The organism is Mesorhizobium sp. B3-1-6, assembly GCF_006439555.1.
Classification (GTDB): domain Bacteria; phylum Pseudomonadota; class Alphaproteobacteria; order Rhizobiales; family Rhizobiaceae; genus Mesorhizobium.
The window spans coordinates 1-56628 of the sequence record NZ_VFTM01000039.1 but is presented as its reverse complement, the minus strand read 5'-3'; the positions used below and the strand labels follow the sequence as shown (position 1 = coordinate 56628).

Annotated in this window: 51 protein-coding genes and 1 tRNA gene (1 of these 52 only partly in view); 29 read left to right on the top strand and 23 right to left on the bottom strand. The window is 64.3% G+C overall.

The window, feature by feature from the left end; all coding sequences use genetic code 11:
• Together FJ414_RS27245 and FJ414_RS27240 are read left to right on the top strand one after the other, a co-directional pair.
• Positions 1–140 carry the final stretch of a GNAT family N-acetyltransferase gene (locus tag FJ414_RS27245; RefSeq protein ID WP_027166574.1) on the top strand. It extends 160 nt beyond the left edge of the window, so 140 of the gene's 300 nt are visible here — the last part of the coding sequence; its start codon lies beyond the left edge, outside the window; it ends in the stop codon at positions 138–140.
• Positions 141–397: 257 nt separating this feature from the next.
• Entirely contained in the window at positions 398–1456 is a 1059-nt protein-coding gene (locus FJ414_RS27240; RefSeq protein ID WP_140647460.1) for a dipeptidase, read from the top strand.
• Positions 1457–1591: 135 nt separating this feature from the next.
• On the opposite strand, the gene FJ414_RS27235 is transcribed toward FJ414_RS27240, so the two are convergent.
• The 4 genes from FJ414_RS27235 to FJ414_RS27220 are packed head-to-tail and all read right to left on the bottom strand — an operon-like array spanning position 1592 to position 6303.
• On the bottom strand, positions 1592–1843 hold the full coding sequence (locus FJ414_RS27235; RefSeq protein ID WP_140647459.1) for a hypothetical protein: 252 nt from the start codon (positions 1841–1843) through the stop codon (positions 1592–1594).
• Positions 1844–1845: 2 nt separating this feature from the next.
• Positions 1846–3120 carry an aminomethyltransferase family protein gene (locus FJ414_RS27230; protein ID WP_140647458.1) on the bottom strand — a complete coding sequence of 425 codons (1275 nt, stop codon included), beginning with the start codon at positions 3118–3120 and terminating at the stop codon, positions 1846–1848.
• Between the two features lie 2 nt (positions 3121–3122).
• Positions 3123–4697 (bottom strand): NAD(P)/FAD-dependent oxidoreductase, encoded by a 1575-nt coding sequence (locus FJ414_RS27225; RefSeq protein ID WP_140647457.1) that lies wholly within the window; start codon positions 4695–4697, stop codon positions 3123–3125.
• Positions 4684–6303 carry an NAD(P)/FAD-dependent oxidoreductase gene (locus FJ414_RS27220; RefSeq protein ID WP_140647456.1) on the bottom strand — a complete coding sequence of 540 codons (1620 nt, stop codon included), beginning with the start codon at positions 6301–6303 and terminating at the stop codon, positions 4684–4686. Before FJ414_RS27220 ends, FJ414_RS27225 begins: the two co-directional genes overlap by 14 nt.
• 255 nt (positions 6304–6558) lie before the next feature.
• On the opposite strand from FJ414_RS27220, the gene FJ414_RS27210 reads away from it, so the two are divergent.
• From FJ414_RS27210 to FJ414_RS27190, 5 genes are all read left to right on the top strand, one after another.
• Positions 6559–7353, top strand: coding sequence for a class I SAM-dependent methyltransferase (locus FJ414_RS27210; RefSeq protein WP_140647454.1), 795 nt, complete (start codon positions 6559–6561; stop codon positions 7351–7353).
• Between the two features lie 6 nt (positions 7354–7359).
• Complete coding sequence (gene betI, locus FJ414_RS27205) at positions 7360–8046, top strand: transcriptional regulator BetI (RefSeq protein ID WP_140647453.1); 687 nt, start codon at positions 7360–7362, stop codon at positions 8044–8046.
• 48 nt (positions 8047–8094) lie between these two features.
• Entirely contained in the window at positions 8095–9177 is a 1083-nt protein-coding gene (locus FJ414_RS27200) for an ABC transporter substrate-binding protein (RefSeq protein WP_140647452.1), read from the top strand.
• 115 nt (positions 9178–9292) lie between these two features.
• Positions 9293–10369, top strand: coding sequence for an extracellular solute-binding protein (locus FJ414_RS27195; RefSeq protein WP_140647451.1), 1077 nt, complete (start codon positions 9293–9295; stop codon positions 10367–10369).
• On the top strand, positions 10366–11664 hold the full coding sequence (locus FJ414_RS27190; RefSeq protein ID WP_140647450.1) for a flavin monoamine oxidase family protein: 1299 nt from the start codon (positions 10366–10368) through the stop codon (positions 11662–11664). The genes FJ414_RS27195 and FJ414_RS27190 overlap by 4 nt, the downstream gene beginning before the upstream one ends.
• On the opposite strand, the gene FJ414_RS27185 is transcribed toward FJ414_RS27190, so the two are convergent.
• From FJ414_RS27185 to FJ414_RS27175, 3 genes are read right to left on the bottom strand one after another with little or no spacing between them, the layout of a single operon-like run.
• Entirely contained in the window at positions 11628–12701 is a 1074-nt protein-coding gene (locus FJ414_RS27185) for an ABC transporter ATP-binding protein (protein ID WP_140647470.1), read from the bottom strand. The two genes, FJ414_RS27190 and FJ414_RS27185, sit on opposite strands and share 37 nt — an antisense overlap.
• Before the next feature lie 37 nt (positions 12702–12738).
• Positions 12739–13560 carry an ABC transporter permease gene (locus FJ414_RS27180; RefSeq protein WP_140647449.1) on the bottom strand — a complete coding sequence of 274 codons (822 nt, stop codon included), beginning with the start codon at positions 13558–13560 and terminating at the stop codon, positions 12739–12741.
• Positions 13557–14474, bottom strand: a complete 918-nt coding sequence (locus FJ414_RS27175; protein ID WP_140647448.1) for an ABC transporter permease — start codon at positions 14472–14474, stop codon at positions 13557–13559. The genes FJ414_RS27180 and FJ414_RS27175 overlap by 4 nt, the downstream gene beginning before the upstream one ends.
• Positions 14475–14766: 292 nt before the next feature.
• Here FJ414_RS27175 and FJ414_RS27170 point away from each other — a divergent pair, with 292 nt between their 5' ends.
• Positions 14767–16185, top strand: coding sequence for an aminotransferase (locus tag FJ414_RS27170; protein WP_140647447.1), 1419 nt, complete (start codon positions 14767–14769; stop codon positions 16183–16185).
• A gap of 42 nt (positions 16186–16227) precedes the next feature.
• On the opposite strand, the gene FJ414_RS27165 is transcribed toward FJ414_RS27170, so the two are convergent.
• Positions 16228–17430 (bottom strand): aromatic ring-hydroxylating dioxygenase subunit alpha, encoded by a 1203-nt coding sequence (locus tag FJ414_RS27165; protein WP_140647446.1) that lies wholly within the window; start codon positions 17428–17430, stop codon positions 16228–16230.
• A complete protein-coding gene (locus tag FJ414_RS27160; RefSeq protein WP_140647445.1) occupies positions 17411–17842 on the bottom strand; it encodes a hypothetical protein in 432 nt (143 codons plus the stop codon). Before FJ414_RS27160 ends, FJ414_RS27165 begins: the two co-directional genes overlap by 20 nt.
• 66 nt (positions 17843–17908) lie before the next feature.
• Here FJ414_RS27160 and FJ414_RS27155 point away from each other — a divergent pair, with 66 nt between their 5' ends.
• Complete coding sequence (locus FJ414_RS27155) at positions 17909–18319, top strand: hypothetical protein (protein WP_140647444.1); 411 nt, start codon at positions 17909–17911, stop codon at positions 18317–18319.
• A 174-nt stretch (positions 18320–18493) separates the two neighbouring features.
• On the opposite strand, the gene FJ414_RS27150 is transcribed toward FJ414_RS27155, so the two are convergent.
• Complete coding sequence (locus FJ414_RS27150; RefSeq protein ID WP_246672514.1) at positions 18494–20602, bottom strand: ATP-binding protein; 2109 nt, start codon at positions 20600–20602, stop codon at positions 18494–18496.
• A gap of 136 nt (positions 20603–20738) precedes the next feature.
• Complete coding sequence (locus FJ414_RS27145; RefSeq protein ID WP_226892102.1) at positions 20739–21467, bottom strand: response regulator transcription factor; 729 nt, start codon at positions 21465–21467, stop codon at positions 20739–20741.
• Between the two features lie 93 nt (positions 21468–21560).
• Here FJ414_RS27145 and FJ414_RS27140 point away from each other — a divergent pair, with 93 nt between their 5' ends.
• Positions 21561–22262 (top strand): response regulator transcription factor, encoded by a 702-nt coding sequence (locus FJ414_RS27140; RefSeq protein ID WP_140647443.1) that lies wholly within the window; start codon positions 21561–21563, stop codon positions 22260–22262.
• Positions 22263–22333: 71 nt separating this feature from the next.
• Here the strand turns inward: FJ414_RS27140 and FJ414_RS27135 are convergent, their stop codons facing one another.
• Entirely contained in the window at positions 22334–22498 is a 165-nt protein-coding gene (locus FJ414_RS27135; RefSeq protein ID WP_140647442.1) for a hypothetical protein, read from the bottom strand.
• Between the two features lie 630 nt (positions 22499–23128).
• On the opposite strand from FJ414_RS27135, the gene FJ414_RS27125 reads away from it, so the two are divergent.
• The gene (locus FJ414_RS27125) at positions 23129–23584 is read left to right on the top strand and encodes a L,D-transpeptidase (RefSeq protein WP_140647441.1); all 456 of its coding nucleotides are present in this window, start codon (positions 23129–23131) and stop codon (positions 23582–23584) included.
• A 125-nt stretch (positions 23585–23709) separates the two neighbouring features.
• On the opposite strand, the gene FJ414_RS27120 is transcribed toward FJ414_RS27125, so the two are convergent.
• Both FJ414_RS27120 and FJ414_RS27115 read right to left on the bottom strand, forming a co-directional pair.
• Complete coding sequence (locus FJ414_RS27120; RefSeq protein ID WP_140647440.1) at positions 23710–26793, bottom strand: efflux RND transporter permease subunit; 3084 nt, start codon at positions 26791–26793, stop codon at positions 23710–23712.
• Positions 26790–28112, bottom strand: a complete 1323-nt coding sequence (locus tag FJ414_RS27115; RefSeq protein ID WP_246672513.1) for an efflux RND transporter periplasmic adaptor subunit — start codon at positions 28110–28112, stop codon at positions 26790–26792. Before FJ414_RS27115 ends, FJ414_RS27120 begins: the two co-directional genes overlap by 4 nt.
• Before the next feature lie 146 nt (positions 28113–28258).
• On the opposite strand from FJ414_RS27115, the gene FJ414_RS27110 reads away from it, so the two are divergent.
• The 3 genes from FJ414_RS27110 (at position 28259) to FJ414_RS27100 (ending at position 31646) form a co-directional block, all read left to right on the top strand.
• Complete coding sequence (locus FJ414_RS27110) at positions 28259–28792, top strand: TetR family transcriptional regulator (RefSeq protein ID WP_140647439.1); 534 nt, start codon at positions 28259–28261, stop codon at positions 28790–28792.
• A gap of 130 nt (positions 28793–28922) precedes the next feature.
• The gene (locus FJ414_RS27105) at positions 28923–30533 is read left to right on the top strand and encodes an inorganic phosphate transporter (RefSeq protein ID WP_140647438.1); all 1611 of its coding nucleotides are present in this window, start codon (positions 28923–28925) and stop codon (positions 30531–30533) included.
• An 84-nt stretch (positions 30534–30617) separates the two neighbouring features.
• Positions 30618–31646, top strand: coding sequence for a CorA family divalent cation transporter (locus tag FJ414_RS27100; RefSeq protein WP_140647437.1), 1029 nt, complete (start codon positions 30618–30620; stop codon positions 31644–31646).
• A 159-nt stretch (positions 31647–31805) separates the two neighbouring features.
• On the opposite strand, the gene FJ414_RS27095 is transcribed toward FJ414_RS27100, so the two are convergent.
• Together FJ414_RS27095 and FJ414_RS27090 are read right to left on the bottom strand one after the other, a co-directional pair.
• Complete coding sequence (locus FJ414_RS27095) at positions 31806–32966, bottom strand: patatin-like phospholipase family protein (protein ID WP_140647436.1); 1161 nt, start codon at positions 32964–32966, stop codon at positions 31806–31808.
• Positions 32959–33756, bottom strand: coding sequence for an acetoacetate decarboxylase (locus tag FJ414_RS27090; protein WP_140647435.1), 798 nt, complete (start codon positions 33754–33756; stop codon positions 32959–32961). Before FJ414_RS27090 ends, FJ414_RS27095 begins: the two co-directional genes overlap by 8 nt.
• A 248-nt stretch (positions 33757–34004) precedes the next feature.
• Between FJ414_RS27090 and FJ414_RS27085 the strand changes: the two genes are divergently transcribed.
• The 7 genes from FJ414_RS27085 to FJ414_RS27055 all read left to right on the top strand — a co-directional run bounded on the left by FJ414_RS27085 (position 34005) and on the right by FJ414_RS27055 (position 40324).
• The gene (locus FJ414_RS27085) at positions 34005–34793 is read left to right on the top strand and encodes a 3-hydroxybutyrate dehydrogenase (protein WP_140647434.1); all 789 of its coding nucleotides are present in this window, start codon (positions 34005–34007) and stop codon (positions 34791–34793) included.
• A 281-nt stretch (positions 34794–35074) separates the two neighbouring features.
• Positions 35075–35893 carry a sulfurtransferase/chromate resistance protein gene (locus FJ414_RS27080; RefSeq protein ID WP_140647433.1) on the top strand — a complete coding sequence of 273 codons (819 nt, stop codon included), beginning with the start codon at positions 35075–35077 and terminating at the stop codon, positions 35891–35893.
• Positions 35890–37278: a chromate transporter gene (gene chrA / locus FJ414_RS27075; RefSeq protein WP_140647432.1), complete on the top strand. Its 1389-nt coding sequence runs from the start codon at positions 35890–35892 to the stop codon at positions 37276–37278. The genes FJ414_RS27080 and chrA overlap by 4 nt, the downstream gene beginning before the upstream one ends.
• A gap of 248 nt (positions 37279–37526) precedes the next feature.
• On the top strand, positions 37527–37736 hold the full coding sequence (locus tag FJ414_RS27070) for a hypothetical protein (protein WP_140647431.1): 210 nt from the start codon (positions 37527–37529) through the stop codon (positions 37734–37736).
• Between the two features lie 46 nt (positions 37737–37782).
• The gene (locus tag FJ414_RS27065; RefSeq protein WP_246672512.1) at positions 37783–38322 is read left to right on the top strand and encodes a sigma-70 family RNA polymerase sigma factor; all 540 of its coding nucleotides are present in this window, start codon (positions 37783–37785) and stop codon (positions 38320–38322) included.
• A complete protein-coding gene (locus tag FJ414_RS27060) occupies positions 38309–39238 on the top strand; it encodes an anti-sigma factor (protein ID WP_140647430.1) in 930 nt (309 codons plus the stop codon). Before FJ414_RS27065 ends, FJ414_RS27060 begins: the two co-directional genes overlap by 14 nt.
• Positions 39239–39433: 195 nt before the next feature.
• Positions 39434–40324, top strand: a complete 891-nt coding sequence (locus tag FJ414_RS27055) for an adenylate/guanylate cyclase domain-containing protein (protein WP_181181729.1) — start codon at positions 39434–39436, stop codon at positions 40322–40324.
• A 148-nt stretch (positions 40325–40472) separates the two neighbouring features.
• Here the strand turns inward: FJ414_RS27055 and FJ414_RS27050 are convergent, their stop codons facing one another.
• Together FJ414_RS27050 and FJ414_RS27045 are read right to left on the bottom strand one after the other, a co-directional pair.
• Positions 40473–41573: an ROK family transcriptional regulator gene (locus tag FJ414_RS27050; protein ID WP_246672511.1), complete on the bottom strand. Its 1101-nt coding sequence runs from the start codon at positions 41571–41573 to the stop codon at positions 40473–40475.
• 47 nt (positions 41574–41620) lie between these two features.
• Positions 41621–42271: an SGNH/GDSL hydrolase family protein gene (locus FJ414_RS27045; protein ID WP_140647428.1), complete on the bottom strand. Its 651-nt coding sequence runs from the start codon at positions 42269–42271 to the stop codon at positions 41621–41623.
• 392 nt (positions 42272–42663) lie between these two features.
• Between FJ414_RS27045 and FJ414_RS27040 the strand changes: the two genes are divergently transcribed.
• The 6 genes from FJ414_RS27040 to FJ414_RS27015 all read left to right on the top strand — a co-directional run bounded on the left by FJ414_RS27040 (position 42664) and on the right by FJ414_RS27015 (position 49697).
• Positions 42664–43737 (top strand): ABC transporter substrate-binding protein, encoded by a 1074-nt coding sequence (locus tag FJ414_RS27040; RefSeq protein ID WP_181181728.1) that lies wholly within the window; start codon positions 42664–42666, stop codon positions 43735–43737.
• 79 nt (positions 43738–43816) lie between these two features.
• Entirely contained in the window at positions 43817–45346 is a 1530-nt protein-coding gene (locus FJ414_RS27035) for a sugar ABC transporter ATP-binding protein (protein ID WP_140647427.1), read from the top strand.
• Complete coding sequence (locus tag FJ414_RS27030; protein ID WP_140647426.1) at positions 45343–46305, top strand: ABC transporter permease; 963 nt, start codon at positions 45343–45345, stop codon at positions 46303–46305. The genes FJ414_RS27035 and FJ414_RS27030 overlap by 4 nt, the downstream gene beginning before the upstream one ends.
• A gap of 24 nt (positions 46306–46329) precedes the next feature.
• On the top strand, positions 46330–47259 hold the full coding sequence (locus FJ414_RS27025; RefSeq protein WP_181181730.1) for an ABC transporter permease: 930 nt from the start codon (positions 46330–46332) through the stop codon (positions 47257–47259).
• A gap of 54 nt (positions 47260–47313) precedes the next feature.
• Complete coding sequence (locus FJ414_RS27020; protein WP_140647424.1) at positions 47314–47994, top strand: SGNH/GDSL hydrolase family protein; 681 nt, start codon at positions 47314–47316, stop codon at positions 47992–47994.
• Between the two features lie 296 nt (positions 47995–48290).
• Positions 48291–49697, top strand: coding sequence for an NAD(P)-dependent oxidoreductase (locus tag FJ414_RS27015; protein ID WP_140647423.1), 1407 nt, complete (start codon positions 48291–48293; stop codon positions 49695–49697).
• A 43-nt stretch (positions 49698–49740) separates the two neighbouring features.
• On the opposite strand, the gene FJ414_RS27010 is transcribed toward FJ414_RS27015, so the two are convergent.
• A tRNA-Arg gene (locus FJ414_RS27010) sits at positions 49741–49817 on the bottom strand.
• Between the two features lie 134 nt (positions 49818–49951).
• On the bottom strand, positions 49952–51115 hold the full coding sequence (locus FJ414_RS27005; protein WP_140647422.1) for a M20 aminoacylase family protein: 1164 nt from the start codon (positions 51113–51115) through the stop codon (positions 49952–49954).
• 221 nt (positions 51116–51336) lie between these two features.
• Between FJ414_RS27005 and FJ414_RS27000 the strand changes: the two genes are divergently transcribed.
• A complete protein-coding gene (locus FJ414_RS27000; protein WP_140647421.1) occupies positions 51337–52503 on the top strand; it encodes a D-alanyl-D-alanine carboxypeptidase family protein in 1167 nt (388 codons plus the stop codon).
• Positions 52504–52511: 8 nt separating this feature from the next.
• Positions 52512–53669: a GTP-binding protein gene (locus tag FJ414_RS26995; protein WP_181181727.1), complete on the top strand. Its 1158-nt coding sequence runs from the start codon at positions 52512–52514 to the stop codon at positions 53667–53669.
• 17 nt (positions 53670–53686) lie between these two features.
• Here FJ414_RS26995 and FJ414_RS26990 read toward each other — a convergent pair whose 3' ends face one another.
• The 3 genes from FJ414_RS26990 to FJ414_RS26980 form a co-directional block, all read right to left on the bottom strand.
• Positions 53687–53938, bottom strand: a complete 252-nt coding sequence (locus tag FJ414_RS26990; RefSeq protein WP_140647419.1) for a sulfurtransferase TusA family protein — start codon at positions 53936–53938, stop codon at positions 53687–53689.
• 50 nt (positions 53939–53988) lie between these two features.
• Positions 53989–55284: a murein L,D-transpeptidase family protein gene (locus FJ414_RS26985; RefSeq protein ID WP_140647418.1), complete on the bottom strand. Its 1296-nt coding sequence runs from the start codon at positions 55282–55284 to the stop codon at positions 53989–53991.
• A 224-nt stretch (positions 55285–55508) separates the two neighbouring features.
• Complete coding sequence (locus tag FJ414_RS26980) at positions 55509–56459, bottom strand: acetyl-CoA carboxylase carboxyltransferase subunit alpha (RefSeq protein WP_140647417.1); 951 nt, start codon at positions 56457–56459, stop codon at positions 55509–55511.
• Positions 56460–56628 lie beyond the last annotated feature (169 nt).

Here is a 56628-nt window from a genome sequence, read left to right as displayed (position 1 = left end):
GCCAGGGCGCCGGACTTCGGCTCGTCACCCGCGCGGTCGAGGACGCACGCGCGGCCGGCAAGAAGATCATCCCGCTCTGCCCCTTCGCCAACGCCCAGTTCCGCCGCCATCCGGAATGGGCGGATGTGCTGAAGCAATGAGCTTTCCCTTCTGGGAGAAGGTGGATCGGCGCGCAGCGCCGAGACGAATGAGGGATGCTCCAGCGGGGTGAGACGTCGGCATTCCCTGGAACCCCCCCTTCATCCGTCGCCTTCGGCGACCTTCTCCCATAGGGGGCCCACAAGGGGAGAAGGAGAAGCCCTTGGCATTTGCACGGCCCGATCATCTTGCCTAAGTTGACGGTTCGCCCGGACGAAACCTGTCGTCCCGCCTGTCCCCGATTTGAATGGCTTCCCTGATGACCGATACCGACCTGATCCCCGTTTTCGACGGACATAACGACACGCTGCTTCGGCTCTACCAGTCGAAGGAAGCCGACGTCGAAAAGCTGTTCATCGAGGGGACGCCGGGCGGCCATATCGACCTGCCGCGCGCCAGGAAGGGCGGCTTTGCCGGCGGCATGTTCGCCATCTTTCCGCCGCCGGTCGAGAAGTCGAAGCGCAGCGCCGTGCCGCCGGCGCCGAGCGACAATGAACCGCTGCCGCCGGAGCTGCCGCAGGCCGAGGCGATCACCTCGACTATCGGCATGGCCTCGATCCTGTTTCGGCTGGAGCGTGCCGGCGCGTTGACCGTCTGCCGCAGCGCCGGCAATGTGCGTGACGCGATGGCGAAGGGCTCGATCGCGGCGGTGTTCCACATCGAAGGCGTCGAGGCGATCGATCCCGGGCTTGCCATGCTCGACGTGCTTCACGCCGCAGGCCTGCGCTCGCTGGGCATCGTCTGGAGCCGCCCCAACGCCTTCGGCAATGGCGTGCCGTTCCGCTTTCCGTCGTCGCCCGACACCGGACCTGGCCTCACCGACGCCGGCAAGGCGCTGGTCAAGGCCTGCAATCAGCTCAGGATCATGATCGACCTCTCGCATCTCAACGAGAAGGGTTTTCGCGATGTCGCGGCGCTGAGCGACGCGCCGCTGGTCGCGACCCATTCCAACGTGCATGCGATCTGCGGTCATTCGCGCAACCTGACCGACTGGCAGCTTGGCGCGATCCGCGAATCGGGCGGCATGGTGGGCCTCAACTTCGCCACCGGCTTCCTGCGCGAGGACGGCCGCATGAACGCCGACACCAGTATTGATGTCATGGTGCGCCACATCGAGTCGCTTTTACAGGCGCTGGGCGAGGACGGCGTCGGCCTGGGCTCGGATTTCGACGGCGCCATGATCCCAGCCCCCATCGGCGACGTCGCCGGCCTGCCGAAGCTCATCGACGCGCTTGCCGCGCGCGGTTTCGGGCGCGCGCTGATCGAGAAGATCGCCTACCGCAACTGGTTGAGCGTGTTGGAAAGGACGATCGGATAGGCCACCCCGTATGAAGGCACAATCCGGGACGCTGGGGATTGGAGCCAGAACGCTCCCCACTTCGTCATTCCAGGGTCTGCGCCGCGTCGCTTCGCTCCTTGCTCCGCCCTAGAACGACGAGGTGGAGGGGGCTGCCTAAGCACCCATGCGCTTCAGCCAGTCCTTGCCGACCCCGCGGTCGCGGATGATCGGCAAGGGATTTTCCGCGTCGAGCCGGGCGCAGATGCGGTAGACCTCCAGCGTCTCGGCGTTCATCTCGCCGCGCTTGAAGAAGAACATGGCCGCCGCGTAGCGGGTGCGGCCGGACCACATCTCGCCGAGCGGCGTGTTGACCAGCTGCCATTGCTCGGTGGCCTCCGCTTCCAGGTCCTCCGCTTCGCTTGCCATGGTCAAAAGTCCGCGGGCGGGTTGGCTGTGCGGCGGTCGAGCTTGATGAAGGGCCGCTGCACCACCTTCGCCTTCTTCATCAGCTTCTGGTACTGCAGCTCGCGCATGGCGTAAATCTCGACCCAGAGGTCGTCGACGATGGTATCGCCATAAGGCCGCCGCAGCGAGGCAAGCGCGATGTTGCGCTTGGCCATGGGCGACCACATCGCCGCGCTGACCAATCCGACCTCCTGGCCTTTCTTGTAGTAGACGATGGCATGCTCGGCCGGAATGTTGCCTTCGATCTCCAGCCCGACCAGCACGTGGCGAAGTCTCTTCTTGGCGCGGGCTTCGAGGATGGCGCGGCGACCGTTGAAGTGGCCCTTGTCCGGATCGATCATGAAGCCGAGGCCGATCTCGTCCGGCATGCGCAGGCGGTCCGTGCGGATGGCATGCTCGGCAGCTGTGAAGTCGCTGTTGGCGACGATCAGCCCGGCTTCGAGGCGAGCGCGGTTCAGCGCGGTATAGCCGATGGCGCGGATGCCGCGCAGTTCGCCCGCCGCCATCAGCCGGTCCCACAGGCTCAGCGCCTTGTCCGCCGGCACGAACAATTCATAGCCGAGATCGCCGGTGAAGCCGGTGCGCGAGATGGTGACTTTGCCAGTTCCTTGGGGAGCGCCATCATGCGCGAATTCGGCGAGGTCGAAGACCTTCAGCCGCTCGACCCCGGCAAAGCCCGCGTCGCGCAGGACGGCGAAGGCGGTCGGGCCCTGCAGCGCCAAGCCGGCAACCGCCTCGGTCTCTTCCTCGACACTGACCTCGTAGCCGATCGCGCTGTCCAGCAGCCAGGGCAAGTGCCGCTCCTGCGAGCACAGCCGGAAGCGTGTCGGCGAGAGCCGGAACAAGGTGCCGTCGTCGAGCACGAAACCGCCGTCGTCGCACCAGGCGGTGTAGTGGACGCGGCCCGGTTTCAGTTTGGTCACGTCGCGCAAGGTGACGCGGTCGAGATAGGCTTCGGCGTCCGGACCTTCGATCCGGTATTTCGTCATCGGCGAGATGTCGAAGAGCGCCGCCTGGCTGCGGATGGCGAAATATTCGAGCTCCTCATCCCACAGCGAATGCGGGGCGCGGTAGCCGGCCCAGCTGTACCAATCCTGCTTCAGCCCCAGCGCGTCGATGCGTGGCTGGAACGGCGTGCCGAGCCGCAGCGTGCGGAAATGGGATTGCGCGGCTGCACGGGCTTCGAGGGCGGGATCAATCACCGTCTCGACGGGCTTCTTCCTGGTTGCTTGCGCCATGCTCATGCCCTCATCGCGATGATGCGGCGCGCGGCGTTGAGGCCTGGCGCACCGGAGATGCCGCCGCCCGGATGCGAACCGGCGCCGGCAAGGAACAGCCCTTCGAGCGGCGTGTCGTAGCCCGACCAGCCGGAGACGGGCCGCGACATCAGCATCTGGTCGGCTTGCAACTCGCCATGGTGCCAGTGGCCGCCCGGCATGCGGTAGCGCGCCTCGATGTCGGCGGGGGTCAGCAACTCGGCATGGCGCACCGTCGCGCCGATGCCGGGCGCATAGGTTTCGAGCTGCGCCATGATCGCCTTGAGGAATTGCGGCTTGCCGGCGGTCCAGCCCTCTTTCAGCGCGTAGGGCGCGTATTGCACCACCGCCGAGAGCACGCAGGCGCCGGACGGCGCGAGCGATGGATCGGCTAAGCTGGGCAGCGTGATCTCCATCACCGGCTCGGGCGAGAATTCGCCATATTTCGACGGGTTGAAGGCGCGCTCGACATGGTCGGGCGAAGGCGCGATGACGAGGCGGCCCTTGTGGCCGGCGATGTCGACGCCAGTGAATTGCGGCGGCCGGTCGAGCGCCAGATGCAGCTTGGCGGCGTCGCCCTTCATGCGGATGTTCTTCACCTTGCGCACGAAGCCGGTGTCGACCTCGCGAGGGCCGACGAGATCGAGGATCGTCGTTGCGGGATTGATGGCGGAAACGACGGTCTTGGCGCGCAAGGTTTCGCCGCTCTGCGTGACGACACCGACGGCGCGGCCCTTCTCGACGATGACCTTGGCGACCGGCGAAGCCGGGCGGATCGTAACGCCAGCCTTTTCCGCCGCCGCGCGGATGGCGGCGACGATGGCGCCCATGCCGCCTTTCGGCTGCATCTGCGCCCCGGCAAGGCCGCCGATCTCGCCGGCCAGCCGGTAGTAGAGGCCAAGCAGTGAGGTCGGCGAGCGCGGGCCGAGATGCGAGCCGAGCGTCGCGTCGAAGGCGAGCAGGCCCTTCAGCCGATCGTCCGACAGCTGTTCGTCGAGCAGGTCGTAGACGTTCATCAAAAGCACGCGCAGGAAGTCGCGCATGTCTTCCTTGCCGAGCCGCTTCAGCGCCAACGCGGTCTGGCCGAGCCCGGTCATTTCCGCCAGCGACAGGCCGGCAAGCTCCGGCGGCCGGCGCGACAGGAACGGCTTCAGCACGCCGGCGTAGCGCAGCAATTGCGCGCGCAGGTCTTTCCAGGCGGACTGCTCCGAAGGGCTGGCGCCGGTCAGCACCTCGCCATAGGCGCCATGCAGCACCAGCGGACCGTCTCTCGACAGCGCCACCGATGGCACGAAATCGCCGCGCTCGACTTTCAGCCCGTGCCGCTCCAGATCCAGCGTCTTCACCACATCGGGATGCAGGCGATTGAGCAGATGGGCGACGGCGGAAACGCGGAAGCCCGGCGCGAATTCCTCGGTGCGCGCGGCGCCGCCGACATCGTTGCCGGCTTCGAGGACCAGCACCTTGCGTCCCGACTTCGCCAGCGTGGCGGCGGCGACAAGGCCGTTATGGCCGCCGCCGATGACGATGGCGTCCCAGTTCAAATCAGATGACGTCATGGGCCGGGCTCATATGCAGGGTTGGCTTGGCGAGATCGCGCAGGATCTCGGCGGCGGCGTTGCGTCCGGGCGCTCCCATGACGCCGCCGCCGGGATGAGTGGAGGAGCCGCACATATAGAGCCCGCCGACCGGCGAGCGGTATTGCGCGTAGCCCGGCACCGGGCGATTGAACAGCAACTGGTCGAAGGTGAGTTCGCCCTGAAAAATGTTGCCTTCGGTGAGGCCGACCTCGGCCTCGATCTCGCGCGGCGTGCGCACTTCCATGTGGACGATGCGGTCGCGGAAGCCGGGCGAATATTCGGCGATCTGCGCAATCACGCTCTCGGCGAAACCGTCGCGGTCGGCGTCCGTCCAGTCGCGGCCGTCTATCTTGGGTGGCGCGTATTGCACGAAGCAACTCATGAAGTGCTTGCCGGGCGGCGCCATGGTCGGGTCGAGCGTGGTTGGGATCATCATGTCGAGGAAGGGATCGGCCGACCAGCGCCCGGCCTTCCAGTCGTCGTAGGCGCGTTCCATGCGCTCGATGGAATCGGTGAAATGCATGTCGGCGCGGTAGACCGGCGAGTCCTTCGGCAGAGCCGGGAATTCGGGCAGCGAATCCAGCGCGATGTTGACCTTGCCGGAGGAGCCGCGGATCTTGAAGTTGCGGACACGGCGAAGGAAGACGTCCGGCAGTTCCTTCTCCTCGACCAGCTTCAGGAAGGTGCGCTTGACGTCGGCATTGGAGATGACGAGCTTACCAAAAATCTCCTCGCCGCCGGCGAGCACGATGCCCTTGGCCTTGCCGTTTCTGATCAGCACGTGGTCGACCTCGGCGCCGGTGCGGATGGTGCCGCCGCTGGCCTTGAAGGAGGCGGCCAGCGCCTTGGTGACGGCGCCCATGCCGCCGCGCGCATAGCCCCAGGCGCCGACCGAGCCGTCGACCTCGCCCATATAGTGGTGGAGCAGAACATAGGCGGTGCCGGGCGACATGGGCCCGAGCGCCGTGCCGATGATGCCGGAAAGCGCGAAGTTCCCCTTGATGACGTCGGTCTCGAAATACTCGTCGAGGAAGTCCGAGATCGACATGGTCCAGAAGCGCAGGGTCAGCGCCATTTCCTCGGCCGAAAGCCCGGCGAATTTTTTCCCCAGATAGAGCAGCTCGCCGAGATCGCGCGGCCTGAAGCTGGTCGGGTCGGGCGCGGTGCGCATCAAGAGCGGCTGGATGAAGCGGCACTGCCTTGTGACGTCGCGCGAATAGCGGTCATAGGCCTCGGCATCGCGCTTCGAGAAACGGGCGAACTCGCGGCGATGCGCGTCGTGGTCGCGGTAATTGGCGAGATAGTCGCCGTCGCGTGTGAACACCGCGCCGCCTTCATAGGAGATTACCTGCAGGCCGAAGCGCGGCAACTCGAGATCGCGCATGATCTCGGGCCTGAATAGCGAGCAGACATAGGAGCAGTTCGAATAGAGGAAGCCCGGCGTCAGCTCGCGGCTGGTGGCCGCGCCCCCGACCCAGTCGTTCTTCTCGACCACCAGCACATCCAGGCCGGCGCGCTGCAAATAGCAGGCATTGACCAGCCCGTTGTGGCCGCCGCCGATGACGATCGCGTCCCATGCCTTCATGCGCGCCGAGCCTCCATCCGGTTTCCCTATCTTCTTGTTTTTGCGCAATTCCGGACGGAAAACCGCTTCACACTTTTCCTGGAATTGCTCGGTGCGTTTTGTTCCCCGATTGCCCGAATTTGGCACGGATCACAGTTTTTTGTCTAGCCATATTGAATGAATGTTCAACAAATGGTGTTGCGTTTTCCCGTTGATGCGCTAGGCTTTCCCTGCGTTCTGGACTGATCCACATCGGCATTTTGGGTTGAAGATCCAATGATCGAAACGGCTGACGCCGAGCCGGAATATGACGACACCGCCATTCGCTTCCTCGAGGCGCTATGGGGCGAGGGCTACCTGTCGCCCGGCGGTCCGGAAGAGGTCGACCGCGTGGTCGAAGGCTTGTCGCTCCAGGGCAAGACGATCCTCGATGTCGGTTGCGGCGCCGGCGGCATCACGCTGCATCTGGTAGCGCGGCACGGCGCGGCTCGGGCCACCGGCTTCGACGTCGAAAAGCCGGTGATCGAGACGGCAAGGCGAGGGGCGGCCCGGCAAGGTCTCGAAGACCGTGTCGGCTTCGTGCAAGCGCCGCCGGGGCCGCTGCCTTTCGCGGACGCTTCCTTCGACGTCGTCTTCTCCAAGGACGCGCTGCTGCATGTGCCGGACAAGGACGCGCTGTTCGCCGAAATTTTTCGCGTGCTGAAGCCCGGCGGGGTGTTTGCGGCGTCGAACTGGATGATCGGGCATGACGGCGAGCCGTCGCCTCAGATGAAGGCTTATGTCGCGGCCGAGGGGCTCTCCTTCGCCATGGCCTCGCCGGCACGCTATGCCGAAGCGATGCGGCGCGCCGGCTTTACCGACATCGCCGTCCGCGACCGCAATCCATGGTACCGCGAGGTCGCGCGGGAGGAACTGGCGGGCCTCAAGGGACCGCTCTACGCGCAGGCCGCCGCGGTGGTTGGCGCGGCCTATGTCGACAAGAACATCAAGACCTGGGAGGCGATGCAGAAGGTGCTTGACAGTGGCGAGCACCGCCCCACTCATCTGCGCGGTTGGAAGCCGGTCGGATAGCCGGCAATGCTGGAGACCGTCACACCCATGAAGACTGCAGAGGCGAGCGACGCTCTCCCCGAAACGACGCGCAAGGGCGATGCCGAAAAGCGCGGCCGCAAGGCCTCGAAAGAGGTCAGGCAGCTGCAGCTGATCGAGGCGACGATCGATTCGCTGGCCAAGCGCGGCTATGCCGAAACGACGATGGCCGACGTTGCCGACGGCGCGGGCCTGTCGCGCGGCATCGTCAACTTCCATTTCGAGAGCAAGGAAAAGCTGCTGATCGCCACGCTGCAGCACATGTATGACGAGTATTCGGCGCATTGGCGCACGGCCTTGCAGAAGGCGGGCGACGATCCGGCCAGGCAACTGCAGCAGCTGGTATGGGCCGATTTCGATCGCTCGATCTGCAACAAGCGCAAGCTCGCCGCCTGGCTCGCCTTCTGGGGCGAGGCCAAGTCGCGGCCGACCTACCAGGCGCTGAGCAGTTCGCGTGACAATTACTACCAGCAGGTCTTCATCGATCTCTGCACGACGCTCAAACAGAGCGGCGGCTATGCCTATGACCCTCAGGTCATCGCCCTGGCGCTCAGCGCCATGCTCGAAGGCCTGTGGCTGCGGCTGATGATGGGGACGGAGGACACGACGCGCGAGACGGCCTTGCAGTCGGCGAATGCATTTTTGGCCGCCGCTTTCCCGAAACATTACGGTTAGCAACAGCCGGCCGCCAAGACCGGCAAGACCAAAAGAGGATGGAACAGCATGAAGAAACTCAGCCGACGCCTGACATTGACATTGGCGCTTGGCGGCGCGCTCGCGGCCTCCGCGGCAGCGTTCGCCGTCGCCGCCGACAAGGACCTGATCGTGTTCGACTGGTCCGGCTACGAGGATCCGAGCTTCCACGGCAAATATGTCGAGAAGGACGGCGACTCGCCGACCTTCGCCTTCTTCGGCGACGAGGACGAGGCGTTCGAAAAGATCCGCTCCGGCTTCAAGTCCGATCTCGGCCATCCATGCTCGCAGAGCGTGGTGAAGTGGCGCGAGGCGGGCCTGCTGCAGCCGCTCGACACTTCCAGGATCGCCGGCTGGAAGGATCTCAACCCCGGCATCATGGCGATGAAGGACCTTGCCACGACCTCCGACGGCAAGGCCTGGTTCATGCCGTGGGATTGGGGCGACACCCAGCTCACCTACAATTCCGACAAGATCGCCGAAAAGGACGTGCAGTCGCTGAAGGCCTTCGCCGATCCGAAATACAAGGGCAAGGTTTCGATCGGCGACAATGTCGACGACGCCTACGCGCTGGCCAGCCTCGCCATCGGGCTCAAGGACTGGACCAAGATGACGGACGACCAGTTCAAGCAGGCGTCCGACTTCCTGCGCCAGGTGCACAAGAATGTCCGCTCCTACTGGACCGACACCACCGACATCGTGCAACTGCTCTCCGGCGGCGAGGTCGATCTCGCCTGGGCGTGGAACGACGCGGCGGTGCAGTCGCAGGCCGCCGGCGTGCCGATCAAGTCCAAGAAGGACACCGACGAAGGCATCTCGACCTGGGTGTGCGGCTATGTGCTGTTCAAGGACGCGCCCGGCAACATCGACAAGGCCTATGACTATCTCAACGCCGTCAACGATCCGGAAGTCGCCAAGGTGCTGGTCAAGGATTGGGGCTACGGCCAGGCCAATGCCAAGGGCATGGCCGGCGTCGACCCGGCGATCCTGAAGGAAAAGGGCTATGACGACGTGGGAAAATTCGTCGACAAGACGCTGTTCCAGTCGCCGGTGCCTTCCGCGCTCAAGCTCAAGATGATCGCCGAGTTCGAGAAGATCAAAGCCGGCTATTGAGCCGAACTTCAGCGGCCCGCTCACTACAAAGCAGAGCAAGGTGAGCGGGCTCGCCAAAGCCCGGGAATTCTCCTAACCTCCCCGATATGTCCGCGATGGGGGAGTTTCTCGCGCCATGAAAACCATGCTTCGCCGCTTTGCCTTGGCTGCCGTCGTCACCGTCGGCGCGGGTACCGCCTATGCGCTTGCCGAAGGCGGCGGCGACCTCGTCGTCTTCGACTGGTCCGGCTACGAGGACCCGCTGCTGCATCCGGCCTACGCCGCCAAACACGGCGCCGAGCCGACCTTCTCCTTCTTCGGCGACGAGGACGAGGCCTTCGAGAAGATGCGCGCCGGCTTCAAGGCCGATATCGCGCATCCTTGCTCGCAAAGCGTGGTGAAATGGCGCGAGGCCGGGTTGCTGCAACCGCTCGACACCTCGAAGATCGCCGGCTGGAAGGATCTCAATCCAGGCATCATGGCGATGAAGGATCTGGCCACCACCGCCGACGGCAAAGCCTGGTTCATGCCTTTCGACTGGGGCAATACCTCATTGCTTTATCGCACCGACAAGGTGACCGCCGGCGAGGCGCAGTCGCTGAAGATCTTCGCCGATCCGAAATTCAAGGGCCGCGTCACCATCGGCGACAATGTCGACGACGCCTATGCGCTGGCGAGCCTGGTCATCGGCCTGAAGGACTGGACCAGGATGACGGATGAGCAGTTCAAACAGGCCTCCGCCTTCCTGCGCGACGTGCACAAGAACATCCGCTTCTACTGGACCGACGATACCGACCTCAACCAGGCCTTCACGGGCAATGAAGTCGACCTGGTCTGGGGCTGGAACGAGACCTATGTGACGCTGAAAGGCCAGGGTCTGCCGATCGCCATGAACCGCGACACCAAGGAAGGCATCTCGACCTGGGTGTGCGGCTATGTGCTGCTCAAGGATGCGCCGGGCAAGCCCGACCAGGCCTATGATTTCCTGAGCGCCGTCAACGCGCCGGACGTTTCGGAGTATATGGTGAAGACCTTCGGCTATGGTCACGGCAACAGCGCGGGCATGGCGGTGATGGACCACAAGCTGCTCACCGACCGCGGCTTCGACAATCTCGACAAATTCCTCGACAAGACGCTGTTCCAGCAGCCGGTTGCGCCGGATTTGAAGCAGCGCATGGTCGCCGAGTTCGAGAAGATCAAGGCCGGCTATTGAGCAGCATCATCGAAAGAACCGACGTCGTCATCGTCGGCGCCGGCTTCACCGGCCTGTCCGCCGCGCTCGACTTTCAGCGCGCCGGCGTCGATTTCCTTGTGCTGGAGGCGCGCGACCGCGTCGGTGGCAGGGTGGAGGCTGTCCGCAATGGGCTCGGCGAACTGATCGACAGCGGCGGCCAGTTCCTGTGCCAGGACATGCCTGAGCTGATGGCGCTGGCCAAGGCGCGCGGCAAGACTTTCGTCGAGACCTATATCGAAGGCGAGTTCATCACCCATCCGTGGATGTCGGTCGAGGAGGCCGAGCGGACCTACCAGGTCGCGATGGCGATCCGCGAGCGCATGAACAGGATCGAGCCGGACGATCCGTCGATCGCAGGGCTGACGGTCGCGACATGGCTCGAGCGCCAGAAAGACACGACCGACGCCAAGGCAGCCTTCCGTTCGATGATCGAAGGCCTGTGGTGCCTGGCGCTGGACAAGGTGCCGCTGTGGTACCTGATCGACAATGATCGCCGCATCACCAACGAAGTATTCGAGCTGCAGTATTTCCTGCGCGAGACGATGCAGTCGCTGGCCGACGATCTGGCGGCAGATATTGGTGATCGGCTGCGGCTGAATGAGCCGGTTGCGCGCGTCGAGCATGGGCAGCAAGGCGTTCGGGTCGTTTCGGCCCGCGGTGTGATCGAAGCGCGCGCGGCGCTGGTCGCCCTGCCGCCTGCGACGGCCGCGAAGCTCGACTTCACGCCCGCCCTGCCGGCTGCGCTCGCAAGCGCGCTCGGCGTCTGGGAAAGCGGCGCGGTGATCAAGATCCTGGTGCGCTATGCCAGCCCATTCTGGCGTGAGCGGGACCTGTGCGGCATGGTCATGTGGCGCGACCAGCCGGGACTGTTTGCCTGCGACGCCAGCACGGATGCCGACCATGCCGCGCTTGTCGTCTTCGTCGGTGGGCCGTTGGCGCTGCGCTGGCACCCGCTCGGCGCGGCGGCATTGCAGGCGGAAGTCGCTGCAAGGCTTGTCGAGGCGCTCGGCCCGCGAGCCGCCGACGTCGTCGATTTCAGCGCGCGCGACTGGACGCATGACCGGTGGAGCGGCGGCGCCTATAGCGACCTCATCGTCGACGTGACCGCGCGGCATGCCGAACGAGCAATTCTCGCGGGCGCGCCGCCCGTCTATTTCGCCGCTTCGGAAGTGTCGCCGTCTTTCCCGGGCTATGTCGAAGGCGCGATCGTCGCCGGCCGCATCGCGGCCGGGAAGATTCAGTCGGCCATCGCCACCAGCGCCTCGGGGTCGTAGGCGAGGCGGATCGGTGCGCCGACCGGAATGTCGTCGGCGCCGAAATCGTTGGTCTCGGTCACCGAGAGCGGCTTCTCCAGTCCCGGTATCTCGACGATCAGATGCGTGATCTCGCCGAAATAGTGGCGCTCCACCACCTTGCCCGCGACCTCGAACTTTGCCGTCGCGGTGTCCCACAAGACACGCAGCCGCTCCGGCCGGATGCCAAGCGTGGCCGCGCCGCCATTGCGCACGAAAGCCCTCGGCTTGTCGGTCTTGACGCGGCCGAAGCCCAGCGTGTCGAGCACCATTGAAGTCCCGTTTTCCTCGACGATCTCGGCCTTGACGAAGTTCATGCCGCCGAGGAAGTCGGCCACTTGGCGATTGACCGGGCGCTGGTAGATCTCCTTCGGCGAGGCGACCTGGGCGATCTTGCCGCCGAACATGACGGCGATGCGGTCCGACATCGCCAGGGCCTCGTACTGGTCGTGCGTGACCAGCACGAAGGTGATGCCGACCGCCTGCTGCAGGCGGCGCAATTCGACCTGCATCTGCTCGCGCAGCTTCTTGTCCAGCGCCGAAAGCGGTTCGTCGAGCAGCAGCAATTTCGGCCGCATGACCAGCGCGCGGGCGAGTGCGACGCGCTGGCGCTGGCCGCCGGAAAGCTCGGTGGCGCGGCGTTTGCCGAGGCCGGTCAGCGACACCTGCGCCAGCGCTTCCTCGACGCGGCGCTTCTCCTCGCCGGCGTCGAGCCTCAGCCGTCTCAGCCCATAGGCGACATTCTGCTCGACATTGAGATGCGGGAAGATCGCGTAGCTCTGGAAGACCATGTTGGTCGGCCGGCGGTTGGCGGGGATGCCGTCCATCGGCTGGCCGTCGACGGCGATGGAGCCGCTGGTCGGCGTGTCGAAACCGGCGATCATGCGCAAGAGCGTGGTCTTGCCGCAGCCGGAAGGCCCGAGCAGCGAGAAGAATTCGCCCTCCCTGATCGTCAGCGAGGCATCGTCCAGCGCCTTGAAGGCGCCGTAGCTGCGCGTGACGTCGCGGATCTCGATCATGGTGCGATCCGATTGCGTGCGCTCGGACTGGACCCGCTCAAGCATAGAGGCCTCCCTCATTCTGGGTGCGTCTCGCCGCACGGCGGCGCAGGATTTCGGCAATCGTCATCAGCAGGAAGGACGCAAAGAGCAGCAAGGTGCCGAGCGCCAGCACGCCGGGAAGCTTGGCCGCGAAACGCAGTTGGCCCCAGATGTAGATCGGCAGCGTCGCCTCGGTGCCGGTGAGGAAAAAGGCGATGATGAACTCGTCGAGCGAGATGGTGAAACAGACGAGCAGGCTGGAGATGATCGCCGGCGCGACCATCGGCAGCGTCACGCGCCGGAAGGTGCCGAAGGCGCTCTCGCCGAGATCGGCGGAAGCCTCCTCCAGGCTGCGGTCGAAACCTTCGAAGCCGGAGGTCAGCACGGTCATCGAATAGGGAATGCAGACCAGCACATGGCCGAGCACGACGGTGAACAGCGACAGGCTCAAGCCGAGTTGCAGCATGACCAGCAGCATGGAGATGGCGACGATTACCTCCGGCAGCACCAGCGGCGCCATGATCAGCCCATTGATGGCGCGGCGGCCCGGGTAACGGTAGCGGGTGATCGAGCGGGCGGCGAGGATGCCCAGCACCGTCGACAGGATCGCGGCGGAGACGCCGACGAGCAGGCTGTTCCAGGTGGCGTCGATCAGCGCCGGCGTGCGCGGCAGGTCCTCGTACCAGTGCAGCGTGACGCCCGAGAGCGGGAATTTCGGCGTCGCTGCCGTATTGATTGAGAAGATCGGCAGGAAGATCACCGGCAGATAAAGGAAAAGCAGATAGAGGACGGCGTAACTCGAGAGCCAGCCGGGCAAGAAACGTCTTATCGCCGTCATCGTGCCAGCCTCCGCAGGGCGCGGAAGACCAGCACGGTGGCGCCGGCCATCAGCGAGACGATGATCATGGTGGTGACGGAGAGCGCGGCACCCAGCGGCCAGTTCGACGCCTTGCCGAACTGCGCCTGGATTGCGTTGGCGATCATCACGCCGTCCTTGCCGCCGACCAGCTTCGGGGTGACGTAGTCGCCAACGGTCGGGATCATGACGATCAGCGCCGCCGAGATGACGCCGGGCGCCGATAGCGGCAAGGTGACGCGCAGGAAGGAGCGCAACGGCCCGTCGCCGAGGTCGGTCGCCGCTTCGACCAGCGTGCGATCGACCTTCTCCAGCGAAACGAAGATCGGCAGGATGGCGAAGGTCGCCCAGGCATGGGTCAGCGTGATGATGACGGCGGTGGAATTGTAGAGCAGCGCGTCCGATGGCTCTTGGATGATGCCGAGGCCCATCAGGCCGGAGTTGAGCACGCCGTTATAGCCGAGGATCACTTTCCACGACATCACGCGCAGCAGGTAGCTGGTCCAGAACGGGATGGTTATGAGGAACAGCCACAGGCTCTTGTGGCGGCCGCCATGGAAGGAAATGAAATAGGCGATCGGGTAGGCAAGGGCCACGGTCAGCAGGCTGACCGTCAGCGAGATGTAGAGCGAGCGCCAGAGCAGGTCGCGGTAGATCGGCTCGGTCAGCGCGATCCGGTAATTCTCCAGCGTGAATGTGTGGTCGATGGTGAGATAGTTCTGCGTCCAGAAGGAATGCGCGATGACGACCAGGATCGGCAGGACGAGAAGAATAAGGGCATAAACGAAGGTCGGACTGATCAGGGCAAAGCCCTGGACGGCTTCCGATTGCAGAAAGGGGCTTCGTCTCGATCCCGCCATGCGCAGCGGGGGCGACCCTTCCGCAGCCGCTGTCATTGCAGCGCTCCGGGCGTGATTTCAGTAGCTGGCTCGGACTGTCCCGCCATGCGGCCTTCCCATTCGTGGCGCCGGTTGCCTGTTCCCGATTTATGCTCGGAGCGCGATCGCTCCCTGGCTTGCCGGCTTTCTTTCATCATGAGCGCATCCGCCGATTGAAATCAAGCGCTATTTCTGCGATATTGATTGAACGGATATTCAAAATGAAGTGATGAAAAGCCGAATTTCCCTGGTTTTCCACGCCGTTTGATATCCGAGGAAAATTCGACAACCCTGGCAATGCGAGGCGAAAATGGCGGCTCAAAGCAAGATCAAGGCAAGCGAACTCATCGAGCCCGGCGATGAGGACGCGGTCGAGCTTGCCAAGCGCCATCTCGTGCAGCCCTGGCCTTATGCCGGCTCGGTCGGCAACGAAGCTCGCGCGCTGATCGCCGAGGGCGACGGCATCTACATCACCGACGGCTCCGGCAAGCGCCTGATCGACGGCCCGGCCGGCATGTGGTGCATCAATGTCGGCCATCGCCGCGAGGAACTGGCCAAGGTCATGTACGACCAAGCGATGGCGCTCTCCTACAACACGCCCTGGTACACGATGAACGCGCCCTCGGCCGAGCTTGCCCGGCGCATCGCCGATGCGGCGCCTGGCGACCTCAGCCACACCTTCTTCACCACCGGCGGCTCTTCGGCGGTGGAGACGGCGCTGCGCTTCATGCAGTTCTACAACAATGTGCGCGGACGGCCGGAGAAGAAGCTCATCCTCAGCCGCGGCGGCGCCTATCACGGCTCGACCTATCTGTCGGCCTCGCTCAACGGCCGCCCGCGCGACCGCGACTGGATGGACGGCGCCGACGAGCTGGTGGTCAAGCTGTCCTCGCCCGATCCGTTCCGGCGCCCGAAAGGCATGAGCATTGCCGCCTTCACCGATTTCCTGGTCGACCAGTTCCGCGACACCGTCGCGCGTGTCGGCGCCGACCGGATCGGCGCCTTTGTCGGCGAACCGGTGCAGGCTTCCGGAGGCGTCATCGTGCCGCCGGACGGGTATCTGAAACGCATCCGCGAGATCTGCCGCGCGAACGATATCCTCTATGTCTCGGACGAGGTGGTGACCGGCTTCGGGCGGCTCGGCCATGTCTTTGCCTCCGGCGACGTGTTCGGCATCGACCCGGACATGATCACCTTCGCCAAGGGCGTCACATCGGGCTATTTCCCACTCGGCGGCGTCATCATCTCCGAGCGGCTGCTGGAAGAGCTGCGCCGGTCCAACCATCCGGATGCGCTGTTCGGCCATGGGCTGACCTACACCAGCCATCCGATCGGCTGCGCGGTGGCGCTGAAGAATCTCGACCTGCTGGAAGAGGGCGTGCTCGCCCACACGCGCGAGATCGCGCCCTATTTCCAGGCGCAGCTGAAGACGTTGGAAGAGCTGCCGCTGGTCGGCGAGGTGCGCGGCCTCGGCCTGATGGGTTGCGTCGAATGCGTCGCCGACCGCGAGAGCAAGGATCCGCTGCAGCTCGACAAGGATGTGGGAAAGCGCATCGACGCGCATTGCCACGAGCTCGGCCTCCTAGTGCGGCCGCTGATCAACATGTGCGTGATGTCGCCGCCGCTGATCATCAGCCGCGAGCAGGTCGACGACATGGTCGGCATCCTGCGCGAAGGCATTTCGCGGACCATGGATGATTTGCGGAAAGAGGGCGTGTGGCGGGGGTGACCGTCTCTTCCTGCTCCTGTTTCACGGGGAGAAGGAAGAGCCTCACCCCCTCGACCGCAGTGCGTCGTTCAGCCCCCACATGTCCTTTTCCTCGGGCGCGGTTTCCAGGCCGAGAACCGGGACCTGCTTGCGCAGATGGTCGTGGTGGGTGCGCACGCCATATTCGAGGTCGGAGAGATAGAAGCCCTCGAAGGCTTCCGACAGCATGGATTCGTTCGACCACACCGAAAGCTGGACGTCCTCGCTCATCGTGTCGCGGTCGATGCGGTAGGCGAGGTAACGCGCCGCGGCCTGCTCGCGCGTCTCGTCCTTGTAGCGGTAGATGGCGCCGCGCAGCAGCGTCTCGCCGGTCGACAACGGGAACTCCTGATAGAACTGGACGGATTCCGGCATGATCGACAACGCGTTGTTGGGGAAGATGCCGTAATAGATCCAGGCCTTGCGCAGATGCTCCGGCAGATGCGCGGCCTCGGGCGCGAGCTTGATGTACTCGCGAACGCTCCAGCGCCGTCCGGCATGCGGATTGTAGGTGGCGAAGGACCGCGACACGCCGTTGATGAAGGGTTCGTCGAAATAGGTTGCGCCATAGAGGTCTTGCAGCGCCGGATGCGCCATGGCGACATGATAGCCTTCATTGTCGACGTCGCGCACCGACTTCCAGTTGACCGGCGATTTCTGGGTCCATATGCCCCAGGACGGCACCATGTCGGCGATATTGTAATGTGCCATCTCGGCTTCGATCGGCTTCAGCAGTTCGGCCACCGAAGGCTGCGGACCGCCTTTGCGGAAGCGGATGAAGATGAAGCCCATCCAGATTTCGAGGTCGAGCGGCATCAGGCCGAACTCGGTCTTGTCGAGCTCGGGGAAGGAGCGCGGACGGGCGGCGCCCCGCAGTGTGCCGTCGAGATTGTAGACCCAGCCGTGGAACGGGCATACCAGGGCGTTCTTGCAGGTGCCCTGGCTGTCGGCGACGACGCGGCTGCCGCGGTGGCGGCACATATTGTTGAAGGCGCGCACGACGCCGTCCTTGCCGCGCACGATCAGCGCGCGCTCGCCGATGACGTCCATGGTCAGATAGTCACCAGCGTTGGGCACGTCGCAGACATGGCCGGCGATCTGCCAGTGATTGCGGAAGACATATTCCTTCTCGAGCTCGAGAAGGGCGTTGGAATGGTAACTCCACCCCGGCAAACCCCGCCGGTCCCAATCGTTGGGGATCGCCACGTCACGGAGGTGCGGGTTCATGGGGCATGCTCTTCTTTTTTGTTGAATACTCATTCAATATAAACATATTTTTCATTGAAATGCAATGGCTTGCGGAAATGTGGAAATTCCATGGCGGAAAGTCTGGCCTCGCCTGAGCCGGAAAAATACCGGAAAATCCGGGTGTTAATCGAGGAAGCGGAACGGCAATTCGGAAGGCGGATACCGTCTCGGAGAAAGCCTGTTTCGACGGGTCACGGGCGTGCGGCAGACAGCGGCGGCGCGCTCGATTCAGGTATTGCTGTGTGAGGCTGCTTACAGTCGGCGGCGCGCGACAAGCGCATATCTGCGCCGACCAGCTTCGATGGCCGTCGAGCGGTTGCCGCGGATTGGGAATGCCGGCGCGTCCGGCGCCTGTTTCAATCCTGTTACACAGGCAGCCATCGCCGATCATTCGGCTGTTACCCGGTGCGATTATGTTCGTTTCATAGCAAAAAGAAAGATAACGAAGGGAACAACGATGTTTGCGAAAGCTCGCGCCACGGACGCCAATCGCCGCCTTGATGTGCCGGAACGCAATGACCGCCGGCCGAAGCTTGCGCTGCGCCAGCGCGCCAGCGACCATCCGATGGCGATGTTCACGCTGATCGGCGCCTGCGCCCTTGTCGCCATGCTGGCGGCACCTGCCTCAGGTCCGGCTTTCGCCTCGATCAATCCGCCGGTCAATGTCATCGAGGGCGCCCAGACCACGCTCAAGACCGCCCGCCTGCCGGAACCTTCGATCGACTTTGCCTGCAAGGGCCAGAATTGGGGCGCCGAGAGCGTCGACTGCCTGCGCGCCATCGCCGAGCAGTCCGGCCAGCACAGGGAACGCGCGGTGCGCATGATCGCCAACGCCGCGCCGCTCACCAACACGCCGAACGTTTTTTAAGACCTCCCCTGAGCGCACCCTCCTGCGCTCCAGTCAGGCTCCCGCCGCGAAAGTCGGTCGGGAGCCTCTTTTTTCGGCTCGGCCTGACCTGAATCTCAACAGCCCCTGTGGCGGCGCGAGGGCAACACTCGGCCACATCTTTTGCGATCTTGTTCTTGCCTCAGACCGGTCGGCTCAATTGTGGGCGCCGTTGTCGGCTGCGGCGGCGACCTCGTCGGCGACGGTTGAGAGGATGCCGCGGACGTCGAGCGTCGAGAAAGGCTTCTCCAGGATTTGCGGCCGCTGCTGCGGCGGCAAGGCTTCGATCTCGGCCTTGGCGCCGATCAGATCGCCGGTCACCAGCACAAAGCGCTTCGCCAGCACCGGCTTCTCGACCAACAGTTCGCGATAGATCGCCATGCCGCTGGTGCCCGGCATGCGCAGGTCGGAAAAGACGATGTCGGGCGGCATATGGCCGTTCAGCACGTCGGCGGCGGACGTCCAGCTTGCCACGACGCGTGACTTCAGGCCCATCAGCTCCAATATATCTGAAAGCGAACCGGCGACGTCGGGCTCGTCGTCGATGATCAAGGCATGGCGCAGTCCGCTCGAGCGTACGGCACTCTCGCCGGCCTTTGCCGCCTCACCGGCGATCGCCGGCAATTGCACGACGAAGCGCGCGCCGTGCGGCTCGACCTCCTCGAACCAGATGTTGCCGTGGTGGCGCTCGACGATCGACTTCGAGATGGACAGGCCGATGCCGGTGCCGACGCCGACCGGCTTGGTGGTGAAATAGGATTCGAAGATGCGCGCGCGGATCGCCTCGGGAATGCCGGGGCCGTTGTCCTCGACGGAAAAGCCCGGATTGCCGTGCTCGTTGCGAAACGTCCGCACCTTGATGGTCCGCTCGCCGGTGACGCCGGCCAGCGCGTGCTGGCTGTTGATAAGGAAATTCGCCGCCACCTGCGTGATGTGATCGGCGTCGGCCATGGCAAGCAGTGGCCCGCTGGCGAAATCGGTGTCGATGACGATGCCGCTGGAGCGCGCGCCATAGGCGGTGACCTCGAGCGCCGAGCGCATCACCTGGTTGAGATCGGTCTCGGCCTGCTCGGTCGGATGCAGGCGCACCATCGACAGGAAGCTCTTGACGATGCGGCCGCAGCGCTCGGCGGCGGCGCGCACTTTTTCGGCGCGGACCTTGGTCTGCGGATCGCTGGCGAATTCGTGCAGCAGCGTCGACTGCGCCACAACCACCGCCAGCGGGTTGTTGAGCTCATGCGAGACGCCGGCAAGCAGCGAGCCCATCGCCGCCATCTTCTCGTTCTGGTGCAGCTTCTCGCGCTGGCGGTTGATCTCTTCCTCGGCCTGCAGCTTTTCGCGCAGGTCGCGGATCGAGCCGAAGATCAGGCGGCGGTCGGCAACGCGCATCTCGGTCGCCGTAAGCTCGATCGGGAAGATCTCGCCGGCGGCGTTCTGGGTGACGGTCTCCAGCCGTTGGCCGACCATCGGCGCGCCGCGCCCGGCCATGTATTCGGCGCCCGAGGCATAGCCCTTGCGATAGTATATCGGAACGATGGTATCGAGCAGGTCCTTGCCAAGGATGGCGCTGCGCTGGAAGCCGAACATCTTCTCGGCGGCCGGATTGAACTCGATGATCGAACCGGCCTCGTCGATGACGATGATGGCGTCGAGCGAGGCCTGCAGCATGGTGCGGCGGATCACTTCGCTGGCATGCGCCTCGGACGGCGAGCGCTCGATGGCGTCACCGATCGCCAGGGCGATGATGTGCAGGGTCGCTTCTTCCTCGTCCGTCCAATCGCGCTCGGCGACGCAGTCGTTGACGGCCAGCGTGCCCCACAGGTGGCCATGCGCGAACACCGAGACGGACAGGAACGACCTGATGTTCTGCTTCTCGAAATCGGTCCGCAGGAAACCGTCGAGGTCGCGTGTGTGGCCGGAGAAAATCTTGCCTTGCCGCTCATCCTCCTGCAACTGCTCCAGCAGCGAGTCCGAGTTGATGATCGATTGCATGATCACCGAGGGCGACGCCAGCTCGCCGCCGAAGTCAGGGTCGATCCAATAAGCGGCGACGGACTGGGCGAAGCCTTCGCCCGGCAATTCACGCAGGCGGAAGAGAATGCCGCGCTGGCAATCCATCTTGCGGCACATTGTTCGCAGTATGTCGTCCATCTCGCGCTGCCAGTCGCCTGCCTCGCGCAGGCGGCGCACGACATGGACGGCCGCCATAGCGGCGCCGCCCGGGCGCGAGCCATGCGTATCGGCGCGTGCTGTATCAGCAGTCATGGTCGGCCGTCTCTCGGAGCCCGCTTGAAGCGCGTCGCGTCGAAACGGATTCGAGCGCCGCGATTCAAGTCTGTATTTTGACGCATGTCGTTCCCAAAATCGCTGCGCACTTTTGGGCGACATGCATTGGGCTGGTTCAATTGCTGTCGCCGCTCGGCAGCGAGAAGATATAGCCTTCGCCGCGCACCGTGCGCAGGAATTTCGGATTGGCGGGATCGGCCTCGATCTTCTTTCGCAACCGCATGATGCGGATGTCGACCGCGCGCGAGGATTCCGGATCCTCCACGAAGCCGATGGCTTCCGAAATCGCCGCTCGCGTCAGAAGCCGGTTAGCGCGGGTGAGAAAAACCTCGAGCACGTCGAACTCGCTTTTGGCCATCTCGATGACCGCGCCATTGGCGCCGATGACCAGACGGCCGTCGAAATCGGCCTGGAAGCCGCCGAAATTCATCAAGCGGCGATTGCCGGTTTCGGCCTTCGCCGCCTGCGGCTCGGCGGGCAGCGGCACGCGGCGCAGCACGCTGCGCACCCGCGCCAGCACCTCGCGCAATTCGTACGGCTTGACGATGTAATCGTCGGCGCCGAGCTCCAGCCCGACGATGCGGTCGAGCGCGGTGCCGGCGGCCGTGGCGTAGATGATGCCGATCTGCGTTTTCGAGCGCAGCCAGCGGCCGAGCGACAGCCCGTCCTCGCCAGGCATGGCGATGTCGAGGATGGCGAGGTGGAAGGACTGCGCCTCGAACAGCGCGCGCGCCACGGCCGCATTTTCGGCCGTGACGACGTCATAGCCGCTGGCGCCGAGATATTCGGCCACAGCCTCCCTCAAATCCGGTTCGTCCTCGACGACGATGATGCGTGCCTTCACGACGCGCTCGCTCCCGCTTTCAGCGGAAAGTAGATTGGGTATAAACATGATGTCCAGCACTCATCTCGAGTTGTCTGTGGCGGGGTGAAGAAAATGGCCGCACGATCCGTCATCGCGCTTGTGTCCGTCGCCGAGGTGGTGGCTAAAGATCTCGCCGATCATCTCGACCGGCGTGGGCACGACGTGCGCCAGGCGCGCCAGCCCTGGGAAGCGGAGACGCTGCTTTCGGCCGGCGGTATCGATGTCGTGGTGGTTGGCGACGGCGTCACCCAGGCCGAGAGCCGCGAACTGCTCAAACGTTACAGCGGCCAAGGCGGTGGCGGCGAGGGCGGTCCCGATTTCATCCTGATCTGCCGGCCGGGCGACCTCGTCGACAAGGTGCTGGCGCTCGAACTCGGTGCTGCCGACGTCATCGAAAGCCCGCTCAACGTGCGCGAGCTTGCCGCGCGTATCGGCGGCCTGCTGACCAGACGCGGCAGGGCCGCCGGCGAACTGATCGTGCTGGAAAACGCCACCGTCGATCTGCGGTCGGCCATGGTGATGCATCGCTCGGGCTCGGAGGATCAGCTTTCGCCGGGGCAGGTGGCGCTGCTCAGGCTGTTCCTGGCGAGCCCGCGCAAGGTGCTGACGCGCGACGACATCATTGCCGCGGCGCCGGCCGAGAATGCCGACGCATTCGACCGTTCGATCGACTCGCGCATCGTGCGGCTGCGCCGCAAGCTCGACACCGAGACCATCACCACCATCAGGGGCGCCGGCTATCGTTTCGATCCGCCGGTCCCGCGCAACGAGTAAGTTCCGATCGGCGAGGCGTTTGAGCATCGGCTTTCCCAAGCGGTGGTCATTCCGGGTCCGACGCCCGGCGCTCAGCGCACCACGATGACAGAGGGGCCGGATGGAAGGTCCGCGCTGGCGGTTATCTCCGCCTTGGCGCGCTCCTTGAGCAACACCGTCGCCAGCGCGGCGAAGCCGAGCAGACCCTGCGCGTAGAGCAGCGCGGAAAGCACAGAAGCGGCAAATTTCGTCTTCATCTTCAAACCCCAATCTCGAAATCGTCGGTGCTTCAGGAAACTCCCGAAGCGCCCGCGCCGCTGACGGAGCCCCCGCTGCGGCGCGGGCCTTCGGTCCTCTCGGCAGCAAGTAGCCGGAGGGGCCGCGTGTCCGCATCAGCCGAAGGCCGACCCGCCAGAGGGCCTTCAGCCGGTGGACGCGCAGGCTGGACAAATCCAGACCGTGGCGATGAACAGAGCCATGTGCAGCGTCGAAACCTCGCCGGACGTCATCGCCGCCAGCGTCATTTCGATTTCCTGCGCATTTTCGTTTGCAGATGTCTGTTCCCGTTGCGTCAAATCTGACGCCGGCCTGTATCCAGATCATGCCGCCGTGGCTGCACTTTGTTGCAGATTGGTTTCAAAAGGGGCTGCGTTTCTTTCATATATGGATGAAGTGAACTTTCGTTTCCCGACCCCATTGTCCAACCCTCTATCCCTTACCTTGGAAAGGTCTAGCAGCACCCGTCTTCGGAGACATCTTGTTGATTTCTAGAAACAAATTCGAAACAAAAACGAGCACCAAGCGAAATTGACCTGAAACAGGCAGTCTCGATAAGGCGGTCCATCGAAATTGAAGCCGGACACAACGGCGAAAACAGAGGGATCGTCATGCACACCGCCATTTCCGCCAAGCTCATCAATGTCACCGCCGCCGCGCTCACCGGCGCGGCTCTGCTCTTCGGCGCCGGCAATGCCGCGCATGCCAACCAGATCGTCGCCAAGGTCTCGCTGTCGCAGCAGGTCATGGAAGTCACGGTCGACGGCCGCCCGACCTACACCTGGAAGGTATCGACCGGCGCGAGGGGGCACATCACGCCGACCGGCTCGTTCAAGCCGACCCGCATGCATGAAATGTGGTATTCGAAGAAATACGACAACGCGCCGATGCCGCATTCGGTCTTCTTCAGCGGCGGCTACGCCGTTCACGCCACCTATGCCATTAGCCGTCTCGGCCGTCCTGCCTCGCATGGTTGCGTGCGGCTGCATCCGGATGCGGCGGCCGACTTCTATCAGCTCGTCGAGGTCTTCGGCCCCGGCAATACCAGCATCGTGATCGTCAAGTAGCAGACTGGGTCAAGTAACGGGCTGGGTAAAGTAGCAGGCGGGTTGCCGCCTTCGGGATAGCGCCGAAGCCGTGGGGCGACCGCCAAAAAGAGGCCGGAATTTCCGGCCTCTTTTTTTGGCTCGCTTCAGCTCGGCAGCGCCGGCATCAGCTTCGGATCGGGCTTCTCGGCGAGATGCGGCAGGTCCCTGCTGGCGATGAAGGTGTAGAACATCGGCACGACGAAGAGCGTGAACATGGTGCCGACCAGGATGCCGGTGAAGATGACCAGGCCCATCGAATAGCGGGCCGCGGCGCCGGCGCCGCTGGAGACGATCAGCGGCACGACGCCGAGCGCCATGGCGGCCGTAGTCATCAGGATCGGCCGCAGGCGCACCTTGGCCGAGGCGATGATGGCGTCGCGGCGCCGCATGCCATGAATCTCACGCTGCTGGTTGGCGAATTCCACCAGCAGAATGCCGTGCTTGGTGATCAGGCCGATCAGCGTGATCAGGCCGACCTGGGTGTAGATGTTGAGCGTCCCCAGGCCGATGTTGAGCGGTACGATCGCGCCGAAGATCGACAGCGGCACCGCCATCATGATGATCAGCGGGTCGCGGAAGCTCTCGAACTGGGCCGCCAGCACCAGGTAGATCACGATCACTGCCGCCGCGAAGGCGATCAGGATGGTGTTGCCCTGTTCCTTCTCCTGCCGCGACTGGCCGGAATAGTCGACGAAGAAGGTGTCGGGCAGGGTCTCCTTGGCGAGGTCCTCCAGCACCTTCAGGCCGTCGCCGGTGGTCACGCCGGGCAGAGGCAAGGCCGAGATCGTCGAGGAGTTCAGCTGGTTGAACTGCTCGATGGCCGCCGGCGAGGCGTTGGTCGAAATCTTCACGACCGCCGACAGCGGCACCATCTTGCCGTCGACGCTGCGGACGAAATATTCGCCGAGCTTCTCGGGGTTGTCGCGGAATTCCTGCGGCACCTGGGGGATGATGTCGTAGCTGTTGGAATCCCGGTCGAACTGCGCCACCTCGGCGCCGCCGACAAGCAGCGTCAGGGTGTTGCCGATATCGGCAATCGGCAGGTTCAACGCCGCCGCGCGCTCGCGGTCGATGGTGACGGTCACCTGCGGGGCATCGTAAGCCATCGAGTTCTGCACGACGATGAAGCGGCCCGAAGCCTGCGCCTTGTTCTTGATCTTCTCCGCCTGCTCGAAGACTTCCGAGGGGTCGCCGGTGGAGCGCACGACCATGGAAATCGGCAGGCCGCCGCCGGAACCGGGCAGCGTCGGCGGCGCGAAGACGAAGGCCTCGACGCCGGCGACCTTGGAGATGCGTCCCTGGATGTCGGCCTGAAGCGCCTTCGAATTGCGCTTGCGTTCCGCCCAGTCCTTGAAGGCGAAGCCGACAAAGGCGCTGTTGGTGGCGCCGCCAAAGGCAACGGCCGAGAACTGCGCCCTGGTCTCGGGAATGTCCTTCACCAGGCCGAGGATCTGGTTGACGTAGGTCTCGGTGTAATCCGACGTCGCGTAGCGCGGCGCGGTCACGATCGAAAGCAGGAAGCCCTGATCTTCTTCCGGCGCGAGTTCGGTCGAGGTCTTGGTGAACATGAAGCCGGTAAGGGCGACCAACGCGACGACGATGATCAGCGTCACCGGGCGGTTCCTGAGCGAGGCGGTGACAGCCCGCTCATAGAGGTGTTCGACGCGTGTGAACGTGCCGTCGACGATACGCTGGAAGCGGCCGTGCTGGCCGGCCTTCAGCAGACGTGCCGACATCATCGGGGTGATGGTGATGGCGATAAGGCCGGACAAGACCACCGAGCCGGCGAGCGTCACCGCAAATTCACGGAACAACGCGCCGGTCAGGCCGCCGGTGAAGGCGAGCGGCGCGAACACGGCGGCCAGGGTCATGGTCATCGCCACGATTGCGGTCGCGATCTCGCGCATGCCGTTGAATGCCGCCTGCATCGGCGACATGTGGTCCTCCTCCATGTGACGGTGGATGTTCTCCACCACCACGATGGCGTCGTCGACGACAAGGCCGATCGCCAGCACCATGGCCAGCAGGGATAGAAGGTTGATCGAGTAGCCGACCGCAAACAGGATGAAGCAGACGCCGATCAGCGACAGCGGGATGGTGACGATCGGCATCATCACCGAGCGGAACGAACCCAGGAACAGAAGGATGACGACGATGACGATGGCAACCGCCTCGGCGATGGTCTTGAACACTTCCTCGATCGACGCGCTGATTTGCCCGGTAGCGTCGTAGACGATCTCGATCGTCATGCCCTTCGGCAGCGTATCCTGGATCTGCGGCACGAGCTTGGTCAGCGCCGCCGCCGTCGTCAGCGGGTTGGCCGCGGGCGTCGGGAAGATGGCCAGGAAGGTTCCCGGCTTGCCGTTGAAGCTCACCCTGGTGTCGGTGTTCTCCGCGCCGAGCTCGACTCGCGCGACATCGCGCAGGCGCACAACCTGGCCATCCGTCGAGCGGATCGGGAGCTGGGCGAAGGCCTCGGGCGTCTGCAGGGTCGAATGCACGGTGATCGAGGAGACCACATATTCGTTCTGGGTGTTGCCCGGCGCCGACAGGAAGTTCGAGTTGTTGATCGCGGTCAGCACGTCCACGGCCGTGGCGCCACGGGCGGCGAGCCGGATCGGGTCGATCCAGATGCGCATGGAATATTCCTGGGCGCCGAAGATCTGGACGTCGGCGACACCTTCCACGGTCGAGATGCGAGGCCGGATGACGCGCTCGATATATTCGGTGAGCTGCTCCTTCGTCATGTTCGGGTTCTGCATCGAGATGTACATCATCGCGAACTGCTGCCCGGTGCCCTTGACGATCACCGGGTCCTTGGAGGCGTCCGGCAGGGTGCCGCGCACGCCTTGGACTTTGGACAACACCTCGGCGAGCGCGACGTCCGGGTTGGAGCCGAGCTTCATCTGCACGGTGACCGTGCTCGAGGACGGACGGCTGGACGAGGTCACGTAGTCGATGTTTTCGGTCGAGGCGACGGCGCGCGCGATCGGGGCCGAAATGAAGCCCTGTATCAGGTCGGCGCTGGCGCCGGGATAGGCCGTGGTGATGGTGATCGCCGTCTCGTCGACCTTCGGATACTGGCGGATCGACAGGCCGAAGATGCCCTGGAAGCCCAGAAGCAGGATCATGCAGGCCAGCACCGTCGAGAGCACCGGCCGGCGAATGAAGAGGTCGGAAAAGCTCATTGCTGAACCTGCTTGTTCGCCGATTTGCTGGGATCGATGGTGTTGTCGACGGCAACCGACATGCCGTTGAAGAGCCGGTTCTGGCCGGCCGTGACAACCTGGTCGCCGTCCTTGAGGCCCTCGGCGATCTCGACCATGCCGTTGTTGCGGCGGCCGAGCTTCACGAACACCTGCGAGATGGTGAGCGCAGGCTGCTGCGCGGCCGGCTTGGCGGCGTCGGCTGGTTTGGCGGCGTCGCCGGACGCCTTGTCGGCCGGCTTCGCGTACGCCGGCTTTGCCGCGTCGTCGTCGGCCGGCTTGGTGGCATCCGCCTGCGGCTTGGCGGGATCGCCGGCCGCCTTGTCGGCGCCGGCCTTCTGCTCATCCGGCTTCGCCGGCGCGGCAGCGGCAGCCCCGGCGGGCTTTGCCGGCTCGACCACGAAGACATAATCGCCATAGAGGCTGGTCGTCACCGCCGTCTGCGGCACGGAGATGACATTGTTTTCCTGCGGCAGCTCGACGCGGATCTGGACGAACTGGCCAGGCGTCAGCTTGCCTTCCGGATTGGCGACCTCGCCGCGAATCGAGACCAGCCGGCTTGCCGGATCGATCTTGGGATCGATGCCGCGAATGGAGCCGGCAAAGGTCATGTCGGCGAGGCTGCCGCCGAGCTTGACGGTCTGGCCGATCTTGAGCAGCGGCAGCTGCTGCTCGGGAACCGTGAAGTCGACCCGCATCGTGTCGAGGTCCTGGATCGTCACGACGGAGTTGCCGGGGGCCAGGTACTGTCCGACGTCGATCTTCGGGATGCCGACCGTGCCGCCGAAGGGCGCGGACAACTGCTTCTGGTCGAGTACGGCCTGCATCTTGTTGACCTGCGCGGCCGAAGCGTCCGCCGCGGCGCGCGCGGCGTCGAGCGTCGCATCGGTGCCGACGCCGCGCCGCTGCAATTCGATCGCGCGGGTCAGCGCCGCCTGGTCCGACGCGGCCTGCGCCTTCTGCGCCACCAGATCGGCTTTCTCGACCGCGTCGTCCAGCTGCAAGAGCACGGCGTCGGCGGCGACCTTCTGGTTGGCGTGGAAGAGGATGTCCTTGACGATGCCGCTTGTTTCGACGGTAAGGTCGACACCGCGCACGGCATTGACGGTACCGATCGCCTCGACGCCGGGCGTCCATTCGGCCGGCTTGACGATCACGGTCGAGACCGTAGCGGCCGGCGGCTTCATGGTGGCAAAGAATTGCTTGATGCCGGCATCGCGCATGAAGTTGAAACCAACGATGCCGACGCATACCAAGGCGAGCAGCAGCAAGAATCCGGCGATGATGAAAAAGCGCTTCACGGATGGTCCCCTCGAGCCGGCAACCGGCAAATCAATCGATGCCGGGACACATATCGACGAAAGGTCCCGATTTCAAATGGCGCGCCTTACTGTACCGGCTGGACGGTCTTGTCAATTCCGCCTAGGCTAATGTAGGGGGAGGCGTGATGAGAGTACCCAGGGCCAACTCACGCGAAAAGATACTTGCCGCCGCCGCCGACGTGGCGCGCGAGGCTGGTCCGGGAAGCCTGTCGCTCGAGGCGGTCGCCAGCCGCGCCGGCGTGTCGAAAGGCGGCCTGCTCTACAACTTCCCAACCAAGGCCAAGCTGATGCAGGGGCTGGTCGAAAGCTATCTCAGCGATTTCCAGAAGGCGCTGGAAGCACGCGCTACCGCGGCCGGCCACGAAAGCGTGCTCTCAGCCTATATCAAGTTGTCGGCCGACGACTGCGAGCGGCCGAAACCCTCGGCGTCCTGGATGTTCTCGGCGATCGCCGAAGATCCCGATTTTCTGACGCCGATCAAGGCCTTCAAGCACCAGCTGTTCGAACGGCTGAAGGGAGAGACGGACGACCTCGGCTCGCTGCTGGTCTGCTTTCTCGCCATCGAGGGGATGCGCAGCATGAATCTGTTTGATTCAGACGTGCTGTCCGAAGACGAGCGCAAGCTTCTGGTGTCCTCGCTCCTGAAGATAGCCGGATAGGTCGCCAAACTGTTTGGTCGTGACCAAACTGTTTGGTGGTGACCAAACGGTTAAGAGCGTCACACCAGCTTCATCCTAGGGACATAGCGTCCTCCCCGGTTCTTTGCTGCAATGCAAATGGAGTGGGACAATGGTGGACGTAGTTTCCAGTGAGGCGGGGATCCCGAGACCGGATCATCCCCTAGAACAATCGGGCGGTGCCAAATGGTTCCTGCCGGCTTTCGGCGTGCTGGTGCTCGTCGGCATCATCTATGTCGGCTATGCGCTCAGCCAGGATCTTGCCATCGCCAAGACGGTGCCCTGGATCCTGCTCGGCATCGCCCTTCTGATTGCGCTGGGCTTCGAGTTCGTCAACGGCTTCCACGACACCGCCAACGCAGTCGCCACCGTCATCTACACGCGGTCGCTGCCGGCCGAATTCGCCGTCATGTGGTCGGGCGTCTTCAATTTCCTCGGCGTGCTGACCTCGAGCGGCGCGGTGGCCTTCGGCATCCTGTCGCTGCTGCCGGTCGAGCTCATCCTGCAGGTCGGCTCGTCATCCGGCTTCGCCATGGTGTTCGCGCTGCTCGTCGCAGCGATCCTGTGGAACCTCGGCACCTGGTTCCTCGGCCTGCCGGCCTCGAGCTCGCACACGATGGTCGGCTCGATCATCGGCGTCGGCCTCGCCAACCAGTTCATGGCCCCGGCCGGAAGCGCCACCAGCGGCGTCGACTGGGGGCAGGCGACCAATGTCGGCACCACCTTGCTGGTCTCGCCGATCGTCGGTTTCTTCGCCGCGGCCATCCTGCTCTATGCCATGAAGCTCCTGGTGCGCAATCCGGCGCTCTACGAGGCGCCGAAGGGCAACGCGCCGCCGCCATGGTGGATTCGCGCGCTGCTGATCTTCACCTGCACCGGCGTCAGCTTCGCGCACGGCTCCAATGACGGTCAGAAGGGCATGGGCCTGATCATGCTGATCCTGATCGGCGTCGTGCCGACCGCCTATGCGCTCAACCGCACGCCCGACATCAACTATCTCCAAGCCTACAAGTCGGCCTCCGCCAGCGTCGAGACGGCGCTGGGCAAATATGCCAAGCCCGGCGTCACCGTTGCCGATGCCAATGCCGCAAAGGCAGCCGTGCAGGAAGCCGTGCGCAGCAAGACATGGAACGATCAGACGACCGTTGCGCTGCAAACCTATATCCACAACACGACTGCCGAGCTGCAGCCCTATGCTTCCGTCGACAACGTGCCGACCGACCTGGTCAGCAACGCGCGTAATGACATCTACCTGATCGGCGAAGCGCTGAAGCTGATCGACAAGAAGAAGCTGCTGCCGATGCAGGACGCCGACCTGAAGTCGGTGACCGACTACCATAAGGCGGTCGACAACGCGACGAAGTTCATCCCGCTGTGGGTGAAGATCGCCGTGGCGCTGGCGCTTGGCCTCGGCACCATGGTCGGTTGGAAGCGCATCGTCGTCACCGTCGGCGAGAAGATCGGCAAGAGCCACCTGACCTATGGCCAGGGCGCCGCCGCCGAGCTGGTCGCGATGGTGACGATCGGCATGGCCGACCGTTTCGGCCTGCCGGTGTCGACGACGCACGTGCTGTCGTCCGGCGTCGCCGGCACGATGGCGGCCAATGGCTCCGGCCTGCAGTGGTCGACCGTGCGCAACCTCCTGCTGGCCTGGGTGCTCACGCTGCCCTGCTCGATCGCGCTGGCCTTCGTGCTGTTCGTGATCCTGCGCCAGGTTTTCTGAGCGGCGGTTCTTGCCTGACCAGCAACATCGACGGCGCCGGTTCGGGCGCCGTCTTGCTTTCGAGTATTTGATCGAGTGGCGGCCATGAATGAGGCATCGCATCTGACGCTGCTTGCCTGGGACGACAGCCGCCACCACGCGCCCGGCCTGATTTGGGCCTATCGCGGCGCCGCCGGCCAAGCGCCGCAGCCGATCGCGCCGAAGGACATCGAAGCAGCGCTTGCCGCGCCGGACGGCTGGGTTTGGCTGCATGTCGATCTCATCGACCAGCGGGCACATTCCTGGATCAGCCATGCCTGCGCTCTGCCGCAATCGGCGCATGCGATCCTCGAAGGCCATGAGGACAGCATGGCGCTGGCGCATGAAAAGGGCGTCGTGCACGGTATCGCCGCCGACCTGCATGGCGAGATCGGACGCAGATCGACCACCATCGGCAGGCTGCATTTCGCCGTGACGGACCGGTTGCTGGTGACCGGCCGGCGCCATTCACTGGCAGCGGTGGAAGAGGTGAACAAGGCGCTTTCGCAAGGGCTCCAACCGGCGACCGCCTTCGAGCTGTTCGGCGCTATCGTGCTTGCCTTCTGCGGAAGCGCGAGCGGGCGGCTGGCGCTGGCCACGAAGCAGCTTGACGAGGTCGAGGACCGTCTCGTCACCGAGCGCCTTGCCGACGAGCGGCGCCGGATCAAGGAGGTGCGTCGCCTGGGGGTGTCGCTGCACCGGCCGATCGCGGCACAGGTCGCGCTGTTCCTGGACGAGAACCGTGCCGGCTGGGAATTGTCGGCCGGCGCGCATGAGATATTGGGCAAGCTGGCGGCTCGCCTCAAAAGGCTCGACCGCGAAGTCGTCATGGTCAACGACCGGGCAAGGCTGCTGCAGGAAGAGGTCGCGGCGGAACTCGCGGACGAATCGAACCGCAGCCTGAAGGCGCTGGCGGTGATGAGCGCGCTGCTCCTGCCGGGAACGCTGATCGTCGGCATTTTCGGCATGAATACAGAAGGACTGCCGTTCACGCATACGCATGGCGGCTTCCTGCTGGCGATGCTGCTTGCGGGTGGGGCGACCGGGTTGTTCTACTGGCTGTTGCTGCGGGCAGGCGCCGATCTCAAATTCTAAAGCGTGTCGCGTCGAAACGGATACACGTGACGCGCTTTACGCCGTTGCCTGATGCATGTCGTTGTCGCAAAACCGAGGTCATTTTTGCGCGACATGCATTAGGCTTCTTGACGTGCGTCAGGACCCCGAGCCGCGACGCGGCCCGGGCGGCCATGACCCTTAGGTCGGGTCTTCGCGGTGCAGGTCGTGGATGGTGACGCCGTCGGCATTGTCGGGCAGCATCAGCCATTTCTTGTGACGCAGCGTGCGTTCGGTGTCTTCCAGGCCCATCTCCCAGTGCTCGCGCATCGAGGTGCCGGAAAACTCGTAGTCCTTGGCGTGGCCTTCGTAGCCCTTGTGCTGGTAGATCAGGTGGACGATGTTGACCACGCCGGCGTCGGAATAGTCGGCCATCAGTTCCTTCTCGCCGTCCTTGAGCTGGTCCGGCGGCACGCGCTTCAGCGCGTCGAGCAGCTTCATCTTGAGCGCATGGATGCGCTGGAAGTTGTCGGTGTTCTGCCGCGTGCGGCTGGAATACATGATGTCCTTGTGGCGCGACAGAACGTCGGCCATGCCGCGGGGCAGCACGCCGCGGGCGCTGAACAGATCGACCTGGAACACCAGCGAGGAACGATCCTCCTCCTGGTCGAGCAGATATTGCAGCGGCGTGTTGGAAACGATGCCGCCATCCCAGTAATATTCGCCCTCGATGCGGATCGAGGGGAAGGCCGGCGGCAGCGCGCCGCTCGCCATGATGTGTTCCGGCTCGATGCGCACCTTGTCGGTGTCGAAATAGACGAAGTTGCCGGTCCTGACATTGACCGCGCCGACGCTCAAGCGCTTCTTGCCGTCGTTCAGCACGTCGAAGTCGATCAGGCTCTCCAGTGTGTCCTTGAGTTCGGCGGTGTCGTAGAAGCTGGTGGCGCCTTCCGCTCCCGTCAGTTGGAACCAGGGGTTGGGACTGCGCGGCTTGAAGAAACCGGGCTGGCCCATCGTCATGGTCATCCACGACGAGGTCTGGTTACGGATGTCGCGGTAGATGTCGCCTTCGGGCGTATAGGCCCAGATCTTGCGGCCCGAGATCGTCTGCCAGAACTGCTCCAGCCGCTGCAGGCGGCGGCTCGGCTCGTTGCCGGCGATGATCGAGGCATTGATGGCGCCGATCGAGACGCCGGAAAGCCAGGTCGGCTCACAGCCGGCGTCGGCAAGCGCCTGATAGACACCCGCCTGATAGGCGCCGAGCGCGCCGCCGCCCTGGAAGACCAGGGCGATGCGGTCATATTGCGCCGTGATTTCAGCGATGGTGGCGGCGGCCGCCTTGCTGCGGTTGCGCTCAAGCACCGGCTTTCTCCAGCTCCTTCGCGCCGGCAGCCGATCGGCCGTGGTCCGCGAGGTAATCGAGGTAATCATGCACGACTTCGCCGAGGCCGAGCGTCAGGTCGGCGGTGAAATGAACGGCAGAGACGATGTCGAGCACCGGCAGCTTGGCGACGTCGGCCATGACATGCGGGCGAAGGTCGAGCGCGGCCGGCGCCGTCCAGGCTTCCTTCAGCGTGATGTCGGTGAGGTAGTAGCGGACCAGCTCGCAGATGCGCGGGCTGCCGTCGACATGCGGGATGATCTTGATGAGGAAATTGGGCGCGGCGAGCGAGGCGAGCACCTGGTCGTGGTCGGCCTCGCGGTGCTTGTAGCCCATCGTGCCGGTGGCGCACAGAACGCTGCCATAATGCAGCGTGCCGACCACCACTTCGCCTTCATGCACGATCTTGGGGCTGGCGAGCTTCTTCGGGAAACCCCAGAGCTCGCGGCCGCCGGCGATCGGCGCATCGTCGTCGAGATACATGGAATGCACATAGCCGCCATGCTGGCCCTTGTAGCGCACCGGGATGACCTGGCCGGTCTCGGTGTAGTCGCCGAAGCCGGTGGAGTCGGGCATGCGGATGAATTCGTATTTGACCAGCGGCTCGTCGATCTCGAGCGGCGCCGGAACGACGGCTTCCAGCGCCTCGCGCGTCGTGCGGTAGGTGATGATGATGTATTCGCGGTCGAAGAAGCGATAAGGGCCTGGCGGGAAGGACGGGTTGGTGAGCGGCATCGCATAGGCCCGCTTCACGACGTCGGCGATTTCCATGGCTGGTGCCCCAAACAGGTTTGAAATGACCCCGCGCGAATGCGCTGGCAAATATGTTGCACGGCAGCATGACAGTGCCGTGTCAGCGCCAAGACGACACTTCCTACAGCCGGCAAACCCCATCGCGGAGCTGTAATAGCGCCGACATATGGGTGTGGCATTGTGATGCTGCGGCGCACAAATCATGTGCCTTCCCGGCTGTCCGTCTTCATACTCTTCCCTCCTGTCCTCCTGTCGCGAGATCTCCCATGGGTTCCCTGTCTTCGAAGAATGCGCTCGTCACCGGCTCGACCAGCGGCATCGGCCTGGCAATCGCCCGCGCCTTCGCCGCCGAGGGCGCCAACGTCACCATCAACGGCCTGGGCGACGCCGCGGCGATCGAGCAGGAGCGGGCCGGCATCGAAGAGGATTTCGGCGTCAAGTGCCGCTATTCGGGCGCCAACATGATGGACGGCGCCGCCGTCACCGCCATGGTCCACGAGGCCGAGGCAGCGTTCGGCAGCCTCGACATCCTGGTCAACAATGCCGGCATCCAGCATGTCGCGCCGATCGAGGAATTTCCCGACGACAAATGGGAAGCCATCATCCGCATCAACCTCTTGGCCGCCTTCTATGCCATCAAGGCGGCGGTTCCGGGCATGAAGAGCCGCAAATGGGGCCGCATCATCAACACGGCTTCGGCGCATGCGCTGGTCGCCTCGCCGTTCAAGTCGGCCTATGTCTCGGCCAAGCACGGTATTGCGGGGCTGACCAAGACGGTGGCGCTGGAAGTCGCGCAGGACGGCATCACCGTCAATGCGATCGCGCCAGGCTATGTCTGGACGCCGCTGGTCGAAAAGCAGATCCCCGACACGATGAAGGCGCGCGGCATGACCGAAGAGCAGGTCAAGCACGATGTGCTGCTTGCGGCGCAGCCGACCAAGGAGTTCGTCACCGTCGAAGAGCTTGCCGCGCTGACGCTGTTCCTGTGCTCGGACGCGGCCAAGCAGATCACCGGCACGACCCTGCCGATGGATGGCGGCTGGACGGCGCAGTAAGGGCAACGACCGTTTAAGGGAGACAGGGCGGAGCTCCCATCTTCCCTAAGAGCGTGTCGCGCTGAAGCGGATTCAGGCGACGCGCTTTAGCCTTTGTTTTCACGCATGTCGTTATCGCAAAACCGCTGCACACTTTTGCGCGATATGCATTAGCAATTTGAATTCTTGACAATCGTAGAGGAGCGTTCCAGCATCCTGGACAAGGGGTTCCTCGCGACGACCCCGTGAGGCGTCAGCCCAACGATCGCGTCCAAACTCTCTGTGTTCTGGAGGTGGACGCAATGCCGTCAACAACCCAAATCACCGTTCCGCAGCTTTCCCGTCTTGTCGGCTTGTCCGATGCGCCTTGCCTGGTCGATGTGCGCACCGACGAGGACTATGAAGCCGACCCGCGCCTGTTGCCGGCGTCATGCCGGCGCGATTTCAGAACTGTCTCAAGCTGGGCGTCGGAGTTTTCGGGACGCAAGGTCGTGGTCATCTGTCAGAGAGGGCAGAAACTCTCGCAAGGCGTTGCCGCGTGGCTGCGCCACGAAGGCATTCCGGCGGAGTCGTTGGAAGGCGGCTTCCAGGCCTGGGCGGCCGCCAGCGCGCCGTTGGTCGCGGGCGGGGCGATCCCGCCCCGCGACCAGAACGGCCGCACCATATGGGTCACCCGTTCCCGGCCGAAGGTAGACCGCATTGCCTGCCCCTGGCTGATCCGCCGCTTCGTCGATCCCGATGCGGTGTTCCTGTTCGTCGACGCTGCCGAGGTGCCTCTGGTCGCGGATCGCTTCGCCGCGGTTCCCTTCGATATCGAAGGCGTGCTCTGGAGCCATCGCGGCGATCGCTGCACATTCGACACGATGGTCGAGGAATTCGGACTGCGCGTCGATGCGCTCGACCGCCTGGCGCTGATCGTGCGCGCCGCCGATACGGCGCGCCTCGACCTCGTGCCGCAGGCGGCCGGGTTCCTCGCCGCTTCGCTTGGCCTGTCGCGCATGTTCCGTGATGACCTCGAACAGCTCGAAGCCGGCATGCTTCTCTACGACGCCTTCTTCCGCTGGTGCCGCGACGCCACCGACGAGACGCATAACTGGCCGGTTGGAGGCAAGGCACAATGAGCGCGCTTGCCAAGGACGCCGCTGTGCGACGGGTCGAGATCCCGGCCGCGCCGAGCTTCCGCGAGGCGACGCGGCTCTGGGCCAGGATCGGCCTGCTCTCCTTCGGCGGGCCGGCCGGCCAGATCGCGCTGATGCACAAGGAACTGGTCGAGGAGCGCCGCTGGATCGGCGAGGAGCGGTTCCTGCACGCGCTCAACTATTGCATGCTCCTGCCGGGCCCGGAGGCGCAGCAGCTTGCCGTCTATATCGGCTGGCTGCTGCACCGGACGGCAGGCGGCCTCGTGGCCGGCATCCTGTTCGTGCTGCCCGGCGCGTTGGTGATGCTCTGCCTGAGCGGCTTCTACATGCTCTACAACGATGCGCCGGTCGTCGAGGCGCTGTTCTTCGGCATCAAGGCGGCGGTGCTCGCCGTCGTCGTCGAGGCGGTGATCCGCATCGGCAAGCGGGCGCTGAAGAACCGTGCGATGGTGGCGATCGCCGTGGCGGCCTTCCTCGCCATCTATGTCGTCCGGGTGCCGTTCCCGCTGATCGTGCTCGCAGCCGGGCTGATCGGCTGGGCCGGCAACCGCTTCGCGCCGGCGCTGTTCTCCGCCTCGGCGCATGGCAAGACTGCAGCCGGCACCGAGACCAGGGGCGCGGTCGACCTGATGTTCGAGCGGGGCGAACTCGGCCACACCATGCCGAAGCGAGGGCATGCCATCCGCACCATCGCCATCTGGCTGCCGGTCTGGCTGGGACCGGCGGCGCTGATCGCTGTGTTGGCGGGGCCGGGGAGCGTCTGGGCGCAGATCGGCGGCTTCTTCAGCCTGATGGCCGTCGTCACCTTCGGCGGCGCCTATGCCGTTCTTGCCTATGTCGCGCAGGCAGCGGTGACCTCGTTCGGCTGGCTTTCGCCCGGCCAAATGGTCGATGGGCTCGGGCTTGCCGAAACGACGCCGGGGCCATTGATCCTGGTGCTGCAATTCGTCGGCTTCGCCGCCGCCTATCGTCATGCCGGCTTTGCCAACCCGCTGCTGGCTGGATCGCTCGGATCGCTGCTGACGCTCTGGGTCACCTTCGTCCCTTGCTTCTTCTGGATATTCCTCGGTGCGCCCTACATCGAGCAATTGAGACGGAACAAGGCGCTGGCGGCGGCGCTTGGCGCGATCACCGCCGCGGTGGTCGGCGTCATCATGAACCTTGCGCTGTGGTTCGCGCTGCATGTCGTCTTCGGCAAGGTAGCAAGCGTCGGCTGGGGCGTGGAGGTTCCGGTCCTGTCCTCGCTCGACTGGCGTGCCGCGCTGCTGTCGGCGGCCGCGATGGTCGCCATGTTCAGGCTGAAACTCGGCATGTTGCCGACGTTGGCAGGATCTGCGCTGGCGGGGCTTGCGCTGCTGGCGCTGTAGGCGGGCACGCCGTCCGATCACGTTAGCGTGAACGAAAAAGCCGACCGGCCGGGAATAAACCGCCCGGTCCGCCGGTCTCCAGGGCAAGCGCCATTTGTGCGCAACAGCGGAGACCATCATGAAGCGGCACGAAGACAAATACGCACGGGCTGAAGAGGGCGAAGGTGTCAGCCGTCGTCGTCGCTTGGAGCGTTGGAGCTGGGCGCATCTGTTCTGGGCGATACCGCCCCGCCGCCGGCCCTGATCCCGTGCCGATCGCAACCATCGAGATCCACGACCATGACGGCGAGCATCCCGTTGCAGCCAGCGATGCGCCGTCCTCTTCCGAGGCGCCCCTTGCTTCCGAGACACTTGACTCCGGTGACACCAATGCCTTCTCCTCCCTCGAAGCAGGCGCCATCGCCTGCGGTCGCGATCGTCACCCGCACGAGCAGGGACAGATCGTCGCCTCCCGCTGACGGCGGCGGCAGACCCGTGGCGGGAGCGCCCGACGGCGGAACGGTGTTGAGCGAAAAGATGCTGGCCGCGCGTTTTGCCGAAGTGGTGCTGCCGCATCTCAGCGATGCGCTGTCGCTTGCCCGCTGGCTGACCGGCAATCAAGCCGACGCCGAGGATGTGGTGCAGGAGGCCTGCCTCAAGGCGCATGCGGGCATTGCCGGGTTCGCTGGGGGAAATTCCCGCGCGTGGCTGCTTACCATCGTGCGCAACGCTTCCTACACATGGATGGCGCGCAACCGCCCGCGCAGCGTGGTTGCCGTCGGCGACCTCGCCGATCTCGACGACGTCTCGCCGCCGCCGGACAACGACGCCGACAGCCCGGAGGCGGTGCTGATCGCCAAGGCGAATTCGGCGGCGGTGGAAGCGGCGATCGGAAGGCTGCCGCAAGCCTTCCGCGAAACGGTGGTGCTGCGCGACATCAACGGTCTCAGCTACCGCGAAATCGCCACCATGCTCGGCGTGCCGCAAGGCACGGTGATGTCGCGGCTGGCGCGGGCCCGCGGTCTCTTGATGACGGAACTTGGAGGGCGCCATGAGCCCGCATGAAAACCGCCCGCGTGAGGATGGATTGCCGCAAGACCCGCAGGATATGAAGCTGATGATCCACGCCCTTGTCGATGGCGAACTCGATGCCGCGGCCGCCCTGGCGGTCGAGCGGCGCATGGCCGCCGATCCGGAGCTCGCCGCCGAACATGCGCGCCTGGTGGCGCTGCGCGGTGCGCTCGCCAATGTGCCGCGGCCCACCGTCAGTGACGACTTTTTGGCGCGCATCGCGGCGATCGCCGAGGTGAAGGATCCCGAGGTCGCGGAGGCCACGGAGGCTGAAGATATGAGGGTGGAGGCACAGCCCTCCGTGCCGCAACAGCAGCAGGGCCAGGTCATCGCGATGCGGCCACGCGCGGCGCGCTGGTTCAACTCCTTCGACTGGCGCCAGATGGCGGCCTCGATCGTGTTGACGGCGTTTCTGGCCAGCGGCGCGACGCAATGGCTGACGACGGCGGACAATGGGTCCGACAGCTTCGCCGTGGCCGTCGCCAACGGCCATCGCCGCAGCCTGCTCGCGGCGACGCCGGTCGACATCGTCTCGTCCGACCGGCATACGGTGAAGCCATGGCTCGACGGGCGCATCGGCGTGTCGCCGCCCGCGCCCGACATGGCCAAGGACGGCTACGCGCTGCTTGGCGGCCGTGTCGAGGTGATTGGTGACAGGCCGATGCCGGCACTGGTCTACCGCCATCACGAGCATCTGATCACGCTGGTGGCCGCACCCCGGCAGAACGAGGCCAAATCGGTGCCGGTGGCGGACGATCTCTCGGCGGGCGGCTTCCTTCTGGTCCACTGGACCGACGACGCCTTTTCCTACTGGGCGATCTCGGACGCCGAGCGCCCGGCGCTCGACGATTTCGTCGCCCGCTTCCGGGCCGCCATCATCGCCAATCCGGCGGCCGGCAGCCCGGGTTAGGGAAACGAAACTTCTTTATCGCCGCTATTTTTGAGGCCGATAACCCGTTTGGCGGGAAGGCAGGTGCCTGTCCGTCCAGGATAATCGCGCCAAAGCACTTGCCCCGTTGCGCCGTCGCCCGGGCGCGCAGGTAGAGAAGTCAAGGTCACCTTTGGTATGTTATACACGCCACGTTCTCGGGGCGGATACGAGTCGATGGATCAGGAAAGACTTCTAGCCGCAGTCCTCTTAGCTGATGTCGTGGGCAGCACGACACTTTATGAGCGCATCGGCGACGATGCCGCCCTGCGGCAGGTCTCGGATTGCCTCGACGCGATACGCGAGATCGTCGCCCAGCACGGCGGTGACTTCATTTACTCCAAGGGCGATGACGTGCTCAGCCTGTTCGAGAGACCGGAGGCGGCGCTGAGGGCCGTCTGCCAGATTGGCGGCCAACTGACGAAAGAACCTTTGATCGCCCGGATCGGATTGCATTTCGGGGCGGTCATTCGCGCGCGGGGCGCGGTGTTCGGCGACGTTGTCAATGTCACCGCAAGATTGTCCACCACGGCCAACCCCGGGGAGGTCCTGATCAGCCAGAGCTTCTTCGAAGCCCTTTCCGCGGGCAGCCGCAGTACCTTGCGGCTCCTCGACAAAATGGCATTCAAGGGAAAGCAAGAACTCTTCGATGTCTATACGCTGAGGAGCGACGATGGGGCCCTCAGCACGCACGTCGCCAATCGAGGCACCTTTGTCGATAGGCGCTCCGCTCCGCTGCCGCAGATCAATCTGGTCATCCGCTATCAAGATCAGGTGCGATCCTGCCGAAACAACGAATTGGTGACGATCGGCCGATCTCCGGAATGCAATATCGTCGTCCCGCGGCCCTGGGTCTCAAGGCACCACGCGACCTTCACCATTTCGAATGGCAAGGTCCGGCTTGTCGAGCGCAGCTCGTCGGGCACATTTGTGTCGATGGGGCCCGGCAATGAAGTATTCGTACGCCGCGAAGATATTCTCCTCTTCGGCTCCGGCGTCATCTCGCCTGGACGCAGATCGGCCCTCGGCGACGCCCAGATCCTTCGCTACGAAATTATCTCAGGCTGACCGGCTGGGTTCGTTGGGGCGTGGCTGACTTCAAGCGGCCGCTGTCCCGCCGCTGCTGGTGGCTTGGTCCAGCATTTGTCATGCGCCCGATATCACCGGCCGGTGTAGCCGCCGTCGATAGGCAGCGAGACGCCGGTGATCATGAACGTCACTCCACCATGAACCGCGAGCTGAAGGGCAGGCCCGCCGCTCCCACCGCCTTGGGCGAACGCTCGATGTTGCCGGCTATGGCGTTTATACCAGGCATAGCCTGTTCCAGCTCCCGGCAGATCGCCTTGCAGACCGCCTGCGGCGCGTAAGAGGACAGGACGACTGAAGCCACGGGAACGAACGGCTTCAGCGCCGCTATCGATGACTTCATCTGCTCCAGCAGCTCGCGTTGCCACGCGATCTCGGCATCGCCGAACGAAGGCCAGTCCGCGCGCCGCTCCCACAGCTCGGAGGGCGAATTGCCATTTTTCCGGATCTCCTGCTCCAGGCGCAGGATGCCGACGTCGAAACTCACCGCGGCAGTGGTGTTGTAGATCTGGTGATTGAGGACCAGGCGGCTGTGCAGGCGCGCGCCGAGATAGAAGAAAAGGTAGTCCGAAAGATGCTTTGCCACGCCGAACATGCTTTCGCCACCGGCAGCGGCGGTGATGTCGTTCTGGACGTAGACGGGATAACCGATCTCCCTCTCGACCTCCTCCTGCAGGGCGTCGAACCGCTCGCGCGCCGCTTTTGGCGTTAGCTCGAGTTCTGCTTCGTCGCCGGGCAGGGCAAGGCCGATACCGGCAATGCGCGAGTGGAGATGCCGGGGCAGATCGGCAATCGCCTTGGCGATGGCGGTCATGAATTGCGGGTGGTTGGTGTCTTGTGCGGCTGAGAACGGCAGGACCGTATGGGAGCGGATCGAGCCGACGAAGTCGACAAGCACGACCTCCACCTGCCGGTGGCCGACGCTGATGCCGACGGAATAGGCACCCTCGGGGTTGAGCGAGATCGGCACCGTCGGCGGTCCGACACGGCCGCGCTGGGCCTCACCCTTGGCGATCAGCCCTTCCTGCTCGAGCGATCGGACGATGACCGACACAGTCTGCGCCGACAGGCCGGTCCGCTCGCCGATCTCGAGACGGGTGATATCCTTGCTCTGAAGCAGCAACGACAGCACAAGGCGTTCGTTGTAGCTGCGCACGCTGACGGCGTTGAGGCCGCTGGCGCGGTCCGCGATGCGGAGCGGGTTCGGCGGCGCAAAGCGCATGTCAGGCATGGTGCGTCCTCTCGCGATCGGTCGTGCGGGACACCCGTATGCCGCGTTCATCTCTCATCCGGCCACCCGATTGCTTCGACTTCGCGGGCCAGTGCACGGCCAAGCGACACATGGGCCTGTCCGTTGATGTGGAATCCGTCAAGCGGATCGCAGGTGACGACCGAGCCCGCGTCGAAGAAATGCACTTCGAGCGAATCGGCGATGATCTCGAATTCGAGCGCCAGCTGCCGCGACTTCTCAGGCGCGCCGGCGAAGATCGACCGCCATTCCTTGATGTCGTCCAGCATTGGCGGCGGAGACACGATCATGATTTCGGGCACGCTGCCGCCCGGGCCGGGCTTGAGCTCCTTGATGTCGTAGACGAGGCAACCCATGGCCATGGCGACTTCAGAGGCCGGCTGGTTGAAGCGCGCCTTGAGGTCGTTGGTCCCCAGCATGATGATGACGAGATCGAGAACGGCATGGCTCTGCAGGCAAGGCCTGAGGTAAGTACGTCCGTTCTTGTGGGCACCCTCGATGGGATCGTCGCGCACCGTCGTACGGCCGCTGAGGCCTTCCTCGATGACATGCCAGCCGACGCCCAGCTCCCTTGCCATGACACCGGGCCAGCGCTCGGCCGGGCCGTAGCGGTCAAGCGGCGTGCCGCCGGGCACCTGCCCATGCGTGTTGGAGTCGCCGTAGCACAAGACCGATCGCATGCTCCTCCCCGATCCAGCCAAGGTTCTGATTTGCAGAAATTATCGGACGAGAGTCGGTCGTCCGCGTCCAGCGACCCTGCCATCTGGCGGAAAGGTAGCGCAAGCTGCAAAGATAATCCATCACTCTGAATAATTATTGACAGCTCACCGGATCGATGGTTGAACTGAGTCTGGGAGGAATGCCCCGAACCTTTTGCGCCGACCGGCTGCCATGATCCATGGCGGCAACGCTGGACCTTGTCTCCAGCAGCCATGCGCTCGGGTTGAGCAACGAACTGAAGCAGTGCCGGGCTCGCCCCGGCAGGTGCGGCGTTTGGCCATGGCCGGACGCCGATGGGAAGTCGTGGCCTTGGTCAGCAGGGTCCATGGAGCTTGAGAAGGAGGATGGCTCAGTGAGACGGATTATCCAATCAATCGCAGCGGCAGTGATCGCGACCACCATGTGGTGTGCTCCCTCGTTCGCCGACGAGGTATCGCTGCTCGACGGGGTTACCGCCCGTGCCGGCGACAATCCAGCGGTCGAGGCCGGGAAATTCAAGAAGGATCCGCCCTGGGTCATCGGCATGAGCCATTTCGGCGTAAACGCGAACACCTGGACGGTGCAGGTCGCGCATGAGGCGGAGGCTGCCGCCGCCAAGGACAAGCGCATCAGCAAATTCATCCTGCTCGATGCCGGCTTTGACCAGAAGAAGCAGGTCGCCGACATCGAGGACCTGATCGCCCAGAAGGTCGACGCCATCATCGTCCAGCCGGTCACGTCGACCTCGGCGGACGCCAGCATCGCCAAGGCCGTGGCGGCGGGCATTCCCGTCATCGTGCATACCGGCCGTATCGAGAGCGACGCCTTCACCACCGAAATCCAGGGCGGCGCCGAACATTTCGGTAAGGTGATGGGCGACTTCCTGGTCAAGGAACTCGGCGGCAAGGGCAATATCTGGGTGCTGCGCGGGCTTGCCGGCCATCCGGAAGACACCAACCGGTACAACGGCCTGCTGCAGGCGCTGAAGGGGACCGACGTCAAGATCATCGCCGAGGAGCATGGCGACTGGCAGTACGACAAGGCCAAGAAGCTCTGCGAGACGCTCTACCTGAACAACGCCGAGGTCGACGGTATCTGGTCTTCCGGCGCCGATATGACGCGCGCCTGCGTCGACGTCTTCAAGCAGTTCGGTGCCAAGATCCCGCCGATCACCGGCGAGGGCAACAACGGATTCTTCGGCCAGTGGATCGCCGACGGCTTCAAGTCGATCTCGGCGGAATATAGCCCGGCCCAGGGCGCGGCCGGCATCCGCGCCGCCGTGGCCCTGCTCGAAGGCAAGGAGCTGAAGAAGCACTACGACTACAATCCGCCCGGCTGGGATATCGAGAAGATCAAGAAATATTATCGCGACGATCTCTCGGCCAATGTGTGGTGGCCGTCGGAGCTGCCCGAAGACAAGCTCAAGGAGTTCTACGCCAAGAAGTAAAGGTGGCGCCATGGTGGCGCGGGCTGCGGCGACGTGGGCCCGCGCCACCGAATTCCCTGAACGCAGCGGTGCTTGTTTCGTGAAAACCCTTGTCGAAATGTCGGATATCCGGAAGGCGTTCGCCGGCACGGCGGCGCTGAAGGGCGTCTCGATCGCACTCCAATCCGGCTCTGTCCATGCGCTGATGGGCGAGAACGGTGCCGGCAAATCGACGCTGATGAAGATCCTCGCCGGGGTCCACCAGCCGGATAGCGGCGCCATCCTGCGCGACGGGCGCCAGATCGCCTTCCACAGACCGAAGGATGCGCTGGAAGCCGGCATCTCGACCGTGTTCCAGGAATTGTCGCTGCTGCCTAATTTGACGATCGCCGAAAATATGTTCCTCGGCCGCGAACGGACCACAGCTTTCGGCGGGGTCGACCATCGCCGCATGCGGCGCGAGGCTGGCGCCGCGCTTGCCGAACTCGGCCTCACGCTCGATCCGGGCACGCTGGTGTCGAGGCTCAGCATCGCCGAACGGCAGTTCGTCGAGATCGCGCACGGCATCATGACCGACGCCAGCGTGTTCATCCTCGACGAGCCAACGGCGGCGCTCAATGCCGCCGATGTCGAAATCCTGAACCGCCACATTCGCAGGCTGAAGGATGAGGGCAAGGCGGTGGTCTACATTTCGCACCGGATGGACGAAATCTTCGCCATCTGCGACACCGTCACGGTTCTGAAGGACGGCGAACTCGTCGGCACCAGGGCAATCGCCGAGATGACGCCGGCGTCGCTGATCGCGATGATGGTCGGCCGCGAGCTGGCCGATCTCTTTCCCCAGCGTGGCGATGTCTTCGGCCCCGCCATGCTTTCGGTCGAGGGTTTCCGCATCACCGAGCGCTCCAGGCCGTTCTCGCTGGCGCTCAACCGCGGCGAGATCGTTGCGCTGGCCGGCCTGGAGGGGCAAGGCCAGCAGCGCTTCCTGCGCTCGCTGGTCGGTCAATACCATCCTTTCGCCGGCCGTGTGACGATCAAGGGCAAGTCGCTGCCCTTGCCGGTGTCGCCTGGCGGCGGCGTGCGCCGGCTGCAGGCAATGGGCGTCGGCTTCGTGCCAGAGGATCGCAAGGAAGACGGGCTCTTCCTCGGCCTTTCCGTGGCGCACAACATTGCTGCCGCACTCCATTCGAAACGGTCGGAACTGGCCCTGGCCGCCGGCTATCAGCGGCAGGTCGCCGACATGATGTCGAGCCTTGCCGTGAAGGCCAGCGGTCCGAGCGCCTCCGTCGGCACACTGTCGGGCGGCAACCAGCAGAAGGTGCTGCTCGGCCGCTACCTCGCCGCCGACATCGACATCCTGCTCGTCGAAGAACCGACGCGCGGCGTCGACATCGGCGCAAAGTCCGAGATCTACCGGCTGCTGCGCGACTTTGCCGGCAAAGGCGGGGCGGTGTTGGTGCTGTCGCGCGAGACGATCGAGCTGATCGGGCTCTGCGACCGCATCTGCGTCGTCCACAACGACACGATCGTCAAGGAAATGCCGGCGGCAGACGCCACGGAGCACAACATCCTCGACGCCGCGCTCAGCGCCAACGGGGAGGCCAATGAGGCGAGAGGTGAGCGCCGATGACAACCATCAGCAGACGCCTGACGGGCGCGAGAGGATCGCGGCAAGGCATGTGGATGCTGCCCTTGCTGATCGTTCTGGCCATCACGCTTTGGCTCAGCCTCGAGACGGCGCAATTCCTCAACGGGGAGAATCTGCTCAATCTGGTGCCGCAGGCGATGCCGCTCGTCATCACGGCGGTCGGCCAGATGTTCGTCATCCTGCTCGGCGGGCTCGACCTTTCGGTAGGGTCGATGATCAGCTTCACGACGGCGGTGCTCGCCCTCGGCGGACCGGCCTGGGTGCTGATCCCGGCTGTGTTCGTGCTGGCCGCGCTGGTCGGCTTCGGCAACGGCTTCATCATCACCCGCTTCAACGTGCATCCGATCATCGCGACGCTGTCGACGCAGTACATCCTGCTCGGGATCACGCGGATATTGCGGCCGGTTTCGGGCGGCACGGTGCCGGATATCGTCATCAGCGCCGTGGCCGGCTCCTTCTTCGGGATACCCATGCCGGTGTTCTGGGGGGTATTCACCCTCCTGGTCGCCTGGAAGCTGCTTTACGGTTCCCGCTTCGGGCTGCATCTTTTCGCGATCGGTGGTGGCGTCTCGTCCAGCGTGGAGGATGCGGCGCATAATTTCGGCATCGCCGACCGGCGCAACATCGTGCTTGCCTATGTGATCTGCGCCTGCTTCGCGGCGCTTGCCGGCATTTTCCTCGCCGGGCGCATCGTTTCGGGCGACCCGAATGTCGGGCTGCTGTTCGAGCTCGACGCGATCACGGCCGTGGCCATCGGCGGCACCCAGCTTTCCGGCGGCATCGGCAGCCTGCACGGCACCGTCATCGGCGCCCTTGTCATGGCGCTGCTCGCCAACGGCATGAACCTGACGAACGTGTCGCCCTTCATTCAGACCACCATCAAGGGGGCGATCCTGCTTCTTGTGGTTGCTCTGCAGTCGCGCAAAAAGATGGGGTTGTAAGTGGCAGCCGCGCTCACCCATCCTATGATGCGCCGCTTCCTGCGCGTTCCTCCTGCCTACTACGTCTTTGGCGTGCTGCTCCTGGTTCTGTGGATCGCGCGGCCGAACATGCTCAATCTCAACATCATGGGCATATTCGTGCGCCAGATCGTGCCGCTCGGCATATTGGTGCTGGGCCAGCTTCTGGTGATGCGGGTGCGAAGCATCGACCTGTCGGGCGGCGGTGTCATCCTGCTCATCAACTACACCATCTCGTCCGGCGTCTTTCCCGGCGCTTCCATGGCTTTCTTCATTGTCCTGGCGCTGGGCATCGGGCTGGCCGTCGGGTTCTTCAATGGCCTGATGGTCGGGGTGAGGCGGGTCTCGGCCGTCATCGTCACGCTCGCGGTCGGCATCGTCCTGGTCGGGATCGTGCAATATCTGTCCAGCGGCAAGCCGCCCGGCGATGTGCCCGGCATGTTCGCCGACATCTACAACACCAAGCTCGGGCTCGTGCCGACGCCGGTGATCTTCTGGGTGGTGGTTTCGGTGGTGCTGTCGCTGTTCCTGTCGCGCACGGTCTTCGGCCGCTATGTGACGTCGGTCGGCGAGAACGTGCAGGCGGCGCATTTCTCCGGCGTCCCGGTCGCGCGCACGGTCGTGCTTGCGCATACGCTGGCGGGTTTGTTCGCTGGCATCGCCGCGCTGGTCCAGACGGCTTCGATTGCCGTCGGCAGCGTCCGGGTCGGCCTCGACCTGCCGATCCTGGCGGTCGCCGCGACCATCCTCGGCGGCGTCGTTTTCGGCCGTGGGGAAGGCGGTGTCTGGGGGCCTTTCTTCGGCGTGCTGTCGTTCGCACTGCTGTTCGTCGTGATGACAACCTTCGGCGTCGACGAGCCAGGCAAGCTGATCGCGCAGGGTCTCATCATCCTGCTCGCGGCGATCCTCTACGGCATCAGGAGCAGGTCGAACTGAGCGGCGAGTTCGGGACGGCCAATAGTCAATCGCATAGGGAAATGGATTGGAGACATGACCAAAAGATCGATCCTCTGTTTTGGAGACTCGCTGACCTGGGGCTGGATTCCGGTCGTCGAAGGATCGCCGACACATCGCTACGCCTATCAGGACCGCTGGACGGGCGTGATGGCCTCGTATCTGGGCGATGGATATCATGTGATCGAGGAAGGCCTGAGCGCCCGCACGACCAGCCTCGACGATCCCAACGATCCGCGCCTCAACGGCAGCGCCTATCTGCCCTCGGCCATCGCCAGCCACCTGCCGCTCGACCTCGTCATCGTGATGCTAGGCACCAATGACACCAAGTCGTTCTTCCGCCGCACGCCTTATGAGATCGCCAACGGCATGGCCAAGCTCGTCGGCCAGATTCTCACCAGCGCCGGCGGTGTCGGCACACCCTATCCAGCCCCGCAGGCGCTGGTGGTCGCGCCGCCGCCGCTGACCCCGATGCCGCATCCCTTTTTCCAGGGCATGTTCGCCGGCGGCCATGAGAAGACGGCGGCGCTGGCGGCCGAATATCGCGCCATGGCCGATTTCACGAAGGTCGATTTCCTCAATGCCGGGGATTTCATCGCCACCGACGGCTGCGACGGCATCCACTTCACCGCTGAGAACAACCGCGGCCTCGGCAAGGCGATAGCGGACAAGGTTCAGGAGATCTTCGCGCGCCAGGCCGATCGCAGGGTTGCCTGAAGGTTCAGGTGTGACGGCGCATCGGCCCCTCCAGACCGATGCGCGATCGCGGGACCGGCGCGGCACCGCCGGCCCGCAATTTCGGCAGGCTGATCGTGCGGGTTCGTCCCGGCCATGAAAACCATGATCGGTCCGAACCATGAATTGTTCAGCGGCTTGTCCCTTCCAAGTCAGGGCCGACAGGTTCTAGCTTCCTGAGGCAAATCTCTCGCTTGCGACCCGGATATGCCGCTTCACGCGGTCCATCGGATAGCGGATTGGAGTAGCTGGAGACAGCTGCAGGGAAACGACGCTCCATGACATCAGCCAATATTCTGATCTGCGATTTTGTCGGCCTCCGCTTTGGCGCGGACGGCAATCCCGACCACAGTGAGGTCAAGGCTTACATCGAAGCCAAGGGCGATGTGTTCCATCAGACAGGCATCGGCAGCGCTGGCGCCCTCGATCCCGGCAGGCTGCATTTCTTCTACCTGCCGCAATTGAGCACGCGGGAAGAATTGTTGGCCGAGGCTGGCGACGGCCGTTATGACGCCGTCATCGCCGCGGCGACCTTTATTCCGGCCGAGGCCAGGTTCCGCCTCGGCGGCGTGCGCATCGGGACCGGCACCGGCAATATGGGCTCGGCATCCTGGGGCGGGGGTAGCGGAGAGGGCGGCGAAGCGCCGCTTATGAATACGCCGGGCATCAACAGTCGCGCCACCGCGCAAATGGCCATGAAGGCGCTGCTGAAAGTCAGGCCGGATCTTCCCGTGGACAGGCTCAACAGCCTGGTCGCCGGCGGGCAGTTCGATACGGGAAAAGATCTGCGCCATTACCCGACCGAGAAGCTCGAAGGAAAAAGACTGGCGGTGATCGGCTATGGCAACATCGGTCGGGAATTCGCCAGGCTCGGCCAGGCCTTCGGCATGCGGGTCACCATCCATGCGCGGCCCCGTCACCGCAAATGGATCGAGCTGGAAGGCTTCGACTACGCCGCAAGCATGGTGGACGCGGCGCGCGGCGCGGACGCGCTTTCGGTCCATCTCGGCCTGGGCGCTTTCGATGCCGGCCGGCAAAAATACGCCAACGCCGGGCTGATCGGAGACGAGCTGCTTTCCGCTCTCAACCACGGCGCCGTGCTGATCAACTATGACCGCGGCGAGCTGGTCGATGTGCCAGCGCTGGAGCGCGCATTGGAATCGGGCCGTATTTCCCACGCGGCGATCGATGCCGACCTTTTTGCCGATGGCGCGACGCTTTCAGGACCGATGCTGCCTTATCTGAAGCTGGTCGAACGCCATGGCCAGCGTCTGGAACTTCTCCCGCATGCCGCGGCCGACACCGACCATCCCTCCCGTGTCGCGGGCGCTAAGCAGGCGGTCGATCAGATCCGCGCCGCCATCGTCGACCATCGCGTCCACAATCTGAAAGGATCGCTGCCTTCCGGTTTTGTCGACATGGGAGCGAAAACACCGCCCGGTATCGGCGGCGTCAATCTCCGGCACCTGGCGGCGCTGGCCGACGATCAAAACGTGGCCGCCGACCTCGCCCGATCGGGCGCTCTCGTTGCCACGTTCTGGGAGCGCATCCTGGCGGCGTCCGAGCAGGAGCGACCGGCACTGATCGCTTCCGGAGGCGAAGAGCTCGCCGAGGCCGTCAACCGTCTCTCCACACTTATGCGCACGCACCACCTTTCGGGGCCGTTCACTTCAGGATCGCCCTGACACCCACCATGCGGCGACTTGCTCGCCAAGCCCTTGAAAAACTTGGTGATCCCGACAGGAATCGAACCTGTGACCTACAGATTAGGAATCTGCCGCTCTATCCTACTGAGCTACGGGACCACGCGGCCAGACACATAGCCGCTTCGGGTCGGTTCGCCAAGGGGCATGCTGACCTACCCATAGGCCGTAATGTCTCGGCGAAGCCGGGCTGAGCCGGCCAAGCGTATGGCGGCGGAGCCTTCGCCGGCGGCCGCTCAGGCGGCCAGCGCGGTCTCGGCCAGCTTCACCCAATAGCTCATGCCGTGCGGAATGACCTCGTCGTTGAAGTCGTAGGCCGGATGATGCAGGCCCGCCGAGTCGCCGTTGCCGATGAAGATGAAGGCGCCGGGGCGGGCTTCCAGCATATAGGAGAAATCCTCGCCGCCCATCACCGGCTGGATGGCGCGGTGGACATGGCTGTCGCCGGCGATATCGGCGGCGACATCGCCCGCAAACACGGTCTCCTCGGCATGATTGAAGGTGACAGGGTAGTTGGCGTCGTAATCCACCGCGATGGTGGCGCCGAAGGCGGAGGCGAGCCCGGCGCAGAGCGCGCGAATGCGCTCTTCCGATTTCTTGGCCACTTCCTTCTTCAGCGTGCGCACGGTACCGGCGATCTCGGCGCTTTCGGGAATGACGTTGTAGGCGTCGCCGGCATGGAACTTCGTCACCGACACCACCACGGCCTCGACCGGATCGGTGCTGCGCGAGGCGATGGTCTGCAGCGCGCCGACCAGCTGGCTGGCGATGACGATCGGATCGATCGTGCCGTGCGGCATCGCGGCATGGCCGCCGCGGCCCTTGACGGTGATGGTGAATTCGGCGGTCGCGGCCATGATCGGGCCGGGCTTGATGGCGAACTGGCCGACCGGCAGGCCCGGCATGTTGTGCATGCCGAACACTTTCTCGATGCCAAAGCGCTCCATCATGCCGTCCTTGACCATTTCGTTGCCGCCGCCGCCGCCTTCCTCAGCCGGCTGGAAGATCACCGCCACGGTGCCGGTGAAATTGCGCGTCTCGGCGAGGTATTTGGCGGCTCCAAGCAGCATCGCGGTATGGCCGTCATGGCCGCAGGCATGCATCTTGCCGCGCACGGTCGAGGCCCATGGCTTGCCGGTGATCTCGTCGATCGGCAGCGCGTCCATGTCGGCGCGCAGCCCGATGGTCGGGCCATCGCCCTTGCGACCGCGGATGATGCCGACGACGCCGGTCTTGCCCAGTCCCGTCACCACCTCGTCGCAGCCGAACGCCTTCAGCTTTTCGGTGACGAAGCCGGCGGTCTGGAAGACGTCGAAATTCAGCTCCGGTGTCTGGTGCAGATGTCGTCGCCATCCGGCGACTTCTTCCTGCATTTGCGCGGCGCGGTTCAGAATCGGCATGATCGTTCCATCTCTTGGTTGATTGGCGGCAGTCGGTTCAGATCCGCTGCTCAGCAATTGTGATTATGTTGAACTTTGCCATTTTGGCGTCACATAGGGTAAATAGCACCACAACAATGCGGTCCGGGGTCGAGGGTCGAGCCGCATTTGTGCTGGCGATGGGTAACGAAATCTTACGGACCCAGCGGCGACTACGGCAAGAGGCGATTTCGGATTTGATCATGCGGCAAAGGCATTTCCTCAACCTGTTGCTGGCAGGCGCGCTGGCGCTTCCGGCGCTCGCCGGCGCGGCGCGTGCCAACCCGGTCGTGCTTTTCGACCTCAAGAGCGGCTCCATTCTGGAGCATCAGGACGCGTTCAAGCGCTGGTATCCGGCCTCGCTCAGCAAGCTGATGACGGCCTATGTCGCCTTCCGCGCGATCCAGGCAGGCGAGGTGGCGCTCGATTCGCCGATCAAGGTGACGAAGCATTCGGCCGGCGAGCCGCCGAGCAAGATGGGCTTCAAGCCCGGCTCGGTGATGCGGCTCGACAATGCGCTGAAGATGATGCTGGTCAAGTCGGCCAACGACATCGCCATGGCCGTCGGCGAGAATATCGGCGGGTCGCAAGCCGCCTTCGCCGACCGCATGAACGCGGAGGCGGCCCGGCTCGGCATGGTGGGCACGCATTTCGTCAACCCGAACGGGCTCTATTCGCCGGAACAGTACACGACCGCGCGCGACCTTGCCGTGCTGGTGGCGGCGCTGCGCAATGATTTTCCGCAATACGCGCCCTGGTTCTCGATCGAAGGCCTCGCCGTCGGCAAGAGGGCCATCCCGAACTACAATCTGCTCATCGGCCGCTATCCCGGCGCGGACGGCATGAAGACCGGCTTCGTATGCTCTTCCGGGTTCAACATGATCGGCTCGGCGACGCGCAACGGGCGCACGCTGGTCGCCGTCGTGCTTGGCGAGAAATCGGCGATCAGCCGCGCCGAAGCGGCGGCAAAGCTGCTCGATCTGGGTTTTGAGATGCCGTCGGCCACTTCGACCACGCTTGGCGCTCTCAAGCCCTATGGCGACACGCTGTCGCCCAACGACATGCATGACGAGATCTGCGCGAAGAAACCGAAGGAGGAGCAGTCCGAGGCGGCGCCCGAGGTTGCGGCCAAGGACAAGTCGAAATCGCCCTACCAGGTGAAGCTCGACCACCCGACACTGGTCGCGGTCGGACTCGGCGGCGCCACGGGGCCAGCGCCCAAGGCATTCGTCGACCAGGTCGACCAGAACTATGCCGATGTGCCGCTGCCGATCTGGCGGCCGGACAGACCGGCGCCGGCCGGCGCCGAGCCGCTGGCGACGGCCGCCGCCGGAGCCCAGGGCGACCAGCCCGTCAAAGCTGCCAACTAGCCAAGCTGATGAGCGGCTTTCCCATTCCCGTTTCGGTGCTCACCGGCTTTCTCGGCGCCGGCAAGACGACGCTGCTCAACCGGCTGCTCAAGGATCCGGAGCTTGCCGACACGGCGGTGATCATCAACGAGTTCGGCGAGGTTGCGATCGATCATCTCCTGGTCGAGCAGGCCTCGGACGGCATCATCCAGCTTTCCGATGGTTGCCTCTGCTGCACGGTGCGCGGCGACCTCGTCGACACACTCGCCGATCTCGTCGACCGGCTGCAGACCGGCCGTATCGCGAAACTGACCCGTGTCGTCGTCGAGACGACGGGTCTGGCCGATCCGGCGCCGGTGCTGCAGTCGATCATGGCGCATCCGGCGCTGGTGCAGGCCTTCCGGCTCGACGGCGTCATCACGCTGGTCGACGCCGTCAACGGCGAGGCGACGCTCGATGCCCATGTCGAGGCGGTGAAACAGGCCGCTGTGGCCGACCGCATCGTGCTGACCAAGGCCGACCTTGCCGACGCGGCCGGGGTCGAGGCGTTGCGGGCAAGACTCAAGCAGATCAATCCGGGCGCCGTCGTGCTCGATGTCGGCGAGGCCGGCGCCGCGGCGCTGTTCAATTGCGGCCTCTATAATCCTGAAACCAAGTCCGCTGACGTGCGGCGCTGGCTTGGCGAAGAGGCGGCGCATGATCAGGATCATCACCATGATCAGGATCATCACCATGATCAGGATCATCACCATGATCACGACCATCGTCACCATGACGGTGACGATGATCATGGCCGCCATCACCATGCGCATCGCCACGACACGCGCGTGCGCTCGCACTCGCTTGTCCATGACGGCCCGGTGCCGTTCTCGGCGATCGAGATGTTCCTCGACCTTCTGCGCTCGACGCATGGCGAGAAACTCCTGCGCATGAAGGGTGTCATCGAGCTCGCGGAGGACCCCTCGCGGCCGGTGGTCATCCACGGCGTGCAGAAGATCCTGCATCCGCCGGCAAGACTGCCGGCCTGGCCCAATGGCCAGCGCGGCACCAGGCTGGTGCTGATCACGCTCGATATGCCGGATGATTATATCCGGCGGCTGTTCGCCGCCTTCACCAACAAGCCGTCGATCGACACGCCGGACCGCGCGGCGCTAGAAGCCAATCCGCTGGCGATAGCTGGATTGTAAGCCGAAAAGACACCGGCTCAGGCCGCGTTGCCGCGCTCGATCAGGAAGCGGTGGCCGCCGGCGACCGCGGCCGTTTCGACCAATTGGTGACCGGCATCGGCGCAGAAGGCCGGGATGTCGATCACCGCGAGCGGATCGGTGGTCTCGAGCCACAGCCGAGTGCCAGGTCGCATCGCGGCCAGTCGCTTGCGGGCCTTCAGCACCGGCAAGGGACAGTTCAATCCCTTGAGATCGTAGTTGGCGGGCGGCTTTGCCTTTTGTTCATGCATGTCGTTATCCCAAGACCGCCTTCCACTTTTGGGCGACATGCATAAAAATGTCAGCCGCCGAACATGCCGAGCAGCTTCTTCTTCAGCTTCGACACGGTGCCCTGGTCGGCGTCGGCGGCCTGCGTTTCCTGCGCCGGCTGGACGGGCGCGGGTTCGACGCCGGCGGTGACGACCGGCTGCTGCGCGGCCTGCTTGGCGGCCTCCTTCTCGGCCAGCGCCTGCGCCTTTGCCTGTTCCTTGGCGGCCTTGGCCGCCTCGATCGCCGCGAGGCGCTGCTCTTCGGCCTTGCGCTTGGCTTCCTTTTCCGCGTCGGCTGCTGCCATCTTGCGGCCGAGCGGGGAATCTATGCGGCCCATGCGGGTCGTTTCCGTCACCGAGCCGTCTGAATTCATCGACGGCGGATCGATCGGCACGCGCTCGCCGCGGGCGCGGCGCTTCGACCAGTCGGAAACGATGCTGGCTTCCTTGACGCCGGCAATCGTCGGCTTCGGCGGCGGCGTGCTCGATTTTACGGCCGAATTGAAGGCCGCGTCGTAGCTCTTCTCGTAATTGGCGTAGGCCGTCTTCAACGAATCCGGCTGGGTCGTCGCGGGGCAGGGGCCAGTCGGGTCGAAGGTCGTGCCTTCGGGCGCGACCTGATTGAAGACGTAGCGCTTCTCGCAGACGTCGACCTTCGGCGGCACCTTGGTGATCTCGAAATTGTCGTAGCCGACCTTCAGCATCTTCCAGAATTCGTAGTTCGGGTCGCTGCGGTAGCGCGCCATGTTGGCGGCGGTCATGCGGAACGGGAAAGCCTGGACCTGGAACTCGGTCTGGCCGCCCTGGAAGGCGTCGCGGCCGAAGGCATAGATCTGCTCGATCTGGGCGTCTGTCATCGAATAGCAGCCCGACGACGAACAGGCGCCATGCACCATCAGGTTCTGGCCGGTGCGGCCGTTGGCGCGATCATAGGCGTTGGGGAAGCCGATGTTGAAGGACAGGTGGTAATTCGAGCGCGGATTCATCTGCGACGGACGCACCGTATAGAAGCCCTCCGGCGCCTGGCGGTCGCCCTCGGTGTATTTGGGGCCGAGCTTTCCCGACCATTTGCAGATGTCGTAGCTGGCGACGAGATCGTAGCGGCCATTGGTCTTGGCCTTCCAGATCTCCAGCTTGCCTTCTTCCTTGAAGATGCGCGCCATTACCGAGGAGGTGCGCACCATGCCTTTGGCCTTCATGTCGGCGAGGATCTTGTCCGGCAGCGGCTTGTTGGCCTCCGGCGCGAAATCCTTCATCGATGAATCATTGCAGCCGGCAACGCCAATGGCGGCGATAAGGACTCCGGTGCGGGCAAGCTTGGCAAACATCGGTACGGCTACGTCTCTTCTTTCGGGCCAACGGCTCTCGGCATGGCTTGACCCGCAGGCTGAACACCGGTGGATCGTAAGCCCGTTAACCTTGAAAATTCCTTACCGCAAGCCTTCGCGACAAATTGGGCCAACCCCTCACGGCAAGTCCATTGAGCCGAATCCGGCGGCATTTTTGTGGCGAAATTGGTCGTTGCCGCCACAGTTTACCGCAAGATGCCCGATTAAAGGCTGCGGCCCATCGCCAGGTACTTCTCGCGGCGCTGCTCGCGGAAATCGGTGTTGGCGCCGGCAAAGTCCTTCATCGTCCTGGCGATGAGGTCGCCGGTGGACGCAATCACCGTCTCCGGCGCGCGCTGGGCGCCGCCCATCGGCTCGGGAATGATGGCGTCGATGATCTTCATTTCGAGAAGATCCTGCGCGGTGATCTTCATGTTGGTCGCCGCGTCCTTGGAGCGCGTGGTGTCGCGCCACAGGATCGAGGCGGCACCCTCGGGCGAGATCACCGAGTAGATGGCGTGTTCCAGCATGTAGACGCGGTTGGCGGTGGCAATCGCGATGGCGCCGCCGGAGCCGCCTTCGCCGATCACCACCGAGATCGACGGCACTTTCAGCGACAGGCAAGCCGAGGTCGAACGCGCGATGGCCTCGGCCTGGCCGCGCTCCTCGGCGCCGACGCCGGGATAGGCGCCGGCGGTGTCGACCAGCGTCAGCAGCGGGATCTGGAAGCGGTCGGCAAGCTCCATCAGCCGCACCGCCTTGCGGTAGCCCTCGGGGCGCACCGAGCCGAAATTGTGCTTGATACGGCTTGCCGTGTCGGAGCCCTTCTCCTGGCCGATCACCGCGACGGGCTCGCCGCGGAAACGGGCGAAGCCGCCGACGATCGCCTGGTCGTCGCCGAAATTGCGGTCGCCGGCCAAAGGCGTGAAATCGGTGAACAGCGCCTTGATGTAGTCAACGCAGTGCGGGCGGTCGGGATGGCGCGCGACCTGCACCTTCTGCCAGGGCGTGAGCGCCTTGTAGAGATCGCGCAATGCGTCGCGCGAACGCTTTTCCAGCCTGCTGATCTCTTCGGCGACATCGACCGCCTCGCCGTTCTCGGCAAGCTTCTTCAGCTCAAGGATCTTGAGCTCCAGATCCTGCACCGGCTTTTCGAAGTCGAGGTAGTTGTACATGCTTGAGCGGACCGATCCGTCGGAAGGCAATGGCAGGCGGAACCGCTGAAATGCCGGCTCCGGGGGGTGGAACGTCGCCCTCACATAGCGATATGAGGCCTAGTCGGCAAGCGGATGATGATCGTTGACCAGCCGCACCAGCCGCTCCTCCAGCACGTGGGTGTAGATC

What these genes read in the sequence shown, in the direction of transcription:
- FJ414_RS27240 (WP_140647460.1), top strand. Translation starts at nt 398, where the DNA reads ATGACCGATACCGACCTGATCCCCGTTTTCGACGGACATAACGACACG.
- FJ414_RS27235 (WP_140647459.1), bottom strand. Translation starts at nt 1,843, where the DNA reads ATGGCAAGCGAAGCGGAGGACCTGGAAGCGGAGGCCACCGAGCAATGG.
- FJ414_RS27230 (WP_140647458.1), bottom strand. Translation starts at nt 3,120, where the DNA reads ATGGCGCAAGCAACCAGGAAGAAGCCCGTCGAGACGGTGATTGATCCC.
- FJ414_RS27225 (WP_140647457.1), bottom strand. Translation starts at nt 4,697, where the DNA reads ATGACGTCATCTGATTTGAACTGGGACGCCATCGTCATCGGCGGCGGC.
- FJ414_RS27220 (WP_140647456.1), bottom strand. Translation starts at nt 6,303, where the DNA reads ATGAAGGCATGGGACGCGATCGTCATCGGCGGCGGCCACAACGGGCTG.
- FJ414_RS27210 (WP_140647454.1), top strand. Translation starts at nt 6,559, where the DNA reads ATGATCGAAACGGCTGACGCCGAGCCGGAATATGACGACACCGCCATT.
- betI (WP_140647453.1), top strand. Translation starts at nt 7,360, where the DNA reads ATGCTGGAGACCGTCACACCCATGAAGACTGCAGAGGCGAGCGACGCT.
- FJ414_RS27200 (WP_140647452.1), top strand. Translation starts at nt 8,095, where the DNA reads ATGAAGAAACTCAGCCGACGCCTGACATTGACATTGGCGCTTGGCGGC.
- FJ414_RS27195 (WP_140647451.1), top strand. Translation starts at nt 9,293, where the DNA reads ATGAAAACCATGCTTCGCCGCTTTGCCTTGGCTGCCGTCGTCACCGTC.
- FJ414_RS27185 (WP_140647470.1), bottom strand. Translation starts at nt 12,701, where the DNA reads ATGATCGAGATCCGCGACGTCACGCGCAGCTACGGCGCCTTCAAGGCG.
- FJ414_RS27180 (WP_140647449.1), bottom strand. Translation starts at nt 13,560, where the DNA reads ATGACGGCGATAAGACGTTTCTTGCCCGGCTGGCTCTCGAGTTACGCC.
- FJ414_RS27175 (WP_140647448.1), bottom strand. Translation starts at nt 14,474, where the DNA reads ATGACAGCGGCTGCGGAAGGGTCGCCCCCGCTGCGCATGGCGGGATCG.
- FJ414_RS27170 (WP_140647447.1), top strand. Translation starts at nt 14,767, where the DNA reads ATGGCGGCTCAAAGCAAGATCAAGGCAAGCGAACTCATCGAGCCCGGC.
- FJ414_RS27165 (WP_140647446.1), bottom strand. Translation starts at nt 17,430, where the DNA reads ATGAACCCGCACCTCCGTGACGTGGCGATCCCCAACGATTGGGACCGG.
- FJ414_RS27160 (WP_140647445.1), bottom strand. Translation starts at nt 17,842, where the DNA reads ATGATCGGCGATGGCTGCCTGTGTAACAGGATTGAAACAGGCGCCGGA.
- FJ414_RS27155 (WP_140647444.1), top strand. Translation starts at nt 17,909, where the DNA reads ATGTTTGCGAAAGCTCGCGCCACGGACGCCAATCGCCGCCTTGATGTG.
- FJ414_RS27150 (WP_246672514.1), bottom strand. Translation starts at nt 20,602, where the DNA reads ATGACTGCTGATACAGCACGCGCCGATACGCATGGCTCGCGCCCGGGC.
- FJ414_RS27140 (WP_140647443.1), top strand. Translation starts at nt 21,561, where the DNA reads ATGGCCGCACGATCCGTCATCGCGCTTGTGTCCGTCGCCGAGGTGGTG.
- FJ414_RS27135 (WP_140647442.1), bottom strand. Translation starts at nt 22,498, where the DNA reads ATGAAGACGAAATTTGCCGCTTCTGTGCTTTCCGCGCTGCTCTACGCG.
- FJ414_RS27125 (WP_140647441.1), top strand. Translation starts at nt 23,129, where the DNA reads ATGCACACCGCCATTTCCGCCAAGCTCATCAATGTCACCGCCGCCGCG.
- FJ414_RS27120 (WP_140647440.1), bottom strand. Translation starts at nt 26,793, where the DNA reads ATGAGCTTTTCCGACCTCTTCATTCGCCGGCCGGTGCTCTCGACGGTG.
- FJ414_RS27110 (WP_140647439.1), top strand. Translation starts at nt 28,259, where the DNA reads ATGAGAGTACCCAGGGCCAACTCACGCGAAAAGATACTTGCCGCCGCC.
- FJ414_RS27105 (WP_140647438.1), top strand. Translation starts at nt 28,923, where the DNA reads ATGGTGGACGTAGTTTCCAGTGAGGCGGGGATCCCGAGACCGGATCAT.
- FJ414_RS27100 (WP_140647437.1), top strand. Translation starts at nt 30,618, where the DNA reads ATGAATGAGGCATCGCATCTGACGCTGCTTGCCTGGGACGACAGCCGC.
- FJ414_RS27090 (WP_140647435.1), bottom strand. Translation starts at nt 33,756, where the DNA reads ATGGAAATCGCCGACGTCGTGAAGCGGGCCTATGCGATGCCGCTCACC.
- FJ414_RS27085 (WP_140647434.1), top strand. Translation starts at nt 34,005, where the DNA reads ATGGGTTCCCTGTCTTCGAAGAATGCGCTCGTCACCGGCTCGACCAGC.
- FJ414_RS27080 (WP_140647433.1), top strand. Translation starts at nt 35,075, where the DNA reads ATGCCGTCAACAACCCAAATCACCGTTCCGCAGCTTTCCCGTCTTGTC.
- chrA (WP_140647432.1), top strand. Translation starts at nt 35,890, where the DNA reads ATGAGCGCGCTTGCCAAGGACGCCGCTGTGCGACGGGTCGAGATCCCG.
- FJ414_RS27060 (WP_140647430.1), top strand. Translation starts at nt 38,309, where the DNA reads ATGAGCCCGCATGAAAACCGCCCGCGTGAGGATGGATTGCCGCAAGAC.
- FJ414_RS27055 (WP_181181729.1), top strand. Translation starts at nt 39,434, where the DNA reads ATGGATCAGGAAAGACTTCTAGCCGCAGTCCTCTTAGCTGATGTCGTG.
- FJ414_RS27050 (WP_246672511.1), bottom strand. Translation starts at nt 41,573, where the DNA reads ATGCCTGACATGCGCTTTGCGCCGCCGAACCCGCTCCGCATCGCGGAC.
- FJ414_RS27045 (WP_140647428.1), bottom strand. Translation starts at nt 42,271, where the DNA reads ATGCGATCGGTCTTGTGCTACGGCGACTCCAACACGCATGGGCAGGTG.
- FJ414_RS27030 (WP_140647426.1), top strand. Translation starts at nt 45,343, where the DNA reads ATGACAACCATCAGCAGACGCCTGACGGGCGCGAGAGGATCGCGGCAA.
- FJ414_RS27025 (WP_181181730.1), top strand. Translation starts at nt 46,330, where the DNA reads ATGATGCGCCGCTTCCTGCGCGTTCCTCCTGCCTACTACGTCTTTGGC.
- FJ414_RS27020 (WP_140647424.1), top strand. Translation starts at nt 47,314, where the DNA reads ATGACCAAAAGATCGATCCTCTGTTTTGGAGACTCGCTGACCTGGGGC.
- FJ414_RS27015 (WP_140647423.1), top strand. Translation starts at nt 48,291, where the DNA reads ATGACATCAGCCAATATTCTGATCTGCGATTTTGTCGGCCTCCGCTTT.
- FJ414_RS27005 (WP_140647422.1), bottom strand. Translation starts at nt 51,115, where the DNA reads ATGCCGATTCTGAACCGCGCCGCGCAAATGCAGGAAGAAGTCGCCGGA.
- FJ414_RS27000 (WP_140647421.1), top strand. Translation starts at nt 51,337, where the DNA reads ATGCGGCAAAGGCATTTCCTCAACCTGTTGCTGGCAGGCGCGCTGGCG.
- FJ414_RS26995 (WP_181181727.1), top strand. Translation starts at nt 52,512, where the DNA reads ATGAGCGGCTTTCCCATTCCCGTTTCGGTGCTCACCGGCTTTCTCGGC.
- FJ414_RS26990 (WP_140647419.1), bottom strand. Translation starts at nt 53,938, where the DNA reads ATGCATGAACAAAAGGCAAAGCCGCCCGCCAACTACGATCTCAAGGGA.
- FJ414_RS26985 (WP_140647418.1), bottom strand. Translation starts at nt 55,284, where the DNA reads ATGTTTGCCAAGCTTGCCCGCACCGGAGTCCTTATCGCCGCCATTGGC.
- FJ414_RS26980 (WP_140647417.1), bottom strand. Translation starts at nt 56,459, where the DNA reads ATGTACAACTACCTCGACTTCGAAAAGCCGGTGCAGGATCTGGAGCTC.